General features: G+C 38.0%; 43 protein-coding genes, 1 tRNA gene and 2 pseudogenes (1 of these 46 running past the window's edge). 17 read left to right on the top strand and 29 right to left on the bottom strand.

The features are described from left to right. The 11 genes and pseudogenes from AN486_RS05605 to AN486_RS05655 form a co-directional block, all read left to right on the top strand. Positions 1–152 (top strand): annotated as a pseudogene (locus AN486_RS05605) (IS982 family transposase); the annotation flags it as partial. A gap of 696 nt (positions 153–848) precedes the next feature. Beyond that, positions 849–1,166 (top strand): helix-turn-helix transcriptional regulator, encoded by a 318-nt coding sequence (locus AN486_RS05610; protein ID WP_081424261.1) that lies wholly within the window; start codon positions 849–851, stop codon positions 1,164–1,166. Positions 1,167–1,342: 176 nt separating this feature from the next. Continuing rightward, positions 1,343–2,281 (top strand): NAD-dependent epimerase/dehydratase family protein, encoded by a 939-nt coding sequence (locus AN486_RS05615; protein ID WP_053539921.1) that lies wholly within the window; start codon positions 1,343–1,345, stop codon positions 2,279–2,281. Between the two features lie 806 nt (positions 2,282–3,087). Further along, positions 3,088–8,688, top strand: a complete 5,601-nt coding sequence (locus AN486_RS05620) for a type I polyketide synthase (protein WP_290599528.1) — start codon at positions 3,088–3,090, stop codon at positions 8,686–8,688. Positions 8,689–8,723: 35 nt separating this feature from the next. Beyond that, entirely contained in the window at positions 8,724–10,997 is a 2,274-nt protein-coding gene (locus tag AN486_RS05625; protein ID WP_290599529.1) for a condensation domain-containing protein, read from the top strand. Beyond that, complete coding sequence (locus AN486_RS05630) at positions 10,961–14,761, top strand: amino acid adenylation domain-containing protein (RefSeq protein WP_290599530.1); 3,801 nt, start codon at positions 10,961–10,963, stop codon at positions 14,759–14,761. Before AN486_RS05625 ends, AN486_RS05630 begins: the two co-directional genes overlap by 37 nt. A 608-nt stretch (positions 14,762–15,369) precedes the next feature. Then, positions 15,370–16,668: an ABC exporter membrane fusion protein gene (locus AN486_RS05635; protein ID WP_290599531.1), complete on the top strand. Its 1,299-nt coding sequence runs from the start codon at positions 15,370–15,372 to the stop codon at positions 16,666–16,668. A 119-nt stretch (positions 16,669–16,787) separates the two neighbouring features. Continuing rightward, positions 16,788–17,969 (top strand): ABC transporter permease DevC, encoded by a 1,182-nt coding sequence (gene devC, locus AN486_RS05640; protein WP_367142424.1) that lies wholly within the window; start codon positions 16,788–16,790, stop codon positions 17,967–17,969. A 26-nt stretch (positions 17,970–17,995) separates the two neighbouring features. Further along, the gene (locus AN486_RS05645) at positions 17,996–18,721 is read left to right on the top strand and encodes an ATP-binding cassette domain-containing protein (protein ID WP_053539926.1); all 726 of its coding nucleotides are present in this window, start codon (positions 17,996–17,998) and stop codon (positions 18,719–18,721) included. 271 nt (positions 18,722–18,992) lie between these two features. Continuing rightward, entirely contained in the window at positions 18,993–19,751 is a 759-nt protein-coding gene (locus AN486_RS05650; protein ID WP_053539927.1) for a thioesterase II family protein, read from the top strand. A gap of 453 nt (positions 19,752–20,204) precedes the next feature. Continuing rightward, positions 20,205–20,573 carry a 2TM domain-containing protein gene (locus AN486_RS05655; protein ID WP_053539928.1) on the top strand — a complete coding sequence of 123 codons (369 nt, stop codon included), beginning with the start codon at positions 20,205–20,207 and terminating at the stop codon, positions 20,571–20,573. Between the two features lie 177 nt (positions 20,574–20,750). Here AN486_RS05655 and AN486_RS05660 read toward each other — a convergent pair whose 3' ends face one another. The 16 genes and pseudogenes from AN486_RS05660 to AN486_RS05735 form a co-directional block, all read right to left on the bottom strand. Beyond that, positions 20,751–21,530: a DUF6444 domain-containing protein gene (locus AN486_RS05660; protein ID WP_053539929.1), complete on the bottom strand. Its 780-nt coding sequence runs from the start codon at positions 21,528–21,530 to the stop codon at positions 20,751–20,753. Between the two features lie 117 nt (positions 21,531–21,647). Then, positions 21,648–22,793 (bottom strand): SpoIID/LytB domain-containing protein, encoded by a 1,146-nt coding sequence (locus AN486_RS05665; RefSeq protein ID WP_053539930.1) that lies wholly within the window; start codon positions 22,791–22,793, stop codon positions 21,648–21,650. 124 nt (positions 22,794–22,917) lie between these two features. Next, on the bottom strand, positions 22,918–25,122 hold the full coding sequence (locus AN486_RS05670; RefSeq protein WP_290599532.1) for a polysaccharide biosynthesis tyrosine autokinase: 2,205 nt from the start codon (positions 25,120–25,122) through the stop codon (positions 22,918–22,920). A gap of 237 nt (positions 25,123–25,359) precedes the next feature. Continuing rightward, positions 25,360–25,473, bottom strand: a pseudogene (locus AN486_RS05675) (endonuclease V); the annotation flags it as partial. Positions 25,474–25,738: 265 nt separating this feature from the next. After that, positions 25,739–25,810, bottom strand: a tRNA-Gln gene (locus AN486_RS05680). Between the two features lie 140 nt (positions 25,811–25,950). Further along, a complete protein-coding gene (locus AN486_RS05685) occupies positions 25,951–26,763 on the bottom strand; it encodes a carbon-nitrogen hydrolase family protein (RefSeq protein ID WP_027404055.1) in 813 nt (270 codons plus the stop codon). A 120-nt stretch (positions 26,764–26,883) separates the two neighbouring features. Next, positions 26,884–29,718 (bottom strand): pentapeptide repeat-containing protein, encoded by a 2,835-nt coding sequence (locus AN486_RS05690; RefSeq protein ID WP_290599533.1) that lies wholly within the window; start codon positions 29,716–29,718, stop codon positions 26,884–26,886. A 126-nt stretch (positions 29,719–29,844) separates the two neighbouring features. Then, positions 29,845–30,498: an HAD family hydrolase gene (locus AN486_RS05695; RefSeq protein ID WP_053539933.1), complete on the bottom strand. Its 654-nt coding sequence runs from the start codon at positions 30,496–30,498 to the stop codon at positions 29,845–29,847. A gap of 118 nt (positions 30,499–30,616) precedes the next feature. Beyond that, a complete protein-coding gene (locus AN486_RS05700) occupies positions 30,617–31,810 on the bottom strand; it encodes an NAD(P)/FAD-dependent oxidoreductase (protein WP_053539934.1) in 1,194 nt (397 codons plus the stop codon). A 220-nt stretch (positions 31,811–32,030) separates the two neighbouring features. Then, positions 32,031–33,161 carry a succinylglutamate desuccinylase/aspartoacylase family protein gene (locus tag AN486_RS05705; RefSeq protein WP_053539935.1) on the bottom strand — a complete coding sequence of 377 codons (1,131 nt, stop codon included), beginning with the start codon at positions 33,159–33,161 and terminating at the stop codon, positions 32,031–32,033. Positions 33,162–33,605: 444 nt separating this feature from the next. Next, positions 33,606–34,970, bottom strand: a complete 1,365-nt coding sequence (gntT, locus tag AN486_RS05710; protein ID WP_290599535.1) for a guanitoxin biosynthesis MATE family efflux transporter GntT — start codon at positions 34,968–34,970, stop codon at positions 33,606–33,608. Positions 34,971–35,172: 202 nt separating this feature from the next. After that, positions 35,173–35,724 (bottom strand): methyltransferase domain-containing protein, encoded by a 552-nt coding sequence (locus AN486_RS05715; RefSeq protein WP_290599537.1) that lies wholly within the window; start codon positions 35,722–35,724, stop codon positions 35,173–35,175. A 122-nt stretch (positions 35,725–35,846) separates the two neighbouring features. Next, positions 35,847–36,635, bottom strand: a complete 789-nt coding sequence (locus AN486_RS05720) for a phytanoyl-CoA dioxygenase family protein (RefSeq protein ID WP_290599539.1) — start codon at positions 36,633–36,635, stop codon at positions 35,847–35,849. A gap of 50 nt (positions 36,636–36,685) precedes the next feature. After that, on the bottom strand, positions 36,686–37,912 hold the full coding sequence (locus AN486_RS05725; protein WP_290599541.1) for a macrolide family glycosyltransferase: 1,227 nt from the start codon (positions 37,910–37,912) through the stop codon (positions 36,686–36,688). A 188-nt stretch (positions 37,913–38,100) separates the two neighbouring features. Beyond that, positions 38,101–39,450, bottom strand: a complete 1,350-nt coding sequence (locus tag AN486_RS05730; RefSeq protein WP_290599543.1) for a Rieske 2Fe-2S domain-containing protein — start codon at positions 39,448–39,450, stop codon at positions 38,101–38,103. Between the two features lie 127 nt (positions 39,451–39,577). Further along, on the bottom strand, positions 39,578–40,492 hold the full coding sequence (locus AN486_RS05735; protein ID WP_290599545.1) for a hypothetical protein: 915 nt from the start codon (positions 40,490–40,492) through the stop codon (positions 39,578–39,580). Between the two features lie 752 nt (positions 40,493–41,244). Between AN486_RS05735 and AN486_RS05740 the strand changes: the two genes are divergently transcribed. Continuing rightward, complete coding sequence (locus AN486_RS05740) at positions 41,245–41,943, top strand: methyltransferase (RefSeq protein WP_053539941.1); 699 nt, start codon at positions 41,245–41,247, stop codon at positions 41,941–41,943. Positions 41,944–42,223: 280 nt separating this feature from the next. On the opposite strand, the gene AN486_RS05745 is transcribed toward AN486_RS05740, so the two are convergent. The 3 genes from AN486_RS05745 to AN486_RS05755 all read right to left on the bottom strand — a co-directional run bounded on the left by AN486_RS05745 (position 42,224) and on the right by AN486_RS05755 (position 46,710). Beyond that, on the bottom strand, positions 42,224–43,138 hold the full coding sequence (locus AN486_RS05745; protein ID WP_290599547.1) for a hypothetical protein: 915 nt from the start codon (positions 43,136–43,138) through the stop codon (positions 42,224–42,226). 379 nt (positions 43,139–43,517) lie between these two features. Beyond that, positions 43,518–44,966, bottom strand: coding sequence for a bifunctional orotidine-5'-phosphate decarboxylase/orotate phosphoribosyltransferase (locus AN486_RS05750; RefSeq protein WP_290599549.1), 1,449 nt, complete (start codon positions 44,964–44,966; stop codon positions 43,518–43,520). A 103-nt stretch (positions 44,967–45,069) separates the two neighbouring features. Beyond that, complete coding sequence (locus AN486_RS05755; protein WP_290599551.1) at positions 45,070–46,710, bottom strand: DUF655 domain-containing protein; 1,641 nt, start codon at positions 46,708–46,710, stop codon at positions 45,070–45,072. Between the two features lie 142 nt (positions 46,711–46,852). Here AN486_RS05755 and AN486_RS05760 point away from each other — a divergent pair, with 142 nt between their 5' ends. Then, entirely contained in the window at positions 46,853–48,001 is a 1,149-nt protein-coding gene (locus AN486_RS05760; protein ID WP_290599552.1) for a cysteine desulfurase family protein, read from the top strand. Positions 48,002–48,112: 111 nt separating this feature from the next. On the opposite strand, the gene AN486_RS05765 is transcribed toward AN486_RS05760, so the two are convergent. Together AN486_RS05765 and AN486_RS05770 are read right to left on the bottom strand one after the other, a co-directional pair. Beyond that, positions 48,113–48,475: a phage holin family protein gene (locus AN486_RS05765; RefSeq protein WP_027404063.1), complete on the bottom strand. Its 363-nt coding sequence runs from the start codon at positions 48,473–48,475 to the stop codon at positions 48,113–48,115. 227 nt (positions 48,476–48,702) lie between these two features. Next, positions 48,703–48,990 carry a DUF4090 family protein gene (locus tag AN486_RS05770; protein ID WP_039200652.1) on the bottom strand — a complete coding sequence of 96 codons (288 nt, stop codon included), beginning with the start codon at positions 48,988–48,990 and terminating at the stop codon, positions 48,703–48,705. Positions 48,991–49,153: 163 nt separating this feature from the next. Here AN486_RS05770 and AN486_RS05775 point away from each other — a divergent pair, with 163 nt between their 5' ends. Then, positions 49,154–49,426 carry a hypothetical protein gene (locus AN486_RS05775; RefSeq protein ID WP_027404065.1) on the top strand — a complete coding sequence of 91 codons (273 nt, stop codon included), beginning with the start codon at positions 49,154–49,156 and terminating at the stop codon, positions 49,424–49,426. Beyond that, positions 49,423–49,803, top strand: coding sequence for a clan AA aspartic protease (locus AN486_RS05780; protein WP_053539946.1), 381 nt, complete (start codon positions 49,423–49,425; stop codon positions 49,801–49,803). The genes AN486_RS05775 and AN486_RS05780 overlap by 4 nt, the downstream gene beginning before the upstream one ends. A 49-nt stretch (positions 49,804–49,852) precedes the next feature. On the opposite strand, the gene AN486_RS05785 is transcribed toward AN486_RS05780, so the two are convergent. Then, a complete protein-coding gene (locus AN486_RS05785) occupies positions 49,853–50,128 on the bottom strand; it encodes a DUF2442 domain-containing protein (protein ID WP_290599573.1) in 276 nt (91 codons plus the stop codon). A gap of 117 nt (positions 50,129–50,245) precedes the next feature. Here AN486_RS05785 and AN486_RS05790 point away from each other — a divergent pair, with 117 nt between their 5' ends. Further along, on the top strand, positions 50,246–50,509 hold the full coding sequence (locus AN486_RS05790) for a hypothetical protein (RefSeq protein ID WP_039200648.1): 264 nt from the start codon (positions 50,246–50,248) through the stop codon (positions 50,507–50,509). A 275-nt stretch (positions 50,510–50,784) separates the two neighbouring features. On the opposite strand, the gene AN486_RS05795 is transcribed toward AN486_RS05790, so the two are convergent. From AN486_RS05795 to AN486_RS05815, 5 genes are all read right to left on the bottom strand, one after another. Continuing rightward, positions 50,785–51,375, bottom strand: a complete 591-nt coding sequence (locus AN486_RS05795; protein WP_290599575.1) for a hypothetical protein — start codon at positions 51,373–51,375, stop codon at positions 50,785–50,787. A gap of 113 nt (positions 51,376–51,488) precedes the next feature. After that, entirely contained in the window at positions 51,489–52,049 is a 561-nt protein-coding gene (locus AN486_RS05800; protein WP_290599576.1) for a hypothetical protein, read from the bottom strand. A 150-nt stretch (positions 52,050–52,199) separates the two neighbouring features. Beyond that, positions 52,200–52,346, bottom strand: a complete 147-nt coding sequence (locus AN486_RS05805) for a hypothetical protein (protein WP_290599577.1) — start codon at positions 52,344–52,346, stop codon at positions 52,200–52,202. Between the two features lie 7 nt (positions 52,347–52,353). Then, the gene (locus AN486_RS05810) at positions 52,354–53,667 is read right to left on the bottom strand and encodes a tetratricopeptide repeat protein (RefSeq protein WP_290599578.1); all 1,314 of its coding nucleotides are present in this window, start codon (positions 53,665–53,667) and stop codon (positions 52,354–52,356) included. Continuing rightward, the gene (locus AN486_RS05815; protein WP_290599579.1) at positions 53,613–54,470 is read right to left on the bottom strand and encodes a sigma-70 family RNA polymerase sigma factor; all 858 of its coding nucleotides are present in this window, start codon (positions 54,468–54,470) and stop codon (positions 53,613–53,615) included. The genes AN486_RS05810 and AN486_RS05815 overlap by 55 nt, the downstream gene beginning before the upstream one ends. A gap of 340 nt (positions 54,471–54,810) precedes the next feature. Between AN486_RS05815 and AN486_RS05820 the strand changes: the two genes are divergently transcribed. Then, positions 54,811–55,596: a Uma2 family endonuclease gene (locus AN486_RS05820; protein WP_290599580.1), complete on the top strand. Its 786-nt coding sequence runs from the start codon at positions 54,811–54,813 to the stop codon at positions 55,594–55,596. A gap of 18 nt (positions 55,597–55,614) precedes the next feature. Here the strand turns inward: AN486_RS05820 and AN486_RS05825 are convergent, their stop codons facing one another. Together AN486_RS05825 and ppc are read right to left on the bottom strand one after the other, a co-directional pair. Further along, entirely contained in the window at positions 55,615–55,872 is a 258-nt protein-coding gene (locus AN486_RS05825; RefSeq protein WP_015078792.1) for a hypothetical protein, read from the bottom strand. A 76-nt stretch (positions 55,873–55,948) separates the two neighbouring features. Next, a protein-coding gene (gene ppc, locus AN486_RS05830; RefSeq protein ID WP_290599592.1) for a phosphoenolpyruvate carboxylase crosses the window boundary here: on the bottom strand, positions 55,949–57,671 show its 3' portion. Its footprint extends 1,286 nt past the window's final position; the window shows 1,723 of its 3,009 coding nt (coding positions 1,287–3,009); its start codon lies off the right edge, out of view; the stop codon is at positions 55,949–55,951.

Raw genomic sequence — 57,671 nt, forward strand, 5'->3', positions numbered from 1 at the left:
TTTCCCAAGTTGTTCATTCTCGTCATCGCAGTATTTATAATTTTATGGTTAATATTATTGCTGGTTTAATTGCTTATACTTGGCAAGATAAAAAACCTTCTTTAAAATTAGATAAACATGAAGTAACTTCTCTACCAGCTTTATTAATTTAATTATTTTCATGCAATTAAATTGTGAGTCCAAAATATTCAATTTTGGATTGTTTTCTCTTGTTTATTTATTGTCAATAATCATTGCTAATTGAGAAAAGCCCGATATAATTAGTTTTCAGGATGATTATTTATATCGAACTCAGGTGAGGTTAAAATTCCCTCAAAGCTTTCGCCCAACAAATTCTTGGCGGCATCTGTACACCGAGTTAGTGTAATTTGAAAAAAGGTTACTAATGGTGTAACGGCTGTCCACCATCGGGAGCCGGGTGCGGTGAAAATCGCACGCCCGGATCTAACTGAGAGGGGCAGGGAATAATATCCCTCCTCGACTCAACCAAGGAGCAAGCTAAACAGTCAATTGAAAAATATTCTGACTTTCTACTGGAAAAGGTAGAAGCTGGTTCACAGGTGCGCGTAGATATTAAACAACTTAAACGTTCCAGTGACGATAAACTCACTGATGAATTAGTTGAGTCATTATTATTTTTACCAGAGAAAAATCATAATATCTAACTTTTGATAGATGACAATGTATTTACTTAGTGCATATTTCAACTTTATACAAGTTAAAAATGAGGAAAAATAGAAAATCAGCAAATTTTCCTGAATTTAGCTGTTTTTGCTATTGCCTTTTTTTTGGGAATGTGTTTATTATCTTAAAAGATATAATACTTGTTACATCAAGCAATAAACCAGATGTTGAAAAAACCATTGCTGGTCAAAAAAACCGAAATTGGGGGGCTAATTCGGGAGTTTCGCCTGTTGACTGGACTTACCCAGGAACAGTTCGGCGCTTATCTAGGCGTAACCTATGCCACTATTAACCGTTGGGAAAATGGGCGATCTAAGCCCTCACCTATGGCTATGGACAAGATTGAGCAGAAGCTTAGAGAAGTGGGAGAACAAGGTAAGGTATTGAGGTTCTTCTGTTCTTTTTATGGAAAACCTGGTTCAAAATCATTGGAAGCCATATTGTGTGAGCATTTCATCGAAAATACGGGGATAATTGTTTAGAACCCTTATCCCGTAAGAGTTCTGTTATAATCAATCCTCAATCACCATAAAAGAGAGGCAAGAGCCGATATTGATTGGAATAAATCAATATGATGTTGTTGTTTGTGTATGCTTCCACTACCCATTTGAGTTCTTACTAAAGAACTCAAAAAAAGGACTTATCAGGAGAAAAAGATTTGTTAGGTAAAGAACTACATATAGTTTTCGGTACTGGACCCCTAGGTACAGCAGTGCTAAAAGAATTACACAGTCAAGGTAAACGAGTAATATCTGTGAACCGTAAAGGATTTGCAGATGTTCCCAACGGAGTTGAGGTGGTGAAAGGTGATGCTACTGATGCCAACAGTGTTCGTTCGATTTGCCAAGGTGCGATCGCAGTCTACAATTGCGCTAATCCACCTTATACTGAATGGGTCGAGAAGTTCCCACCTATCATGAATGGTATTATTGATGGTATTGCTGGAACGGAGACAAAAATTGTTTTTGCTGATAACCTTTATATGTATGGTTCAGTGTCTGGCAAGATTGTGGAGAATCTGCCATATAGAGCTACTGGTTCCAAGGGGCTTATACGTGCTCAAATGTCGATGAATTTGATGGAATCTCATAAAAAGGGCAAAGTACGTGCCACAATCGGTCGTGCGTCTAACTTTTTTGGACCTGGTGTCCTGAGTTCCTCAATGGGAGAAAGAGTTTTCGCATCTGCATTACTTGATAAACCAGCTGAAGTTCTAGGTAATATTGATGTACCTCACACATATACCTTTATCAATGATTTTGCTAAAAGTTTGGTAATATTAGGCGAGCATGAAAAGGCCTTGGGGGAAGTTTGGCATATTCCAAATGCAGAGACGCTAACTACGCGCCAGTTTATCAACCTGATTTTTAAAGAAGTTGGAAAAACTCCAAAATTCAGTGTAGCTCCCAAATGGTTTTTTAAAATCTTGGCGACTTTTGACCCTATGATCCGCGAGTTGGAAGAAGTGATGTATGAATTTGATGAGCCTTTTATTGTCGAACACACCAAGTATGAAAAGGCTTTTGGAGCAAAGCCAACCCCACATAGCAAAGCTATCACACAGACTTTATCATGGTATCGCCAGCGGTTAGCTTAAACAGTAGAAGCCTCTCACCTACCCGATAGGGAGGTGATGAGATGAATACGCGGAAGTGACGAATTGCCCAGCGAGCAAAATTAAGCGCAGCTTAATCAGTGTTGTTGGGCGATGTTAGCGAAGCGGCACGAAGTGCGGGATGAACACTTTGTTGATTTTTTTTTAACTACTTGATATAATCTTCAACAGTAGGTGTAACTCAATTAAATGCACCAGAAGCAGCCTATCAAAAAAGTTAAAAATTATCTTAAAAAGTCCCTAGGGTATAGGGCTTTAAAGCTCGGTTAATGTCTTCATAGAGGAGTCGCCGAGAAGCCCACACTCACCTGAAAGGGAGTGTGTGGAGTATGCCACAACAGACATCAAAATCTGAATCTTAACAGCAAATTTCATCTTTAGAACTTTGTACTCAAATAAGAGTATTGGTTCTCTAGTAGGTTTAAGGCTTTATTTTAAAGCGCAGTTTTGGTTTTTAACTAATAATTTGGCATAACAGGTAAGCTGTTACGCATTTGCTTTTTTTGCCTAAAAGCCTTACTACAAGGACTCTAGGCTGCAAAATATTAAATTTAGCTGCGTAACAGCTTACTGAAAAACCTGAGTATTGCTTATATCTAGTTATCATCAAAATTTGCACATATTTGTGAGCAATTATGACCATGATTTAAATGCTAATTTTAGTTATTTAAAACTTAAATGTATGAAATATTTAGTTTTAAAATTTCCAAATTCAGCATATTCATAACTTTGGCACTAGTAGTCTGTCAAGACTATTTACTAATCATTCAGACTTATAAATCAAAAATATGGTATTAAGTTCAAATTGCAATGAAGTAAACTTAAGTGATTCAAATAGTGACAGCAGCAACAGCAATCCTACTACAAGCTACCAGATTGCAATTGTTGGTATCGGGTGTCGTTTTCCTGGTGGAGCTAACAGTCCTGAAGACTTTTGGCGAGTTCTGTGTGACGAAACAGATGCAATTACTGACGTACCATCTGACCGCTGGGATATTCGCAGTTTTTATGATCCAGATCCTACAAAACCAGGTAAAACATCAACATATCGCGGTGGATTCATTGAAAACATATATGATTTCGATGCTCAATTTTTTGGTATTTCTCCGCGTGAAGCTGCATTGTTAGATCCTCAACAACGTTTACTATTAGAAGTTTGCTGGGAAGCCTTTGAAGATGCGGGAATAATACCCGAGTATTTAGCTGGAAGTAATACGGGCGTATTTATGGGGGGATTTACCCTCGATTATAAAATATTACAGTTTTCCGAGAGTAACTATCATTTAATGGACTCTCATACAGCGACTGGGTCAATGATGACTTTGTTAGCTAATCGACTATCTTATATGTTTGACTTGAGAGGACCAAGTATAGCACTCGATACTGCTTGTTCTTCCTCACTAGTTGCGGTACACCTTGCCTGTCAGAGTATCCTTAATGGTGAATGTGATCTAGCTTTGGCGGGTGGGGTCAACGTGATGATCAAACCAAATTATACTATTGCAGAGTCAAAGGCTGGAATGCTATCTCCTGATGGTCGCTCTAAGGCCTATGATTCTCTTGCCAATGGCTATGTTCGAGGTGAAGGAGCAGGGATTGTTGTATTAAAACCCCTATCAAAAGCTGTGGAGGATGGCGATCCTATTTATGCGGTAATTCGGGGAACTGCTGTGAATCAAGACGGACACAGTTCTGGAATTACGGTTCCCCGACGTGAATCCCAGGAAGCGCTACTATGGGAAGCCTATCGTCGAGCGGGCGTTTTACCTGCTCAAGTGCAATATGTGGAAGCACATGGAACTGGAACACCTGTTGGTGATCCTTTAGAGGCAAATGCACTAGGAACTGTGCTATCTACTGAACGTCCAGATGGACAGGAATGTTATATTGCTTCAGTTAAGACCAACATTGGACATACCGAAGCAGCAGCAGGTGTCGCTGGATTAATTAAAGCATCGTTGGTTCTTAAGCATCATAAGATTCCAGCACATTTACATTTCCAAAAAGCTAATCCCGATATTGATTTTCCATCACTAAAGTTAAAGATACCTACGAGCCTAGTTCCTTTTCCAGAAACTGATGGATTTGCCATTGCAGGTGTGAACTCATTTGGTTTTGGTGGTACTAATGCACATGCTGTATTGCAAGAAGCACCAATTACTCAGATAGGTATTCCTGGTGAAGAAAACCTTGACCCCAATTGGGGATATCTACTGCCTCTATCCGCTCGGAGTCCTCAAGCACTCCAAGATTTAGCGAGAGCTTACCGTAAGCTTCTAACAGACGGGGTTTTTACCAATAACACATCTTTGCATAACTTCTGTTATACTGCCAGCCTACGACGGACTCATCATCAGTACCGTTTGGGGGTAGTAGGTAAATCGTACACAGATATGGCGGATTTACTTGCAGCGTTCCTAAATGGTGAATCACGTGCAGAGATGGCTATTGGAAATCAAGCCATACCTAAGAATCAACAAGTCGTTTTTGTGTTTTCTGGCATGGGTCCCCAGTGGTGGGCAATGGGTCGTCAACTCCTAATGGCAGAACCTATATTTAGGCAAACCATTGAGGAATGTGACACGATTTTACAATACTACGCAGATTGGTCACTGTTGACAGAATTAACTCGTGACGAGGAACATTCTCGCATTGAAGAAACCCAGATTGCTCAACCAACTAACTTTGCTATTCAAGTTGCTCTGGCAGCATTATGGCGTTCTTGGGGAATTGAACCATCTGCAATTGTGGGTCACAGTGCTGGTGAACCTGCGGCTGCTTACGTAGCAGGGGCACTAAGTTTAAAAGATGCGTTAAAGGTTGTTTTTCATCGTAGCCGGTTACAACAACAAACGGCAGGTCTTGGAAAAATGGCAGCGATTGGACTTTCTTACGAAGAAGCCCAACAATTATTAGTAGGCTATGAAGATAGGTTGTCAATTGCAGCTATTAACAGTCCTACTTCTGTGACTCTTTCAGGTAATGAAGCAGATTTAGAAACAATTAGTAAGGTCTTAGAGGACAGAAAGGTATTCTTCCGTTTATTGCGTGTGAATGTGGCATATCACAGTTCCACAATGAACCCATTGAAAGAAGAATTACTGGAAGTTCTACAAGACATTGAGCCACAAACACCAATTATTCCTCTCTGGTCTACAGTTACAGGCCAAAAAGTGGATAGACCAGAACTAAATGAGATGTATTGGTGGCAAAATATGCGGCAGCCTGTATTTTTCGCTGCCTCTATGAATAAGTTGGCGGAGGCAGGTTATGACCTCTTCCTAGAAATTAGTCCTCACCCAGTACTAGCAGGTTCCATTTCTGAATGTTTCATCAGTCAAAATCGGAAAGCTACTGTACTTACTTCTATACGACGCAAGGAAGCAGAACGCCAAATTATGCTTACCTCCTTGGCTGCGCTATATACCCAAGGTTGTAAAGTCTCTTGGCAGAGTTTTTATGCTTATGGACAACACGTATATTTGCCATTGTATACTTGGCAACGTGAGCGTTACTGGCATGAATCCCCAGCTTCTGAACAGTTACGTTTAGGGAAACAAATTCACCCACTTCTTGGTCAAGCTTTGGAATTACCCTATCCTTCGTGGAAACTAGATCTGAACAAACGGTATTTGGCTTACCTTGATGACCACCGTATTCAAAATGCTGTAGTATATCCTGGCGCAGCATACGTGGAAATGGGTCTTGCTGTGGCTAAAAGGTTTTTTGGTGAAGGTATTTACTCAGTTGACAACATTGAATTCAAAAAAGCACTGTTTTTACCTGAGAAGGACTTATTAACTGTTCAGTTAACGCTAGATCCAAAAGATGCATCGTTTAGTGTTTACACACGTCAGACGCACAGTCAAAATGATTGGACACTTCATGCTCAGGCTAAACTGCATCTACGACAATTTGTTACCAAGTGTATTAATATCCATGAGATTCGTAATCGTTGTTCAAAAGAGGTTTCCAAGCCAGATTTGTATCACAAGTTAGGCGAGGTTGGCTTTCAATATGGTCCTCAATTTCAGAGAATAGAACAGATTTGGCTAGGTGCAACAGAGGCCTTGGGACAAATTCATATGCCTGACCTCATGGAAATTAACAGCCAAGATTACGAATTGCACCCAATAATTCTTGATTCGTGTTTTCATGTCCTAATTGCGATCGCCTCTTTAGGAGATATAAATCAACATAATTCAAGTGTATACCTGCCTATTAGTATCCAAAGTGTGCGAGTTTATAATCGTCCTCGTCCCAATATGTGGGCTCATGCTCGGGTGATTGAGCAGGGTGACAAGATTCTGACCGGAGAACTACAACTGTTTGATGAAGAAGGTAATCTCTTAGCAGAAGTTCTAGGTTTTCAAGCCCAATCCATTGAAAGTGCAGGTAAAGGACTTTCTCAAAATTTGGATAGTTGGCTCTATGAATTGGAATGGCAGCCCAAACCCAGAGTTAATGACGAAAATACCCCACAGAACTCCTTTAAAGAACAACCAGGAAGTTGGTTTATCTTTGCAGATCAAGGTGGAGTAGCACAGAGGCTCGTTACACAATTGAGGGAGCGGGGCGAAAACTGTATCATTGTTGTTCCAGGAGAATCTTACCAAGCCTTAGAACCAGGTCACTACTCTATCAATCCATCCTATCCAGACGAGTTCCAAAACCTGTTACAAGATGCTATAGACAACTCCAATCTACCCTGTCGGGGTTTGATACATCTATGGAGTCTAGATACAGTTGCATCAGAAACAATGACAGTAGATGCACTGGAATCAGAACAATTATTAGGTTGCGGTACAATACTGCACTTGATTCAAGCATTAGTTCAGAGTGGCTGGCGCAATCACCACAAATTATGGGTGGTAACACGGGGAACTCAGCCTGTAGCAGATAGTGAAATAGTCTCATTAGCTCCTGCCTCACTTTGGGGTTTATCAAGAGTTGCTAGTTATCAAGAACATACCAATATATGGGGAGGAATTATTGATCTTGACCCAGTACACTCTGATGATGAAATTTCAATGTTATTGGCAGAAGTTTGGAATCCAGATAATGAAGACCAAATTGCCTTCCGAAATCAACAGCGATATTGTGTCCGATTAGTAAGTACTCAGAAGCCAACTTCAGTTTTTCCTAGTCAGTTTCGTCCCGATAGTAGTTATCTGATTACCGGAGGACTTGGAGATTTAGGCATCTTGGTTGCTCGTTGGCTAGTTGAACGTGGAGCTAGACATTTAATCCTTGTCGGACGTGATAAATTCCCATCTCGCCAGATGTGGAATCAACTAGAAGCCGATAGCCGTCTTGCTGTGCGAATCTCTGTCGTACGAGAATTAGAGGCAATGGGAGCCAGTGTACATTTGGCTGCTGTTGATGTGGCAAATGAAGCTGAAGTAGCAGAATTTCTAGACACCTATCAACAGGAGAACTGGCCTCCCATTAGAGGTGTGATTCACTCGGCAGGACTAGTCAGAGATGAACTTTTGTTGAATATGGAATTAAAGAACTTCAATAGCGTGCTTAGACCTAAAGCTTTGGGTGCTTGGGTGCTACACCGCTTATTTGAAAATGTTTCCTTAGACTTCTTCGTCCTCTTCTCTTCTGTGGCTTCCGTAGTGGGAACAATGGGTCAAGGAAATTATGCTGCTGGTAACTCCTTCATGGATTCCCTAGTCCACTATCGTAGAAGCAAAGGATTGCCAGCCCTAAGTATTAATTGGGGTCCTTGGGGCGAAGTGGGAATGGCAAGTCGTCTAGATTTAACTGACTACTATGCCCAACGAGGCATTGGCATTATTAGACCCAAGGATGGGATAGAAATCCTATCACGGCTACTCAATTATGACTTACCCCAAGTTACGGTTGTGCCGGCAAACTGGGCTTTGGTTGCTAATATGTACCCGACGGGGACAACGGTAAGAATCATTTCTGATTTATTGGCAGAAGCTCAAGAAAAAAGCACTACTCAAGGTGATACTACCGTCATTAGCGAAGGCCATTTTATTCAACAAATTTTTGCGGTTGAAGCATCACAGCAAACATCATTGTTGGAAACTCACATCCAAGAATTAATATCTCAAGTTCTGCGAATCGATTTATCTCGTCTCAACTTAGAACAATCATTGAATGCTCTGGGATTGGATTCCATGATGGCGATTGAGTTGAAGCAGCGCATTGAAATCAGTGTGGGAGCAAGTATCGCCGTAGTTGATTTGCTCAAGGGTTCTAATATTAGGGAGATTGTCACAATTCTTATGCCCCAAATACAGGAATATCAAAAACTAGCAAGTCAAGAGGATATAGGTAAACTTCTATCGGATTTAGAACAGCTATCGCCAGAAGAAGCCGAGAGATTATTTGCCGAAATTCAGCAGCAGTAATGGTACATACTCAAATAAAAAAAGGAAAGGTTATCATGGATAAAATTACAGAACGTCTACTACAGTTTTCTCCTGAAAACCGCGCCTTAATTCTTAAACGTCTAAAGAATAAAATTGAAGATAATGCCAACAAATCTATTCCTGCTGTCATTAGGGAATCCACCATTTTGCCATTGTCATTTTCCCAAGAACATCAATGGTTTATTGAACAGTTTAATCCTAATAGCCCCTTATATAATCTTCCTAATATTGTGAGGATGAAAGGGCATTTGAATATTGATGCCTTAGAAAAAAGTTTCACGGAGATTGTTAATCGCCATGAAGTTCTTCGAGCAACTTTTACTTTGCTGGACGGACAACCTGTTCAGATGTTTTCTCCACCACAATCGTTAACCTTGCCGATTTTGGATCTCAGCCACCTGAATGAAGAAGACCGCGAGTATCAGTTTAAGCAACTAGCCAGTGAAGATTCCCGTCGCTCTTTTAATTTATCTACAGGACCATTATATCGAGCTTCTCTATTGCAGCTAAGTGATGAAGAGCATATTTTACTCATCAATTTCCATCATATTGTATTTGATGCTTGGTCTTCAGGTGTACTAGTTCGTGAGTTTACAGCACTTTACAACGCTTTCAATAATGGACAGCCATCCCCGCTGCCAAAACTGCCAATTCAGTATATAGATTTTGCTCAGTGGCAGCAGCAACAACTCCAAGGCAGTTTGATGGAGAAACAGATATCTTACTGGAAAAAAAAGCTGGCAGGTGATCTTCCTATTTTGGAACTGCCCGCTGATCGGTCTCGTCCATCTGTGCAAACATTTCACGGTGCTGTCTATTCGCTAACTTTACCAAAGTCTTTATCTGAATTAATTGTAGGGATTAGTCGTCAACAAGAAGTAACGTTATTTATGGCGTTTCTAGCGGCTTTTAAAGTTTTACTTCATCGTTATACAGGACAAGAAGATATTATTGTCGGCTCTCCTACCTCTGGACGCAATAATCCTCAAACTCATGATTTAATTGGTTTCTTCGTCAATACATTGGCACTAAGAACAAATTTTTCTAAACAACAAACGTTCAGTGAGTTATTAGCACAAGTGCGTGAGGTTGCTTTAAGTGCTTTCTCTCATCAAGATTTACCTATCGGCAAGGTTGTTGAAGCCTTACAACCAGAACGTTCTAGCAGTCATTCTCCCCTATTCCAGGTAATGTTTACCTACCAGAATACCCCTATGCCAGATCTGGATTTTTCGGGAATGACTGTTACTTTAGAACAGAATGCTGGTGATACCGCTAAATTTGATTTGTCGCTGGATGTATTTGAAAATGTAGAGGGTTTTGTTTGCGTATTTGAGTACAATACCGATCTTTATAATGTAGACCGCATCACTCGATTGGCCGGACACTTTCAAAAACTTCTTGAAGGCGTTGTTGCCAATCCTGAACAAAAGGTTTCTGAATTGCCTCTGCTGACCAATGCAGAATATCAACAGATTTTTACAAAGTGGAATTTTACAGAAATTAGCTATCCCCAAGAATGTATTCATCAGTTGTTTGAGACTCAGGTAGAAAAAACACCAGATAATAAAGCGATCGCTTATCAAGAGCAATATTTAACTTACCAAGAGTTAAATCAAAGATCAAACCAACTAGCCCATTACTTACAGAAGTTAAAGATTGGCCCCGATGTACTAGTAGGTATTTGCTTAGAGAGATCTGTCGATCTGGTCGTTGCAACATTGGGTGTCCTCAAAGCAGGTGGAGCTTATGTTCCATTAGATGTTAACTACCCCCAAGATAGGCTCGCTTATATGATAGATGATACACAGGTTCCTGTTCTGCTGACCTACAAGTATCTGTCAGATAAGCTACCTCACAATAACGTCAATGCTATCTATTTAGATACAGAGTGGCCATTGATCGCTCAAGAAAACGCGGAAAATCTCCATATTGAAGGGACGACATCAGCGAATCTAGCTTATGTCATTTATACATCAGGTTCTACGGGCAATCCTAAAGGAACAATGGTTCAGCATGGAAGTTTAGTCAATGCTTACCGAGGCTGGGAACAAACATATGCTCTGCGCTCTGCGACAACCTGCCATCTCCAGATGGCCAGCTTCTCATTTGATGTATTTACAGGAGATTGGACTAGAGCATTATGTTCTGGGGCAAAACTCTTACTTTGTCCATCTGATCTGTTATTAAACCCTGAAGGGCTATATAACCTGATTGTTCAGGAAAAAGTTGACTGCATAGAACTGGTGATTTGGCGCGCTATCGCACAGATGGCAACATTGAAATGATGGGGCGCATAGACAACCAGGTTAAAATTCGTGGTTTCCGTATTGAATTAGGTGAAATAGAAACAGTACTGTGTGAAAACGAAGGAATACATCAGAGTGTGGTCATTGTTCGGCAAGATTTATCTGGTGATAAGCGCTTAGTCGCCTACGTAGTTCCTACAGCAAACACCACGGTTTCTGCTCTAGATTTGAGAAACTTCCTTAAAGGTAAATTACCGGACTATATGATTCCGGCTGCCTTCATAATTTTGGAAACTCTGCCTCTGTCACCATCAGGTAAGATAAATCGTCGCGCTTTACCTGCACCTGATTGGAGCAGTAACGATTTCAAAGAAACTTATGTCGCTCCTCGCACAGCAATTGAGGAAGTACTAGTAGAAATTTGGCAACAGGCACTTGGTATTAATCGCATCGGCATTCAAGATGATTTCTTTAACTTAGGAGGTCACTCTCTGCTAGCAATGCAGATAATTTCTAATGTGCGCGAATCATTTGAAGTACAAATTCCTTTACAAAAGTTATTTCAAGCATCCACTGTAGTTAACTTTGCCAGTGTAATTGCAGAACATCAAGGCAAACAGCAAGAATTTAGTAACTATCCAGATGCGATCGCAATTCCAGAGGAATGGTATGAGCCGTTTCCACTTACAGATATTCAGGAGGCTTATTGGGTTGGTCGTAACGAATTGTTTGAAATGGGTAATGTTTCAACTCATAGTTACGACGAACTGGAATTCAAAAATTTAGATGTGGAAAACTTGCACCTAGCTTGGCAGCGATTGATTAAACGTCATGGAATGCTAAGAGCAATTGTGCTACCAGATGGCCAACAAAAAATTTGGCGGGATGTTCCCGACTATAAAATTGAGGTTTTGGATTTAAGTGGCAAAGCTCCTGACGAAATAGAATCCCAAATTGAAACTATTCGCCAGCAAATGTCACATCAGATATTCAAAACTCATCAATGGCCACTATTTGAGCTTCGTGCGACTCTTTTAGATCAGCAAGTTGCCCGACTGCACTTAAGTACAGACGCACTCACCTTTGATGCCTGGAGTTTTATCGTCATTATCAAAGAGTTATCGCAACTTCTTGATGATCCCAAGGCTTTCTTGCCTCCTATAAATCTATCCTTCCGAGATTATGTCCTAGCAGAACAATCTATTAAATTTACAGAAGACTATCAACGTTCTCTAGCTTATTGGCAGACTCAAATAGTAACTTTACCACCGGCACCAGAATTACCCCTGGCAAAAAATCCCAGTTCCTTGAACGAACCCCACTTTAGCCGACTGCATTCAACTTTAGAAAAAGAAACCTGGACTAAACTTAGAACCAAAGCAACAAGATATGGATTAACACCAACAGGATTATTACTTACCGCTTTTTCTGAGGTGCTTGCTCTTTGGAGCAAGAATCCCCAATTTACATTGAATCTCACTTTCTTTAATCGTCTCCCCTTGCATCCAGAGGTGAACGATATTGTAGGTGAGTTTACTTCCTTGACGCTATTAGCTTTAGATTACTCAGTGCGGGATTCATTTCTAGATAGGGCCCGGCGTACCCAGGAAAAACTGTGGAATGACCTAGAGCATCGGCATGTTAGTGGCATCCAAGTATTACGGGAACTGAATCGTCGTCAGGGAGGGGTGACAAGGGCAAAGATGCCAATTGTATTTACCAGTGCTCTAACACTTCCAATTCCCGATATAGAATCTTCTCCCATTGCCCTACGTCCGGTATACGGTATCACCCAAACGTCTCAAGTATGGTTAGATCACCAGGTTTGGGAAGAATCAGGAACATTAATTTTTAACTGGGATGTGGTAGAGGAAATATTCCCAGAAGGATTACTACAGGATATGTTCACCGCTTACTGTGAATTGTTGCATCGACTTGCCAATGAAGATGCTATTTGGCAAGAACCAACACTATATCTACTACCACCTGCTCAGTTTCAGCAACAATTACAGGTTAATGCTACTGAAGAAAAAATGTGTGCAAATTTACTGCATACTTTGTTTACTTCTCAGGCATCCCTGCAACCAAAAGAAGTAGCAATAGTTACACCCCAAAACAGACTGACTTACGAAGAAGTTTACCGTCAGGCAAATAGAATTGGTCGTCGTTTACGGCAATTAGGAGCGCGTCCAAACACATTAGTTGCTGTAGTCATGCAGAAAGGTTGGGAACAAGTAGTGGCAGTGTTAGGTATTTTGCAATCTGGTGCTGCCTATTTGCCAATTGATCCTGAACAACCTCAAGAACGTATTTGGTATCTTATAGAACAAGGACAAGTACAATTAGTTCTCACACAGTCTTGGCTTAATACTTTTCTAGAATGGCCTCAAGACGTTCAGAGATTGTGCGTGGACAACAACGACTTTATAAATATTAGTGACCAACCACTAAACACAGTACAAGGAGCAAACGACTTAGCTTATGTTATTTTCACATCAGGCTCTACTGGGTTACCGAAAGGTGTGATGATTAACCATCGTGGTGCGGTCAACACTATTGTGGATATTAACAAGCGTTTTCAAGTAACAAATAAAGACCGGGTATTTGCAATATCTGCATTGAACTTTGACCTGTCAGTCTACGATATTTTTGGCATACTTGCAGCGGGTGGAACAGTTGTCATCCCTGATGCTTCCAGTAGACGAGATCCCAGTCATTGGTTACCACTCATGATACAGGAGAAAGTAAGTTTATGGAACTCAGTTCCAGCTTTAATGGGAATGTTGACAGAATACACTCAGTCTCAAGGTAAATATCTACCTGAATCTCTGCGTCTGGTGATGATGAGTGGTGATTGGATTCCTCTTTCTTTACCAAATGAAATTAAAGAACTATCAACCGATGTGAAGGTGATTAGTTTGGGAGGTGCAACTGAAGCGTCAATTTGGTCAATCCTCTATCCTATTGAAATAGTTGATACGAATTGGTCTAGCATTCCCTACGGAAAACCTATGGCTAATCAGAAATTTTACGTATTGAATGATGTCTTAGAACCATGTCCTGTATGGGTATCAGGACATCTTTATATTGGTGGCGTTGGATTGGCTATGGGCTACTGGCGAGATGAGGAGAAAACCCACGCAAGCTTCATTGTCCACCCCAAAACTGGATTGCGATTATATCGAACAGGTGACTTGGGTCGCTATCTACCAGATGGAAATATTGAGTTTTTAGGCCGACAAGACTTTCAAGTAAAAATCCAAGGCTATCGAATCGAGTTAGGAGAAATTGAGAAAGCACTAGTACAACATTCAAAAATACAAGATGGGATTGTTACCACGGTGGGAGAGACCAAGGGCAATAAAAAGCTAGTCGCCTATATTCTTCATCAGAATGAAGATGCCTTCGACGAGCGGGAATTACGTAATTTTCTCCGTGAGAAACTTCCAGAATATATGATACCTTCACTATTTACGGTTTTGAAAGAATTTCCACTCACATCCAACGGAAAAGTGGATCGTAAAGCTCTAGCTAATTCGACTTCTATCAATTTCCAGATAGAAAAACATTTTGTCCCTCCTCAGACTTCTATTGAAAAGAAACTGGCTACAATTTGGTCAGAAATGCTCCAAGTAGACTCGGTAGGTATCGAAGATAATTTCTTTGAGTTGGGAGGTGATTCTATACTTTCGATTAGGTTGATTTTACATATACGTGAGGTATTTCAAGTTGAGTTACCATTGAACAAACTTTTTGAAACACCAAACATCGCTAATTTAGCAGGTTACATCGAAGGCTTTTAATGTTTTAATATAGCAGATAAGTAAGTTAGCGTTACATATGTTGATTATTTAACGCTAACTTACTTAGACGGTTCGAGCCTATTGACAACAATTTTTGTGTTTATAAAATAGAGATCCTAAGTTTATATGGTAAATAGAGTCTGAAACACTAATTATTTCCTTGATTTGATGAATTTAGCAGTGCAATTGGTTGATATACTTAAGTTGTGTAGTTTCCATCTGAATCACTAAAGTTCATGTATAGTCAATGTCTCAAATACCACTACTTTAGGATCACTACTTGTAACTGTAGGCTTAATACTACAAATATCTAGTGGTCTGTCAATTTTGTTTTTGTGTTTAATCGGTTCCCAAATCAAAGATTCCGAAAATTGGATACAGACAATTTTTTGCTTGACAGACCACTAGGACTTGCTGAGTAAACCAAAAACCTAGACATATCAAAAGTTTGAAGGTTTAAAAGGTGAATCAGGTGCAAGTAATAAGCGTTAAAACTATCAAAAAACTATCACTTTCCCAGATTCAAGACTATTCTTATCTTCTTCTAATTTTTACCCTGACAGACCACTAGTCCTAACGAAAAGACTTTTTCAGCAAACCATACCCAGATGAAATTTCAATACTTTTTAAAGTCTATACCTCCTACTATTAAGTTCAGCATACTGATTTTGATTGGTATTGCTGTTAGTTCGATTCCGATTGTAATGTTTTGGCAAACCAAGCCAAAACAAGAAGTTAGTAAGTCCCAAATATCAGTCCAAAAATTCCCAAAGTCTAACCCTGTTAGTACTCTGGGACGTATAGAACCTAAAAAAAGAATCATTCGGCTATTTGCTCCTACTGCAAATCAATTTCCACGGGTGGAAAAATTGATAATTAAGGAGGGAGATATAGTAAAAGTTGGGCAGGTTGTTGCAGTTCTAGACAACTATAAAGTTCGTCAAGCAGAATTAAATCAAGCTGAAAACCAGGTGAAGGTTACGACTGCTCGTCTTGCACAAATTAAAGCTGGAGCAAAAACGGGAGAAATTCAGTCGAGGCAGGCAGATATTGAACGTTTGAAAGCACAATCTCAAGGAGACAAGGCGGCTCAAACTGAAACAGTTGAGCGAATTGCAGCGCAATTACAAGGAGACAAAGAGGCTCAGGAAGCCACAATTAGGAGACTCAAAGCGGATTTTGAAAACGCTGAATCTGAGTATAAACGCAATGAGCAGCTATTTAAGGAGGGTGCTATTTCCCATTCTTTGTTTGACAGCAAGAGCTTGAGCTTGGAAACCACAAAACAGCAGCTAAGAGAAGCCCAAGCTGTATTGAATAGAATTAATACTACTGGTAATAAACAGCTAAGAGAAGCCCAAGCTGTATTGAATAGGATTAATACTACTGGTAATAAGCAACTTAGGGGAGCAAAAGCAACGCTCAATAGTGTTGCTGAAGTTCGTCCAGTAGATGTAGAAGTGGCACAAATGGAGGTATATGCAGCCATTGGTGCTGTCAAACTAGCAAAATCTCAATTAGAGTTAGCGTATGTACGCACCCCCGTTGCTGGACAGATTTTAAAAGTTAATACACAACCAGGCGAACTTGTTAGTGACACAGGCATTGCTGATATTGGTAACACTAATGAAATGTATGTAGTAGCCGAAGTTTATGAAACTGATATTAGACGGGTAAAAGTTGGACAAAGTGCAGAAATTACTAGTCCAGCTATAGACGGTAAGCTATTTGGTAAGGTTGAAGAGATTGGCTGGCAAATTGGGAAACGTAAATTTCTGGGCACAGATCCAGGGTTGGATGTAGATGCCAAGGTGATTGAAGTAAAAATTCGTTTAGAACCAGAGAATAGCAAGAAAGTTATCAAGTTATCCAACTTAGAAGTTAACGTTTTAATTCATCCAAAATAGTTATTAATCTTCTGTTCGATTCATCCTGTGGAAAAAGGATAGAGTAGAGAGAGATTACTTTAATATTTGATGTATAAAGAAATTCCACGACAATCTCTGGTATCCATCATTAGATAATTATGAAAATGAAGGGAAAAAATTTTTCTATAGCCTTATCACAATTGAAATATGAAAAAGTCAGACTTCTTGTAGCACTTTCTGGCATTATATTTGCAGTTGTCATGATGTTTATGCAACTAGGCTTTAGTGATGCTTTATTTGACAGCTCTGTACTTTTGCACAAAAGTATGCAAGCAGATGTTTTTCTTCTGCATAGCAAATCCAGTGCTTTGGTTGCTCTCAAGAGCTTTTCTAAATACTATTTATATCAACTTTTAGAATTTCCAGAAGTAAAATCAGTTAGCCCCATACACTTGGGATATGCCAACTGGAAAAATCCCTGGAACAATGATAATCGTTCCATTTTTGTACTTGGTATTGATCCTAGTAATAATGTACTGGATTTACCAGGTATTCAAGAAAATTTGACTAACATTAATTACCCGGACGGCGTTCTATTTGATATGTCCTCAAGACCAGAATTTGGAGCAGTTGTAACTAGTTTTAATGCTGGGGAAACAATTCTTTCTGAACTGCAAGGTTCTCTTCTGAAAGTTGAAAAAGTTGTGAAGGTTGTGGGTTTATTTAGGCTTGGAGCATCCTTTGCGGCTAATGGTCATTTATTAACTAGTAACAGTAATTTTGTCAACATTTTAACTAATAAGAGTGCAGCATCAATTGAAATTGGAACTATTCAGCTTAATCCTAATGCAAATCTAAAACAATCAATAAGCGAAATTAGATCAAGACTACCGAGTGATGTTTTAGCTTTCACCAAAGACGAATTCATAAATTTTGAAAAAGATTATTGGAAACGTAATACTGCCGTAGGTTTTATATTTTCACTCAGTACCATGATGGCATTTATTGTTGGTTCAGTAATTGTTTATCAAGTTCTTTACACGGATGTATCAGAACATCTACCTGGATATGCAATTTTAAAAGCAATGGGTTATACGGATATAAGCTTACTATGGATTATTATTCAGGAGTCTTTGATTTTATCAATTCTGGGTTATATTCCTGGTTTCTTAATCGCAATGATTAGTTATCAACAAACCAAATCTGCTACACTACTACCAATTGGTATGACTGTTGACAGAGGTATCACATTATTACTAGTGACTATACTAATGTGTCTAATTTCAGGTCTTATTGCTGTACGTAAATTGAGAGATGCCGATCCTGCCGATATTTTCTAATCCCATTTATTAAAGATTAAATAAATATGCTTTTGCAAGAACCAGTAGTATCGATTAAAAACCTTCAACATTATCTAGGAAAAGGTTCACTAAGAAAACGAGTATTATCGGATATAAATTTCGATATACATCGAGGAGAATTTATAATTCTAACTGGTCCTTCAGGTTCAGGAAAGACAACATTACTAACGCTAATTGGTGCTTTACGTACTATTCAAAGTGGTAGCCTTAAGGTTTTTGAACACGAATTATATCAAACTAGCAACTATCAATTAGTTAAAGTGCGACGAAAAATAGGCTACATTTTTCAGAGTAACAACCTTTTACCATTTTTAACTGCTGTTCAAAATGTACAAACATCTATTTTTTTGCACAAAGAAATTTCTAAAGCTGAAGCTTATGATAGGGCGGTTGATATCTTAGAATCTGTTGGTCTAGGCAAGCATTTAAACTCTTTCCCTCGTAATCTATCAGGAGGACAACAACAACGGGTTGCAATTGCCCGATCTTTAGCCGCTAGTCCTAAATTGATTTTGGCAGACGAACCAACGGCTGCATTGGATAAAAAAACTGGTCGTGATGTAATTGAGTTAATGCTAAGTTTAACCAAACAAATAAATTGTACAATTTTGCTAATAACTCACGATAGTCGAATTCTAGATGTGGCTGAACGAATTATTTATATGGAAGATGGTAATTTAATTAATACGAATGTTAGTCTTAATGAGAGTATTATCACTTTAAATGAATAAAAAGTCTTCTAATAAGTGTATACAAGGGTAACTGCTCAATAAATAGGGGCGGACTACTTATTCGGGAACGAATTTACGCTATTTGAGGCTTGTCATTGAACGATTCACCCCGGATTATTGAGCGGTTAAGTAGGTTAGCATTAAAGATTGTCGTTATGGCAAGGCAAGAGGCAAGAGTGAAGAGGGTTTGGGCGATTTTACTTTTCTTTACACAGATTGGTTTTATTGTGTTCACCTACTTACATACAAGTCATCTAATTTTTTGAGTATTATGATAAATTCACAAGAAACGAATAAATGGATTAGACATCGGAAAAATAACTTACAAGCGCGTATGCGTATTTTTTGCTTTCCTTACGCAGGTGGTAGCGCCCTAAGCTTTCGTACTTGGGCAGATAATTTACCACACTTTATTGAGGTTTTTCCTATTGAGATGCCAGGACGAGGAGTTCGTTTGAGTGAGCCTCCTTTTCATCAAATCTCACCACTTGTTGAGGAAATCTCTTATGCTATACATCCTTACTTAGATATCCCTTTTGCTTTCTTTGGTCATAGTCTAGGTGCCTTAATCAGCTTTGAACTAGCTCGTTTCGTTCGTAAGACCTATGCCCTAAATCCAGTTCACCTTTTTGTCTCCGGTCGTGGCGCACCTCAAGTAATAGAACACAATAAAATACATCATTTGTCTGATGCTGAGTTTTTGGAAGCACTGCGTAGATTCAATGGAACTCCGAAAAAAGTATTAGAATCTGCTGAATTGATGCAGTTGCTGCTCCCCACCCTACGAGCAGATTTGATGATCAATGAATCCTATACTTACACCGTAGAACCTCCGCTGGATTGTCCAATTACTGTTTTCGGAGGTTTACAAGATCCATTGGTCAATCGTGATGATATGGAAGCTTGGAAAGAGCATACACTAAGTTCTTTTTCACTCCATCTGCTTCCTGGTGATCACTTTTTTATTAATACTGCACAGTACTTTCTTCTGCAACTTATTAACAAAACTGTAACTGCCGGGGTGAAATGAGCATCCATTCCGAAACTTACGCTAAGGACTTGATGACTTGTTTTCAACATCCTGATTGACAGGAATAAAGAGGAGCATCCAGGCATTAGGGTTTTAAACTGGAGTACGGAAAATAGTACAGCTATAATGACAGAAATTCGTACTATTATTCTTCGGTTTCTAACAGATAAATGAGTAGCTTACATCTTGCACCTCTCCGTACAATTCCATATAAACTAAAAAGAAGTGCGATAAAGCTACCTTATTTTTATGGTCTTGGAACTGTAAATCAAGGGTTTTAGGATTATACTGTGTGATTAAATTGCATCATTTTTTGTTAGTGCAAGATGTGAGGCAGCCCTTCGCTTAAGCTACCCACTTTTGCAAATGCGGCATAAGTACATTGGTACTTCCCCAGCGACTATATGAAACCTAAGCTTTTTAACCTATTTTGTCCCCCGTCAGGGTATTTATATGACCTACCATTCAGAAGAAGTGCAACAGATTTTGAAGATAGCATTGACTCACAAGCAGGAGAGAGAATTTTCACGAGAACAGCTTATAGAGATAGCATCAGAATTAGATATCTCAACAGAAGCACTCCAATCTGCTGAACAAGAGTGGTCGATACAGCGAGCAGAAACGCAAAGGCAACATATGCTGAATACCCGCCAACGTCAAGAATTCAAATCTCACCTGACTAATTTTATTGCAGTCAATATTTTTTTAGTCTTGTTAAATTTGGTAATAAGCCCTTTATATTTTTGGGCAATTTTTCCACTACTAGGTTGGGGCTTGAGTTTGTTTTTTCATGGTTGGAAGGTTTATCGAAACCGTTCTTGATAGCCCTCTTGGGGTAAAGGTCCTGCGGACACGCTAAGTAGGTGAACAGAAAAATTTAAAGGTATGTGAAGAAAAGTAAAATCACTCAAAACTCTCTTCCTGTTCCCAGTTAAGAGTTCCCTGTTCCCTTGCCCCAACGACAATTTTTAACGCCCACCTACTTATCTGGAGTTTAGACTAAGACAGCCACAACCAGGCTTGACTATTTTTGCTGTTATATCCATCCGTGTTTTTTTGACTAAATCTGGTTTCATCTGCACCTACTACTGCCGCATTCTGGATGTAGGTTTTCGCCTCTTCTACCGCCTTTTCTACCGAGTTACTTGCTTCCATTCTCAGTTTGTTGATTGTTCCTAAACTGAGTCTGATGTCAAATATTTCCGCCATTGCTGTTTTCACCGTTCTCTGACTATGGCGATACAGTCCACTCAACACCGCAACAAGAGCTACAACTCTTGTTCCATAATGATTCGGATCTACTTCTTCTGGTAATTTTGCTCTTGTACTTTTACCACATTCTCCGCATTCGAGTTGATGTAACCGATGTTCTATGACGATGGGTTTGATGGGTGGTATTTCTACTTGCTGGTGTCTGTACGGGTTTGCATCTTCTCCTTCTAACTGCCCTCCACAGCTACTACAGGACTCTGGCTTATAATTTATTACCTCTTCACAATCAGATTCTGGATACAGAAACTTTGCAAATCCTTTGTGTCCTAGTTGTCCTCCTCTTTTTTTTCCACTCTTTTTCTTGACTGGTTTCTTTTGGGTGTTGAGCGGGTCTGCTGATGGTGGTGATGATGAATTTTTTGATGTTCTATTTAGTTTTTCTTCTAATTCTTGTATCCACTGCTCCATCTCCTCCATCCGTCCTTTGACACTGGTTGGAGTCTGTTCCCAATCCGTTTCCGGTATTTCCGTTTTATAGATGTGGCAGATGAGGCTGATTTTTTCCATGCCTTCTACTCTACCATGTCTTTCTACTTATTTTTTCTTGTATCCGAATTCATCCTGTGAACAGTTACCTTCCCTGTTCCCTATTCCCTGTTCCCTGTTCCCTGTTTCCTCAAAATACTACTTTGCTTGAATGGGTGTCAGGGCTACACCTTTGTAGTAGTATCCTAAAATTTGCAGGTGGTTTGCACCACGTTTTGCTAGTTCGTAAGCTCCCCACTGGCTCATTCCTAAACCGTGTCCAAAACCTAGTCCTTGGAGAACAAAACCGCCATTTACGTCTTTATTAACAATAAAACGGGTACTTTTAATTCTGAGTGCGGTTCTCACTTCTTCACCTTGGAGAATTTTAGTCCCTTTATCACCAATAATTTTTAGGGATTTGACACTTTTAAATGGTGAGAGAGTTTCGATGATCATGTCTTTGACATTACCGACACCGGAAATTCTGGTGCTAATTTCTCCGGGGGTAAAGGTTTTTACCCAGTTACATTCTTTGATATTTTGATCAAAGTCGGGAACAGCCCGCAGGTAAGGTTCTTTGCTAGTCCAAACATCTTCGACGTTTTCCGTGTGTCCACCGGAACAAGCGTGAAAGACGGAAAGAATGATTTGGTTGTTGTAGGTGAGGACTTTGCCGGCGGTGGTGTCTGCTGCGCTGTAGGTTTTGGGGGATTCACTACTGACACCTTTGTAAATTTGCCAACGGTCTGGACTATCTCCTAAGTCGTAAAGGGGATTTCTCCGTTGTCTTTCACGTTCATAGAGGGCATAGGTACGGGCTGCTATGGCTTGAGCTTTCAGGGCTTCCTGTGGCCAGCTAGTGTCCATTTCTCCACCAATGACGCTGTAGAGATATTCTTCTAAATCTACCCAGTTCACAGCGGTTAAACCATTGGCTGTGGGGACTACTAGGGTTCTACCACGAAACCAGCGATCGCCAATATAAACATATCCCTTCTTGGTGGGTTCTATCCAAAATAACCCGGATTGCCATCTATCTAAAGCTACTCCTCCAGGAACTGCTTGAGCCGCAAAGGCACTCATTCCCGGTAGTTCTCCAAGAGTCTTACCACTACTATCTTTCACAATAGCGGTTGTGGAAGCACCGACTTTTACCTGTTTGACTTCTCTTTCAATTGCCACACGCAGAATTACAGATGCTTGTGCAGGAGCAAGTAATACAAACCAGATCAGGATACCTATCCACCAATGTCTACCTTTAATCTCAGAAAACAAATTGCCTAATAAAAGTTGGAATTTCATGCTAATTGTTTGATCACAAGCGTCTACTATTCTAGTTCAGCAATTCTCTAAACAGACAGATTGAGAACTGGAAACTGGGTAATTTTCTTTCTTCTTTCTTCTTCTAAACTCCTGACTCCTCTTTTCAAGGTGTCAATATTTGGGGAGAATCATAAACTTCATTACCAACAATGCCAATTAAATTTAACTTGCTTAAAATTTCTGTAGCTTCCATCAATTTATGGGGAGTAACTTTACCAATCCGTCCTACCATAACAATCCCATTACATAAAGAAGCCACAATTCTGCCATCAACTGTATCTAAAACAGAGGGTGCATCTATTAAGACTAAATCATAGTTTAGTTCAAATAAATCCATTAATTCTTGCATTCGCTCGGAACTCAACAGATTTACCACATCCTCTGGTATGGGACCAGCAGTTAAAACATCAATAGCTGGGTGGATGGGCTGAATGTAAGTATTAAATGATGTATTGATATCATCAACCAGTAATAAGGATAAACCCCAATCATTGGTCAGCCCTAGAGTTTTATGTAAACTGGGAGAACGCAAATTAGCATCAATTATTAATACTCTTTGGTGCATTCGAGCCGCACTAGATCCTAACCCTAAAGCCAAAGTTGTTTTTCCTTCTCCTGGTAGTGCAGAAGTTAACATCAATGATTTTAAAGGTAGAGAATTATTTAACATCTGAATATTCTGGTAAATAATATCCAATGTTTTATGATTCGGCAAATTTTTGATAATTCCTGGATGAGAAATATCTACATTTTTAGATTTATCTCTAACTATAGATTTTAGTTGGTTTGTCCAACTATTTTGACGTTTTCCTAATCTTGGTACTGACCCCAATAACTGAATATTGGTCAAATTTTGTAAATCCTGAGTATAGAAAATTGCATTATTAAATTTTTCCCAAATTAAGGCTGCTGCTAAACCCAATATTGGCCCCATTAATATTCCTCCAAAAATTAGTAACCAGCGTAAATTACCTATATGTATTCCTAAAGCGGGTTCTTCTAAAATTTGCCAATTAAAACCTTCTTGAGCAATTTTGACACCTAATGAATTTTGCGCTTGCGTCAATTGTTGCAGTGTTTTGCGATAAATTTCTATATTGGCAACTAACCTCTTGTATTCTGTAATTAAACTTGGATATGTATTCAGTAAAGAACGAATTTCTTGTTCGGATTCTGCTAAATCACGATCATGAGCAATTAGTCCTAATGCGTTCATTTTTAATTGAGTTAAATCATTTTCTACCTTTGGAATGATTTGTTTTGATAATTTTGATTTACTATTGATAGTAATAGTTTTATTTTGTCCTTGTTGTTGTAATAGTGTACTGATAATTTGCTGTTTCTGCTTCAGTTGTTGGATGATAGGATGTTTTTCTGTATAAAGAAAACGAGCTTGCGTTAAGGCTTGTTCTGTTTGCTTAAATTCACTAATTAAGGCTTGATTTTGGCTAGATTCCGGGGAATCATTCATATTTATGTTATTTTGACTGGAAGACTCAATTGCTTGTTCTAGGCTGTTATGTCTAATTTGGACATCTTGCAGTTGAGCGCGAGTTGTTTGCCGCTGTTTTTGAATATCTGCTAAAGACTGTAATAAAATTTGACTTTGTAAAACTGGATCAATTAAACTATTTTGTTGACGAAATTTTTCTAATTTTTTCTCGGCTTTTAATACATCTTTTTGCAGTTGCGGTATATGGTTATTAACAAAAGCTAATGCTTGATTAATCCGCTGATTTTTTTGATCGGTATTATAGTCCTGATATACTTTCTCTAAAGCTTGTAATACTCTTTTTGTCCTGAGAGGATCTTTGTCTGTAAAAGAGAGTAAAAATACTTGGGTGAAATTTTGATTAACTCCTGTATCTACTGGTAACTGAGTTAGTCCTAAAGATGAAACTTCATCAATTTTGCTGTTATTATAAATATCTTCTATGGTCATTTGTGGGTAATCAGCATGAAGTAAATTTACAGTTTTCTGTAGTAATTTACTACTCAGCATTAATTTAACTTGACTACTGTAGTCAATGGATGATAGCTGCGGTTTCCGTAAGTCTTCTGTTATCTTTTCGATTTTACTATTTGGTAAAGATTTATCTGAATTATAACTTACCAATATTTGCATATAGCTTTGATAAGTTGGTTTAGTAGTGACAGCTATTAGACTTGTTACTGACATGACTGCACAGGAAATCCCTAATATTAACCACCGATGATAAAGTGCAATTGGAACTATTTTTTTGATATCAATTACCCTATGTGTAGAGCTAGTAAGTAATTTTTTCAATGTTATCACATTTGTAGCCACAATCATATTCCTCTCAAATTGCAACAATATATCTGGAAGAAGATGATAATTAGAAAACTTTTAGAGATATTTGATACTCAATGTTTTCTGGTTAATAATCAATACTTATTCTTCCTATGATTACAGATATACTTAACAGAAAGTATTCAGCAAGTAGTTCTTGGCTAATACCTTCAAGCAGGTATATGTCTAATCAGTGTGAGGAACATAAATTTTCTGCAAATATTGTGGAAATATTTATCTTGCAGAGGCTAATTTATCAGCAATGCGGGTAGTTTCTGGTAAGCGATATTTTGGTGTGCAGTGTAATACATATTCAATTGCTGTTGGTAAGCTAATCCGATGACCACTAGTAGTCTGTCAACCCGAAAATGACGGGTTAAGGCAAGCAGGGGGAGAAGAGAGGCAGAGGGGGCAGGGGAGGGAAGAACAGTCTCTGACTGGGAATGAGACGACTTGAGTTCTTTGCGGGATAGATGTTTTACGTTAAGTTGACACCAATAAGCTTTTGGTTTACCCCTACAAATCAAGGTTTTTTGTAATTTTATAAAAGTCCATGTTCCAACTGTTTTGAGTATAAAAAAAAGCAAGCTGTTAAAACTTGCTCTTTCTATAACTGGGGCGCTAGGATTCGAACCTAGGGATGGCGGGACCAAAACCCACTGCCTTACCACTTGGCTACGCCCCAACGAATTCACTATAGAGAATATAGCAGTTCTCTTTAGATAATGTCAAGTGTTTAGGAAAAAAATTTTTTGCTGACTTAGGAAATAGATCCCAAATAGATCCCCGACTTCTTGAAGAAGTCGGGGATCTGCCGGGGTGTGGTTAAAATACACGATGCTGTAGGGATGGCATTTGGCGACGAACTTGTTCTAGTCGGGTGGGTTTGATTTCGGCGATCGCCACTCCTGGTTTTTCCCCAGCGTCTGCTAAAATGACACCCCAAGGGTCAATAATCATGGCGTGTCCATGAGTTTGGCGACGGTCATAATTAGTACCAGTTTGGGCGGGAGCAATAACGTAACAGGTATTTTCTATCGCCCTAGATTGGAGTAATACTTGCCAATGGTCTTTACCAGTAAAAGCCGTAAAGGCTGCGGGAACAAATAGAATATCTGCGCCTTGATTGGATAGATGTCGGTACAGTTCGGGAAAGCGAACATCATAGCAAATAGAAAGGCCAATTTTCCCTAACTCCGGGGAAGCGTAAACGGGAGGTAATTCAAGTCCAGCCATGACGGTGCTGGATTCTTGATAGGTATTACCATCAGGGACATTGACATCAAATAAATGGACTTTTTGGTAACGGGCGAGTTCTTGACCGTTGGCATTTATCAGTAATGCTGTATTATAAACTTTACCACTACTATCTACAGGGATAGGGAAGCCGCCGCCGAGAATGGTAACTTGAAAGCGTTGTGCCATTTTTTGGAGAAATGTTTCCGTTGCTTGAGCGATCGCATTTCCTTGAGCTAGTTTATCCTTTTCTTCCCCCATAAAAGAGAAATTTTCTGGTAAACCCACCAACTCTGCACCTTGACGCACAGCCAAATCAATTAATTCTTCTGCTTGTGCCAAATTTTTTTGTAAATCAGGCACACTGGTCATTTGAATAGCGGCGGCTAAATAAGACTTCATAGATTCAAGAACAAACGGTAGATTGAGACAATTATAGATATCTAAATATATCCTCATATCATTCCATTTTAAACAAAAAGTAGGGGCGGGGTTTCCTCGGACAATTTCTCCCCCCAGAAATTAAAAGTCTCTCAAAAATCGTTTCTTCAAAGTCAAGGGGACATTTTTCGCCATTTCTAAACCTTCCACATTTTGCCAATTAGTTTTTTCATCCCAACGAATAGCGCCAAAGGTATTATCGCTAAATATAGCACCCATAAAATTTGCACCATCAAAGTTTGCACCGCGTAAGTCTGCACCACTCAGATTAGCGCGACTCAAATCCACATCTTGAAGATTTGCACCGCATAAGTTAGCACGACTCAGATTAGCGCCACTCAAGTAAGTTTCTGCTAAATTTGCACCAGAAAAATCTACATCTCTTAAATCTGAACCAATGAAATAGGCACGGTTAAGGTTAGCATAGCTAAAGTTTGCCCCATAAAGACTAGCGCGGCTGAGGTCTGCTTCTGTTAAATCCGCGTAACTAAGATTTATTTGTAACAAACTTGCACTACGAAGATGAGCGCCACTCAGAAATTGACCAACTAAACTGCGGAAATTTTCACCCTGTAAACAACTACTGTAATAAATAATATTTTGTAATTGATAGGTGAAATTATTCTCTTCCGGTTGACCAGAGGGATAAAAAATTATATGCTCTTTGAGTAACTCATCTTCTTGAGCATAACGCTGTATAGCTAAAAGTAAAATCATCACATTTAACCCAGCATAAACATCTACTTGACGCTGACCTAATTGATGAACACCAGCATTTTGTAATTCTCGCAGCTTAGTTTGGGGTAAGGTTTCTTCAGCGGTATCAATAAATTTACCTTGACACCAACTAACATAAAAATCATCCAACCGTCTATATAGTTGTACCCAACGAAAATTGGGAATAGCAATCATTAAACCCATTAAATATTCAACTATTTCTTGGGTAAGAATGCCAAAACCCAGCAAATCATAAATTTGCCAATTCATCTCTGCTTCATTAGTAATTAATTCTTTCGCAGATTCCGTATTATAATACTGTGTCCAGGCAGTTAGGCTTAATTTCAACCTGTCAGCAAAGAGAAATTCACGAAAACTTTGATGGCTAAACTTTACCTGATTGTCTGACTCATGATCAGGATAAACATAAAAATCTGCTAAGGGTGTTTTGATAATTTCATCCTTGATAGATTTTGCATCATCTCCTAGCCGAGATTTTAGCATTGATATTGCAGAAAATTCTTCACCTGACTGGGTGACAGCAACAGCAGCTTCTGTGAGAATATCTTTTAAATTTAGTAATTGATCATGGAAACTATCACCTGATTTAGCAATCAGCCAATTTATGGCTGCTTGATAAATTAAAGCTGTAGCAGTTCGAGTATTATCCGCTGCTAAATTATCAATTACCAGTTGATCATCTCGATACATTCCCGCCAAAAAGTATAGTAACAATGGTTCACAAATTAATTTTTGAATAATTGCAGGACATTTTTGATTCACTAGAAACTGCTGTAAATCTGTATTTTTGCCGTGATTATTTGGTAGAGATTGCCATTTTCCTAACCATTGTTGTTGTTGTTGTTGATCTAAGGGAAGAATTTCTACTCTTTCTAAATTTGTGGGTAAATTAGAGATAATTGATAAAGGAATCACATTGCTGGTAATTAATACCTTATGTCCCATGCTTTCATCATTTTCACATTGTTGCTGAAATTCGCTAACTTGCCGAATAAATTTTTCCAGATTTTGATTATTTCTAGACGCAGTTGGTAATTCGTCCCAACCATCAAAGATAAAAACAAAACGATGATTTTTATTTCTTAACCAATTATGATCACCACGAATCAAGCTAATATCTAAATTTGCAGTTAATGTTTCTGCTAACTGAGATGATAAAACTTTGATATCTTTGACATTAATTAAAATTGGTGTCCAGAAAGGATGTAAATGTTGTCTAATCCAATTTGCGAATATTTTGCAGAAAACGCTTTTACCTCTGCCTCTTTTTCCTTGGATAAATATAAATTTTTCTAAGTTGTTTTCAGTCAAGATATTTTTCTTTACCCATGCTTCTAAATCACAAGATTCAGCATTAATATTTATTTGCCCATATTGATTTACAGATTGAGCTTTAAGAGGAATATAAATATTCTTCAATGAGCAAGTTTGATCAAATACCTGATCTAATGCTTGAGTATCAATATGATGTTGCAGATATTCCTGAATGTTTTGAATATTCTGGTATTCTGCTGTCCATGTATCTCGACAATTTGGGATGATATCATCATCTAGATCTATCAAAAACTTGATAATATGTGAGTTGGTATTGACCGCAATTCGTTTTGCTAAAAGTCTGGCTGGATATTTACCCAAATAGTCAGATATCAACCTTGTGGATAATAATTGATTAAATGCTACTGCTAATTCAGATTCATGAAAACATTCAATGGTCTGGATAGCAGTTTGTTCATCTAATTCAATATTATTGATAGTTGCTAATATTTTTCCTAATTCTTCATTTTTATCGGGGTGATCATAGTTTAAAGAAGGGTATAAAGATAAAATATCCCGGATGCTTTCTAAATAGGCAACTTGACTAATAATAGATATGTAATCTGCTAAAGTAGGCGTTTCTTGAGAAAGATCACGATAAGATTTGAGAACAGCTACTCCCAGGGATAAGAATGATAATTCTCCAGTTATTATTGGGGTTAATGGTGAACACAATACATCTAATAAAGAAGATGAATTTTGCAGTAACAGTTGCAAAATTTCTAAATTAGCACCTTGTGATTGAATGGCTGTTGCTACTTCTAAAACTACTTCACCTGTTGCGGTGGTTGTATTAATACTTTCTGCTGTTACTGAGAAAGCTTGACGAAATTGATACCAAATATTTGATAGAGATTTTTTCATACTACTCAAACTAGTTAAAAATATAATTTATAGGTTAACAGTAATCACTTGTAAATATAGCTATATATAAAATTTTTGCAAGAAAAATTTACACCACAAACCTATATTCACCGTATAATTACGGTATTAGACGGTGGGATTACGGTTAATCCAAACGCCTCTGATTCCTGCCGATTTAGCCCCATAATAATCATCTGTTATGCTGTCACCAATGTGCCATGCTTCTTCTGCTGAACATTTATGCTTGTTTAAAGCAATTTTAAATATTTCTGGATCTGGTTTAGCGGCACGAACTTGAGTGGAAATGGTGACAGAGGAAAAGTATTCTCTGAGTCTTAAACCTTGCAATACTAAATATAAACGAGAATCAAAATTAGATAATACTCCTAATTCAACTCCTAAGCGTCGCCAGTTCATTAACGCCAAAGTTACATCAGGATAAACATACCAAGGTTCAGGAGTTCCAAAGTGGATATAAAGTTCGGTAAAAAAAGCGGTAAAATCGGTAAATTCTTGGAGAACACCGGCACCTTCAAAGGTATTTAAGGCAATTATCCGCCACCAATCGTATTCACGCTGGGGAATATCTCTGATATCTGCATCAAGAAATATCGGTGGTGGTGAGGCTTTGAAGCTTTTGACAAAGTTTTGATCTAAAATTTGGGCGGAAACTTCTACACCAAATTCTTGGGCGATTTGTCGGTAAATTTCCCCAACACTACCTTTAATCCCAAACAATGTACCAACAGCATCTACAAAAATAACTTTAGGCTTTTTCATAAGAATTAATACTTTAGTCCGCAGCAGTCGCTAAATACATAGCCATAATATCTGAATTTGTCTAGTTTACCATTTCAGATCCCCGACTTCTTTGAGAAGTCGGGGATCTTTAATTTAATTACTTGGAAATGGCTTCTATTATGGGGCTAACTAACCAATTAAACCCGACTTTTAATTGATGATTTAATGTGGGTAAACGATACAGATACGCTAGACGACGGGCTAAGTATGCAAAAGAACCATCTAATTGCACACCTAACCCGGTGAGGGTGGCGTTATCTATTCCTAAAGCCATCATTTCTCCTAATGGTTGATAGCGGAAGGGGAGGAGGGGACGATTGGTAATAGTAGCCCAGATATTCCAAGCGGTATAATCGGCTTGTTGAAAGGCGACTTGGGCGGTGGCGGGGACTTGTTTTCCGTCTGCGTCGAGACAGTCGGCTAAGTCTCCTAAAGCAAAGATTTCGGGATGTTCTATGGCTTGTAATTGCGGTGTGGTGGTGATTTGTCCACGCTGATTTTGCTTGAGGGGTAAGGCTGTGACAACTGGAGAAACTTTTGTTCCCACTGTCCAAATGACTACATCTACGGGAATGGTATCTACTTGATTTTTATACTCCAGAGAGATGCTATTTTGATCAATTGCTGCTACTTTGGTTTCTAAGTCAATAAATACGCCTTTGCTATCTAAGGCTTTTTTGGCGGCTTCACGGTTAAATTCTGGGGAAGTGCGGAGAATTTGGTCGCTGAGTTCAATCAGGCGGAAACGTCCTTTTTCGCCGATTCTATCTGCTAGTTTACAGGCTAATTCTACGCCGCTGTAACCTGCACCAACTATGGCGACACGGATTTTTTCGGGCTTTGCTGCTTCGAGAATTCGCAGCCGTTCTTCTAATTTGTAGGCATCAGTAATAGTACGGAAAGGGTAAGCATGAGTGGCAGCACCGGGAACTAAATCTAGGGGTGTTTCGCCACCTAATGCTAAGACTAAGCGGTCATAATTTAGTTCTGATTTATCTTGTAATTGAACTGTTTGCTTGTTAATGTCTATTGTGGAAACAGCAGCTTGGTGGAACTGGATTCCTGTTCCTTGCAGTAGTTCTGAGTATGGTGGGGCGATTTCCCAGGTTTGGAGTTCTCTGGTGAGGAGTTCGTAAAGCAGGGGAGAAAAGACAAAGCGATCGCTCTGATCTACTAAAATAATCTCAGGTTTGGGTGTAGATTCCCAGGGTAATTGGCTTAAACGAAGCGCGGTGTAGAGTCCACCAAAGCCACCGCCTAGTATACAAATTTTTGTAGTTGCTTGAGTCATAATTTTTTTAGGCGCTAAATCCCAGTCAGATATTTATTTTAGTGTAATGTTTTATTACGGTTTCTTGCCATTAACCGACAATCCTGATATCTATCTTCATGCAAATCAAGACAAATGGTAATTTTATTTAAGAATCAAGATTTGAACGCAGATAAACGCAAATAAACGCAGATGAATTAATAGATTGAATAATTCTGTGTTAAATGTTTTCCATGACAAACTACATAGTCGCTAATACAAATTCTCCTTCGTTAACAGAGTTATTTATTGATGTATCATAAACCAAGCCTGTTTTCTCTGCATGAACATGAATAGTTATGGGTAATTCACCAATTTTATTGAATGTCAGAACTTGATATAGCAAATCTCCCTGATTTACTGAAGTACCTAATTCAGCTTTAGATAAAATCATTCCTCCTACGGGACTCCAATATTTTTTTAGTTGACTAAGTGAACGAAAGTTGGTTTGATGAGATATAGTTTTTGATTGGGTAAATTCCTGTATTGCTAAAATACCTTTTTGAGTTAAATAATTTTTAATTCCGCTCACTCCTTTAGTTACTGAATCTGGATTCATTTGCATTCCTGTTCCTAATTCTAAAGTCCATGCTTCTTTATCAAATATCATTTTTTGTCCGGTTAATTTTAATAAAGCATTCTCTAAAGCTAACCAGGGTTTTATGAATGATTCATCAAAAGCATCACCATCATATTCATCAAATAAAATGGCATAATTGAGGAGAAATAAATTGGCACTTTCTTCTCGATTTCGGAAATAATAAAGGTATTCTATTCCTTCTCCAGTGTGACTATGTAAATCAATGACGTAATCTGCATCGAAAGAAAGAGATTGCAGCTTGTAGCGATATTTATCAGTTAGTTGTACACTACTAGGGGCATTGATTTTATCTAAAAGACTATCGAAACTAGATTTAATTTTTTGGGAAAAGTTATATTTAATTGTACCTATATCTAAACCAATTTGAGAACGGGCAAATTCTTCTATGTCATCATGTTGTTTTTCATAATCCCAAAAAATTCTATTCCAATTTTGACTATCATAAATATTGAATCTACCCGTAGAAAAATTATGAGTTCGCTGGTTAACAGCTAAGGGATTACAAACAGGTACAAGCCAAACTTCTCCTATTATCTGAGTATTATTTAATGTCGTTAAGAAATCAATGATTTGGTAAATGACAGCATTACCAACAATTTCCGCACCGTGTAAGTTAGATTGGATATATACTTTTTTACCAGATTTAGCACCAATAAATTTATATACCTGGAGAGAAAGAAACTCCCCAGAAGCAAGTTGAAAAAGGGGAATAGTGGAAATAGTAGGAATCATCAATCAAATCCTGATCTTCGTAAAACTATTGAACAGTTTACTACTTAATTTTGATGATTGAATCGGTGTTATAGCGGTTATTGGTTGAGTGAAATACAAGAACCCCACCCCCAACCCCCTCCCCCTTCGGGTTCACCAGTCGCCTACGGTGGGAAACCCGCCTACAGCGCTGGTTCACCGCAAGCGAGGAGGGGGCTTAGAGGTTGTTTGAAAAGTATTAGATGAAACCAATAATTTCCAAGAACCTAACCCCCCAGCCCCCTTCCCTACCAGGGAAGGGGTGTTTCAAAGCCTCTCCCCGCGTCGGGGAGAGGTTTGGAGAGGGGTTTATTTATACATTAAAAACTTTTCAAACATCCTCTTATGACTGTATCTTATTCTATTATGTAAGTTAAGTTAATAATTACCCTCCTGCGAAGGTTTTCAAGTAATAGCAAAGTTATCTTAACTTTCAGTAGTTGTAGAGGAAACGATAGGAATTTTTATTTCACTTGTAAATGTATCTAATAGTTTAAATGAAAATACCACAATAGCCGTTATTGAAAATAATGTCATCGCTAACCATAAAAGATGGTTACTGTGAAAATACCAACTAGCTATAGCCATAGGTATGAAACCTCCACCAAAGGAAATGAGGGCAGAATTACGTAATGTTCGCCCTTCGGTTAAACCTCCGAAGAATCCTTCCAAGATTACGGTAACTGCAAACAACCCCTGGAATGGTAACAACCATCTGACATAGTCAGAAATGTTTTCAGTTACTTCAGTGTGGTTGGTTAATAGTCCAAATATAGTTTCTGGAAAAAGAATATATAAAATAGCAATGGGAATTGAAAGCAATAAGCTAGTGAGTAAACTAACAATTAGTAATGGTTGTAACTGCTGTAATGTACCTTGTCCCTTAAAGTTTCCTGTGAGGCTTTGGGTGGCAAATCCTACTCCTTGAACAACAAACATATTCAAAGCTGCTGCTTGAATAAGAACAGTATTTTCCGCTAATATCTCTGTTCCCATTGCCGAACTGAGTTCAGTAAAAATGGCAAAGGTAGAGACTACTGCCAAACTTCTTATTAACATATCTCTATTTAGTTTGAAGGTAGCTTTAATAGCTGACCAATTCAAGACTTTTGGGATTACACCTGATAGAATTGACCAATCAATGTGGAAGCAAACTATAATTAAACCTATAAATAATGCTACATACTGGCTAATAGCTGTAGTTAAACCAGCCCCTGTGCTAGCCCAACCCCAGCGAATAATAAATAAGTAGTCCAGCACTACATTAGTTAGGCTTTCTATTACAGATATCAGCACCACAAAAATATTAAGTTCTCGGCCAAAAAACCAACCAACTAGGACGAAGTTAAGTAAAACCGCAGGTGCGCCCCAAATACGAGCCTGAAAATAGTCAAGACCGGCATCTTTTACCTCTGTTGCACCGACTAAAAAGGTAAACCCTACTGTTTGTAAAGGGTACTGAAGAATGAGGATGAGTGTACCTATTCCGAAAGCAATCAGACCATTTCGGAGTAATACTAATAGTATGGCTTCTGGATCATCTGTTCCTACAGCTTGTGCTGTCATACCGTTGCTAGAAGAACGTAAAAAATTCAAAACTCGATATAAGTAGCTAAAAAGAATTGTGGCTAAAGAAACTCCTGCTAGGTAACGGATATCAGGTAAATGTCCCAAGTAGGCTAGGTCTATTAAACCCGACAGTGGCACAACAATACTAGAGAGAATATTCGTAAATGCCAGTCGGTAAAAGCGAGATAGGAAGTTATATTCTTCAGGGATTGTAAAATTCATCGTTCTGAATTGTTAATTTCTTGGCAATATTTTCAGTAAATTCTGGCGTTGATGAAACCAGGTATGAATTTAGGTGTAGAGACGTTCCATGGAACGTCTCTACAAGGGTTTTGAAATCATCAAAAATCATTTTCATACCTCAAATCAGCAACGCCTAAATTCTTATCTATCTAGCAACTGCTATATTGACCCTAGCTTGATGTTATAAATGCGCCAATGCCCAGACGTGGTAGGGAAATTCTGGTTCGTTATCTAGGGAATGAGAAACAGGATCATATTCGACCCATTGAGAGAAATTAGCAATGATGCATTGGCGATTTCCCCAAGAACCAGTTTGAATGTTATTTAGAGGAAATCCGCATTCATGGAGAAAGTGTTTGAGTCCAGTTTCTGTCCAGCGTGTGCAATCTATTGGGTAATTATGAAGTTTCACCAAAAAAGGGACAGAGATGAGAAAATACCCTCCTGGGTGAAGCATAGAAATAGTATTGCGACCGGCTCGATAGGGATATAATAAATGCTCAAAAACTTGTTCTGCGATAATTAAATCAAACTTTTTTGGCAAGGGTGCAGAACAAATATCATATTCTGGATAGTGGATATTTTCATACTCTTGAAACCCAAAAGTTTCCCAAGTCTTACCTGAAACTTCTAATACTCGCCATTTTGAAAACGGTAAATTCTCTAGTAGCTTTGCCGTTTCCCGGTTCATTATGACTCGACTCCAATTGATCCCCATAATTGTATTGTTCATATAAATTCTTGCTAATTTATAGCATTTTTCATGTATTTAGATCACACTCTTGATTCCTCTTTGCGCCTGGAGCAACTCTGCGCCTGGAGCGCCTCTGCGTGAGACAAAAAAATGTTGTTCATTTACCCAAGGGTAAATATGCGATCAAGTTCGTCTTCACTAAGAGCTATTAATGGCGTGAGATCAGGATTTGATAAAAAAGCTGGTCTTTCTTTGTTGGGAAGGGCGCTGTTTTCAATACTGCTATAGGTGATGACAAAGTTTCGGCGGTCCCAGGGAGAAATGTTGGCAACAGAACCATGTAATGTATCGTAATGTACAAACAAAACCGATCCTGCTAGGCCTTTCGGTGCGACAATTCCTTGCACAGATGCAAATTTGGCAATTGTTTCTGGAGCGATCGCTAATGATGAATTAGTAGTCGAAGCAGAATTTGCCGCTTCGAGTATTCCCTGTTGATGAGAACCAGGTATGTAATATACTGGTCCATTAAATTCATTGACTTCATCTAAGAAAAGGATGGCATTTCCTCCTTGTGGTGAGGGAATTCGTTCGTAATATTGTGCAAATGCAGAGTCTTGATGCCATCCCCACATTCCTCCGGTAAAAGCTGGTTTCATGACGATTTTGCTGCGAAAAACGTACAATTCACTGGCAAAAAGTTGTTGTGCAACTGCCAATAGACGAGGGTGACGGACTAAATCTCGGAAAATTCTGTTATTGAGATGAACTCCATAGAGAGTGCGTAAGGTTTTTTGATCATCTTCCAAAACACGACCAACTGCTTCATCGTCCATGACATTGGGAATTTGATCACAAATTACTGATATTTCCTCACGGCTAAAACACTCTGGAATGAACAAAAATCCTTGTTCTTCATAACTTTTTAGTGCTTCTGTTGTCAGTTTCATTTTGCTCTTAATTAGAATTTACTGAGTTAATGCAGATAATAAAATTTGTGCTATTGCAAAACATGAGAAATGCTATTCCTCTGTTTAAATTCTAAAATTTTATCTACTGCTTTTTGAGTGCCACCTGATATTATCAAAGAATCACTTAATAGATCAATGTTACTACGAATTTTTTCATCTTTGATGATCTGCTCAACAAGCGATCGCAATTTCAATGGAGCAATATTTTTCTGTTTTACCCATACTCCGATATTTAATTCTTCTACACGATTAGCTACTAAATATTGATCACCTCCTTGGGGAAATACAACCAGTGGTACTTTGTTAATTAATGCTTCCCAAGTGCTATTAGTTCCCCCATGAGTAATGAAAACACTAGCTTGTTGAAGCACTTGCATTTGAGGTACATAGTTGCTGACAATAAAATTAGGGGGAATCTTTCCCAATTCAGCAATATCTATAAATTTCCCTACAGACATTACCACCGTATACTCACTATTTGCAAAAGCTTGTAAACATTGTTGATAAAAAAAGGTTTTAGAATTATATGATGTCACTGATCCTAGTGAAATATAAATAATTGGTTTTTCTGCACTCTTTAGTAAAGGAAATTGAGGATCAACTGCTCTCTCGCTGTAGCAAGGTCCTGTAAAAATATAACTGGCATCAAAATATGAACGTTGGATCTGAAACATTTCCGATGTATAAACAATATTTAAATCACCTCGCAAATTCATAGAATTTGGTTGTAGTTGAAATACATCTTTTTTGCTAATCGCCTTTAGTGTATATTTTTGGGTTAATTGCCGCCAAAGTCGTTGATGTCGGTAAAATCTTTGTAAATGTTTAACAATATCATTAATCGGGTAGGCTGCTAATAACAATGGTAGCGGGGGCAAAAAATGAGGTGGTAAAAGAAAATTTGTATGGAAGCAAACGCTAGGTATATTAAGTAAATCAGCACAGATAGCAGCCCATAAGCATTTAGCATGAAAAATAATTAATTTAGGGCGGTTGATTTTTAAATTTTCTAATAATATTGGTACAGCATCTAAGCAATATTCTATCAACCGCGATTGCAGTGTTGGATCTGAATCTGGAGGTTTCATGCTAGGCAGTGGTTGAAATCTAGCACCTGCTGATTCGATTTTATCTCGAAATTCATCGAAGTAATAATAATCTATTTTTTCTCCTCTATCAGCGAGTTCTTGAATTAAACCTAGAGTTGTATCAATCCGGGTATAACTAGGAAGATCAAAGAAAGCAATATCTGCCATAATAGTAAGTCCTAAGTCATCAAATCAGTGTTAAATTTTGATCAGAAAAATTACTAACCTGTGGGGTTATTGATTTTATTGGCAGTGTTGAATTTTTCCACAATAACTTACAAATTTTACAATAATTTACAAATTTTATGGATAGTGATCCAAAAGTAGTGAAAAAGCCACACCTTTTCTATTACTTGTTATTTCTCTGTTGTTATGTATTGACGTACATAATTACGTTCGAGTAGTATTTTCACTTTATGAGCAGCAAAGGCTATGGTTAATGACAAGATAAATAAAGTCACTACAAAAACGCGAGCTTGATAATTTTCTGTAATCATAGCTATAGCGGCAAGAATAATTGCTGTGACAACTAAACTGTGTTTGACTCGATTACTTATCTGATGAGCGCGATTGCAAGAATTACAGATTTGAGTGTGACGGGTGAAGCGATCGCCTATGTCCAATGATTGTAGAATACCATTAAGATTGCTTGTTGCATATCCTTGATAAAACGGCAAATCAGTTCCGTATTTATCTAACCACTTGCGATATTCAATTACCAAGACATCAGAAGTTTTTAATGGCAAAAACAATTCTTTCATACTCTTGCCTAAACGTTCTATTTGCATCTGTTGTTCTCGGATAATTTCCGCATCTCCCTCCAAAAGTATATGACGAAAACAATGCTCAATCCAGACAGGTTGTAGTTTCTTGACCCAAGGAAGCACACTATTATAATTTCTAAGTAAAATCTTACACTTTCCTTTACCTGTTGGTATCGAATATAACTCCGCGCCCGCAAACAAACCTTGTTCTTTCCAAACCGCATATCTCACTAAATTGGGAGCAATAAACTCAAGAACTATCCAAGGTTCATTGGTTTGTTGATTTCTATATCTACCGCGAATTCCTTGAGATGAAACATCAATTACCTCCATTTCTAGAGCTTGTGCGTCTTCTCGCTTAAAACGTTTACCATGATGGTTAATTGGAATATGCGCTGGATCAATAACATTTTCGATAAAATATGATTGGTCATAAGGAAGGTCTAGTAAATAATCGGTTTTTATAAATTTAGGATCGTCTAATTCTGCTAAAACAGGAATCATTTTTTCATCAGCAGCTTGTGCATTTCCAGGCCACATCCAGACAATGCCTTGTTTTTCTGTCACAGCAAAAGATTTTACACAAGCATTATGGGGGATTTTACTCCCTGCTGATAACTGGGGAATATGCACACATTTTCCATTAGCACTAAACTGCCAACCGTGATATAAACATTCTAGTTTGCCATCAACAACTTGTCCTTGAGAAAGTTTAGCTGTTCGATGAGGACAAATATCTTGTAAACAACCAAATTTGCCATGAGCATCTCTGAATAATACTAATGGTTCATCATACAGAGAAAATCCATAAGGCCGCTTCTGAGGTAAATCTCGTACAAAAATAATAGGATACCAGCAATTTCTCCAGTTAAATTCTTGAGATATTTCTGGTCTAGGTAAGGCAGATACCAAAAGTTCTGGATCAGGGGAATCAGTCAGCATTTTTTTTAGAAATTTTTGTTTATTTGTCTTGGTAATTCATTAAACTATCCCCACAGAAAGCTCACAAATTTTGCTATCAATAATCAAAACCAGTGCTACTGTCATGAAAATCAGGTTTTATCAGTAATTAAACCCACTTTAAAGCCTGAGAAATAAAGTCAATATGGGGAGCTTTTTGTGCCATTCCTATCCCTACATGAGTTCCATATATACCTTCGTTAACAACTGAATTTATTGACCAATCAATTGTTTCTCCAATCTTTTTATTAGCACCAAAGGCTATTTCTGTCAGATTTAAACCTCTTTCTAAGTTGTAAGTCATATCTAATAATGCAGCAGTCTCATCTTTACCATCTATGATCAGATGAGTTATGGCATTATCTTCTATTTCTAGATATTTTTCTTGACTTAATTTCACCCTATCTGTAATATATTGTAAGGGCTGCCAATTATAATCTTTTGTTTCTTGAGTTGTAGTCTGGGTTAATATGCCATCAAAATAGAAAGTTCCATCTACAGAAAAGCTGGATTTATTTGCTTTTGTATTCACTACTGAACTTTCCCAGAACTCAGCCACAGAGTAAAACCATCCTGACTCCAGTTCCACATCAGCATTAGCTATTTCTATATTCTCACCTAGAGAGCATTTGAGCTTACTTCCTCTTGAGTCTGATAAATATAGCTCACTTTCACTTTCAGCTATTTTATCATATAAAATATCTCGAATTGCTAATGCTTGTTCAATATCACCTGATAATAGCTGATTAAAAGAATATTGAATTACAGGTAAGCTCCCATCAAATTTTACTGCTGGTAAATGTACTATGGTACTTTGAGAATCATGCCAAAGTTGTTTAAGTTTGTAATAGTAGCTATAATCTGAAAAGATTAAAAAGGCTGTTTGTTTACTCTTAAAGTCATAATCATCAAAAAAAATAGTTTTATATCCTTGCTCCTGGGAGTAAGTATGAATTTCATTACTATCAACAATAATTGGCATCTGTCTTTGCAGAAAAGCTTGATAAAACTCTAAGATGTGCATATTTGTTTAACCGACTCCAAAACTTTATTGTCTTCAAGATATCTTAGCTAAGTAGTGTGAAAACTTAATAAGTTTGGACAACAATTCTAAGAATTGTTGCCCAAGTGCTTAGACTAATTTACCAACTTGTAAATACTTACATTACTTGGTAATGTTCAGCAAATTCTTACCAGTAAATATTGCCCAAATTGCTACGGGTTTCTTTGTTAACTTGTTCAAGTTTACGTTTTTGTGTTTTCTTAGCGTTCATTTTAGTTGCTCCTTAAAATTTGCAATTTTAGCTACTAATTGGCGAGTTGTTTTTTAACTCGTTGATATCACTGTATCAGCATCAATTTGATTTAACAAGATCAATTTCCAAAATGTTTACATTTTTTAATAAATAAAGATGGATCAGGTAATTAAGGTTTAATTTGCAGTTTTTAAGTCAAAAAAACCCTTTATATTACAGTCCGCTTGCACAATACAACTATGCCAATGAATATAAATTGTATTATCCCATTATTCTAACAAGCTCTACTTTGCTTTAACTAATGTTCAGCTTATAAGCATTGATTTTAATGTTTTATTTGTTAATTATCTTCAGCATTTGTGTATGACTATTACTGGTGAATTATTAATAGAATAGGCTGATGATAAAAAGCGTATTAATCATAATATAAATATCCGGTTTTATTCGTGAAATTACTTGGATATGATCAACTCGTAGCCTGCTATCCTAGCAAAGTACCTTTATTAATGTGAGAATACCAATGGCGGATTTAAAAATAACTGCTGGAGAAAACTACAATGATTATGTAGGACCAGCAAAAGAGTACGATTTCATGGGAGCGTCTCAATTTCGGTTGCTTTGTACACTAGGTCTCCGATCTCAGCATAAATTGCTTGATTTTGGCTGTGGTTCGCTCCGTGCAGGTCGGCTTTTTCTACCTTACCTTGATGAAGGTTGTTATTACGGAGTAGAACCCAACAAGTGGTTAATCGAGGATGCTATAAAGTTCCAAGTTGGAGAGGATCTCCTTCGCATCAAGAAACCGTGTTTTAGTTATAACGATAAGTTCTCTTTAGCTGAATTTGAAACCGATTTTGATTTTATCCTCGCACAGTCCGTATTAACTCATACTAGGACTAATTTAGTAGATCTTTGTTTTCAGAACTTTGCTAAACATTTGAAACCTGATGGTCTTATCGTTGCTACTTTTATGGAGGGAGATACCGACATGGAAGGAGATGGTTGGGAATACCCTTTGTGTGTAACAATTCGACCAGCCACAATTAAAAAGTTAGCACAAGATGCCGGACTGGTAGGAATCTCTATCCCCTGGTTTCGTCCCAGACAAACTTGGTATGTTTTTGCGAAAAACCAAGACCGTCTTCCAACTCAGGCTATGTTTCCTTATCTTCATGGTGTTGTCCTATTCGATCCAATGTTTGAGAGATCAAAAGCATAAAAATTGACACAACTTTTACTGGATCTGGGTTTCTGGCTTTATTTTCCAATCCGATAGATGTAATCATTGCTTTAAACTAAAACTCTTATATAGCAAGGGTTACATCATTTCATTTAGGGAAAGTGACAGAAGAGGAGTTATTTGACAGGTTATATAGGATGGCAATTTATAGCGGTATGCACTTGAATGAGATACATCATAAGTCCCCTCCTCGCTTGCGGGGAGGGGGTTGGGGGTGGGGTTCTTGTATTTCACTCAACCAAGAACCGCTATATCGGCATTAAATAATCTTGATGCTTTGAGAAATAAAATCAATATAAGGAGACTTCTGTGCCATACCTATGCCTATGTGCGTTCCATATACTCCTTGATTCATAATGGAGTTTATCTGCCAATTCAGATTTTTTTCAATATTTTTGTTACAGCCAAATCCTATCTCAGTAAAACTCAAGTTACGTTCTAAACCATAATCCATTTCCAGTAATATGGAAGTTTCATCCCTACCATCCAAAATGAGATGAGTTATAGTATTATCTTTGATATGAATATATTTTTCTTGACTTGAATTTACCTTCTTAAGTAAATATGTCAAAGCATCCTGGTGACGTTCTCTCACTTGTGGGTTTGCACAAGCGTGAATTATGCCATCAAAAAAGAAAGTTCCATCTAGTGAAAAACTTGATTTATCACTTTTAATATTGACTATTCCGCTTTCTAGCATTTCCGAAATTGAGTAAAACCATCCTGGTTCTAAATCATCTTCAGTATTTATAACTTCTAAACTTTCTGACAATAAGCACGTTAATTTAGTCCCTCTATGATCAGATAAATATAATTCATCTTCCACTTCAGCAATTTGCTCATAAGTTTTAGCTCTTAACTCTAATACTTCTGTTAAATTACAAGAGAGAAGTTGCTCGAATGAATAAGCGATAATTTGAGGATTTATATCATATCTAACTGCTAGTAGGTGGATAATCGTACTTTTGGAGGTATGAGATAGCTGTATAAGTCGATCATGATAACTATAATCTGAAATTACAGCAAATGCTAATTTTTGACTAGCAAAATCGTAATCATCAAATAAAATAGTTTGATATCCTTGCTCCTGAAAATAATAATTAAGATCAGTGCTATCAACAAGGATAGGAATTTTTTTATTAACTAAGGAATGATGAAAACGTATGGCATTCATTGAGAAATTTGTTCCTGTTTTGATTGGTGATAAAAATTACTAAGCTTTATTTTTAAACATCCAGAGTTTCAGAGGGTGTTTGAAAAGTTTTGAATGTATAGACTGACCCCTCTCCAAACCTCTCCCCTGCAAGGGGAGAGGCTTTAAAACCCCCATTCCCTTGCAGGGAAGGGGGGTAGGGGGGTTAGGTTTTTGGAGATTACCGGTTTGATATAATACTTTTCAAACAACCTCTCAGATAACCGACTGCTTAGAGAAGTCGGGTGTTTTGTTGTTGGGAAATTATTGAAGATTCCCATATCTAACCATTCTAACTACAGTTTACTACAAAATCCTAATTATTGAATTAGTTTTGTATCACTATCTTGAGAATAAATGTCTAATTTATTTCAGATAAGGTTTTAAATTGTTCCTCACTAATACGTCCTGCTGCATATAAAGTTTCTGTAATTTCAGAAATTGTTAAAACTGCGTGTGCTTGATAACCATTTTCTCGCAATCTGTCTTTTACACCTTGCTCATGGTCCATAAATACTACAATATCATTGACATTTAATCCTGCATATTTTAACTTTTCTGCTCCTTCCATTACGCTTTTACCACTGATCAAAATATCATCAACAACGACAACAACTTCTCCAGGATTAAAATTACCTTCTATTACCTTGCGGGTTCCGTGTGCTTTTACTTCTTTGCGGGGAAAAATCATCGGGGAATTTAGATGTAATGATAATCCAGTAGCAGTAGGTAAAGAACCATAAGGAATACCGGCTATTCTATCATAAGTTAGGTCTTTAAGAATCTCTGCATAAGCAATTACTATCTGATGAAATATTTGGGGATTGGAAATGATTTTGCGGAGGTCTATATAATAGGGAAACGTAGCTCCAGAAGCTTGGACAAATTCACCAAACATGATACAACCAATGTCATAAAGTTGTAGAATTAAATCTAAAAGCGGGTGTTTATTTAACAAACAAACATCGGAAAACCAGACGGAACAAGTGGAGTTTTCTTGGGAAATTTCAGTTCTGAGATGATTAATTTCCGCCCTTAAAGATTGCAGTTGTGTAGATAGATTTTCACTTCCTAACATATCTTGAGAAACGGGAAGAAGTAACCCATCACCATTATAATTTAATCCCGCTGATAGCAAGTTTTTAAGATTACCACCTTCAGACCAAATGCTGCGGGCTAAAATTACTCTTTCTGGTGCTTCTTTGCGAATTTTCGCTAAAATATCTGGTTGAATAGTTCCTACTTCTAAACCCAGTTGTTCAGGTGTTCCCCAATTTTTTGCTTCTTTAACTACTTGTAAATAAAAAGGGGATTCCGCTGTAGGGTATTGCTGCAAAATTACTGCACCTGGATTAGAAGTTGTACACAAAATAAAAACGGCTTTATCGGGATAAACTAAAAAGGGTGCTACGTGATCTTGTCCTGCATAAGGACTCAATGTAATCGCATCAATTTGCCATTCTTCAAAAACAGTTTTAGCGAAAATTGTACTAGTATTAAGATCGCTATGTTTGGCATCTAATATAATCGGAATATGGGCAGGAATAGCTTTTAAAGTTTTTTCTAATAATTCCCATCCTGGAATACCTAAAGCTGCGTAAAATCCCAGAGTTGGTTTATAGGCACATACTAAATCACTGGTTTGGGAAATAGTAAATTCTAACCAATTCCACAGACTATCAATCATACTTTTGGGATCTGATTTCTGGGAATATCGTTCAGGGAGCATTTCTGGATTAGGATCTAGTCCTACAAATAGTAAACTCTGATTTTGAGCGATCGCCCCATTCAATTTATCGTAAAATTTCATAAGTTCTCCTAGCAATATTTTAACTTTAAGGCACTTACTAAAATACTAACTCGCTTTCTCTACTATTATATCATTAATGGTAACATGATTATCCGTATATGCGTTAATCTGAGGTAAATGTGGTCATTCCCTCCCATTCTGCCAAGATTTTAGCACTAATTCCCGGTACTTTATCTACATCTTGTAAAGAAGTAAATTTTTGCTGTTGACGGGCTATAATTATCCTTTGGGCTAACTTTTCACCCACACCAGGAAGAGTTTCTAATTCTGCTTGACTTGCTGTATTGAGATTAATTTTAGTGTTAATCGAATTTACAAAAGATGATGGTTGTTTGATTTGGGGACATTTTTTAACTTCCGCATCTATTTTAGATTTAACATTTGCTGGTAAACCGGGTTTTATTTTACCATAAAGGCGGTCAAATTCCCGTTGATAATGTACTGCTACTGTGGGATTTTCAATCACTATTAATGTTTCATCATTGCCATTATTTGCTGCTTCTGACCAATTATGTGAACCTGTAATTACGGTTTGGTTATCAATGACTGCAAATTTATCGTGTAATAAATCTCCCTTGGCTAAAATTGGGACTCCAACGGTAGAAATGGGATTTTTCCAAGGACGGTTATCAACTTCATATTTACAGTTATCACTTAAAGCAAATCCCATCATATCTAACGCTTCACTGTAGGGACGATAAGCAAATTGTGGTTCAATTAAAGCCCGAATTTGGACATTTTGATGATGACGTTCTTCTAGAATATTGGCAAGTTGTTGATCTGAAAATACAAATAATGCTAAATCTACGGTTTTCGTACTTGTAGATAAAGTTTTAGCAATTAACCCATTACTGGAATTACTCCAAGGTTCAGTGGGAGAAATTGGGGAAAAATGAATTGTAATTTTGCTATTCCCTAATGTAATTGTTTGTGGGTTACGAACAGGTTTAGTAACTCCAAATTTACTATCTGGTTTTCCTCCTACTCCGTCACCCCAGATAATATTAAACTCTTCTGTGAGTAGGGTTGCTAATTCAGAACTATCAATTTTTAATAAATTATTGGTATTCCCTAAACTACTAAGATTACTAATATCACCTGACGTATCACTAAAGGTAAAATTGGCAGAAGTAATAATTACAAAACGATGATCAACAATGACAAATTTATGGTGCATTAAACTACTACCCTTTGAACCATCAGCAGTATCATCTATCCAGGGAATCTGGGCATTTTGAACAATAGCTAAACCATCCCGTTGACTAATTTCCTCTGGTGTGATTTGATTATCTTGATTGATATCCACAAATTTCCGAAATTCTTGATATCGTTCTTGTTCTCTTTTTCCTAACTTCGCTATTTCTGCGGAAGTGAAACTACTCCACGGACGAGAATAATTACTTTCTAAAATTAACCTAATCTTTACGCCAGATTTTTGTTTTTGTGCTAATATTTGGGCAACTCTTGGTAAACGCAATTCTTGTACAGCTACATCTACAGTAGATTTAGCTTGGGAAATAGTGTCAACAATCTGCTTTTCTAAATCATCCCCTAACCGGGTTTGCTGACGATAGGTTTCTTGATATTCTGAAGATTGGGAATTATTAAAGTAAACTTGAATTAAAGGATCTTGAGGTAAAGGTGCTAAACGCTGATTTGATGATTGAACCTGTTGACAACCACCTAAAGTGAATAGCAATAAAAAGATATAAGAAAAATAGCGTATTTGTGGGAAAATAAACACAGTAATCTGATAAAAGTAAATTACAGGGATTTTAATGTATTTATATCACACCCTGAATTAATTTCTTCCTTTGCGCCTTTGCGCCTTTGCGTGAAACTCTTACCTAAAAATAGCAATACGTAATTATTATTTATTAATTTTTATGCAAGTATATCTAGATTACAGTGCAACTACTCCAACTCGTCCAGAAGCGATCGCAATTATCCAAACAATCCTAACACAACAGTGGGGTAATCCTTCCAGTTTACATGAATGGGGCAACCGTGCCGCCTTGATTTTAGAAACAGCCAGAATGCAAGTTGCAGGATTAATTAACGCAGTTCCCGAATCTATTATTTTCACGTCTGGGGGAACAGAAGCAGATAATTTAGCAATTATGGGAGTGGCGCGATGTTACACTACTCCCCAACATATGATCATTTCCAGTGTAGAACATTCCGCCATTTCTGAACCGGCGAAAATGTTAGAAAATTGGGGTTGGGAAATTACCCGTTTAGGTGTAAATCATCAAGGAAGAGTCAACCCCGAAGACTTAAAAGCAGCTTTACGACATAACACTGTTTTAGTATCTGTGATTTATGGACAAAGTGAAATAGGAACAGTTCAACCAATTGCTGAATTGGGGAAAATCACGAAAACACACGGCGCTTTATTTCACACAGACGCAGTGCAAGTTGCTGGACGTTTATCGCTAGATGTGCAGACATTACCCGTAGATTTATTGAGTCTATCCAGTCATAAAATCTATGGCGGTTTGGGTGCAGGGGCGTTATATGTGCGTCCTGGAGTGGAATTAATGCCGCTACTGGGTGGGGGTGGACAGGAGAACGGACTGCGTTCAGGGACGCAAGCAGCGCCCGCTATTGCTGGATTTGGAGTAGCTGCGGAGTTAGCAGCACAGGAATTAGAGACGGAAACAGGGAGATTGATCCTATTGCGCGATCGCCTCTTTGCCATTCTAGCAGATGTTCCCGGTTTAATACCCACAGGTGACAAAATTCATCGTTTACCCCATCATCTCAGTTTTTATTTAGAAGCAGCCGACGGGGAAAAAATCAGCGGTAAAACATTAGTAAGACAGTTAAATTTAGCCGGAATTGGTATTAGTGCTGGTGCGGCTTGCAATAGTGGAAAATTAAGCCCTAGTCCCATTTTACTAGCAATGGGATATTCTCAAAAAGCGGCTTTAGGAGGAATTAGATTAACTTTAGGAAAACAGACAACAGCAGCGGATATTGATTGGACTGGGATAGTTGTGAAACAGATTTTGCAGAGATTAATCCCAGATTGATTTTTGGGATTCGTATTGATAATATAACGAATAGGTGATAGTAAGCAATTACCAATCACCAATTACCAATTACCAATCACCAATTACCAATTACCAATTACCAATTACCAATTAAACACCTAATAATTTGTAGATAATGTTATTGACAAGAGTAAGCGCAAAAGCACCTAAAATTGCGCTCCAAATGCCAAAACGTAACCGGAAACCATCTACTAACCAAGCAGCAATACTAAAACAAGCAACAGCAATCATGAAAGTGAAGATACCAGATAATAAGTCAAAGGTGGCTAAATTTGGTATCACAAACAAAAATTTGAGAACTGGCTTCACTAATGCTGTAATAATACCTAAAACTGCGGCAGAAAAAATTGCCTTTTCAGGAGAATCAATTTCCACTCCTAAAGGTAATTTACTAATAATCCACAAACTAACAGCCGTTACTAACCAAACAATTAGCAGCGTCGTAATATCCATTACCAGAACCCCTGAAACGTGAATGTTGATATGACGATAAATTACCTGGTTGACTTGGTTTCTTGATCCAAAAATCTTCGTAGCTTAACCAATTATTTATAAATTAGCAGAATTTCTGACTAGAACTGAAATTTATTCTAGATATCTTTAGGTTTACTATAAACCACCAGATCCCCGACTTCTCTAAGAAGTCGGGGATCTGACTTTTGCACGGAATTCTTTGTCTTTTATTTACCACCGTAGAAAAAAGCAATTTCCTTTTCTTTTAAAGGTGCAAAACCAGCTTCAACCAGCTTTTGATCAAGTTCAGCTTGGGGGATATGTTTAGCACCAATCCGAACAATGCGAGAACGCATGGTATTGGATACACCGCTGCGTTGTCTGCCTGATTCTAAACCCATAACTTGTTCATATAGGTCTAATTTAACTATGGGAATAGGAGAACCATCAAAATCAATTCCCCTTGATATCGCTCTATCAATAGCATCAGCACCCGTGGTATTTTCAGTGGTCATGGTAACGTATTTTCAGAGATGTTGAAATATTTTACCAGGGAATAGGGAACAGGGACGGTTCAGCTAGAATAAATTTTTCCGCTATTTCTGCTATATAATTAACTTATCGCTTGATTAATTTACATTTAAAATAATTAAACAGCATAAAGGAGGTTTAATGATCATGCAGGCTATTTTTTGGACCATAGAAGAAGTTGCTCAAAGGGCTAAACAATTTTACGAAAATGGCATTCGTCAACAAGTGGAATGTGATGATCACATTGGCAAAATGATTGTAATTGATGCGGAAACCGGAGAATACGGAATTGATAAAACTGGTGTAGAAACTGCACTAAAGTTAAAGCAAAAGAAACCAAATGCCAGATTATTTACGATGCGGATTGGTTATGATGTTGCTGTCAGCTTTGGGGGAGCGATTGAGCGTACTGTCAAATGATTTACGGGAGATTGATCGATAGCAAAGCGATTGTGCCAGTAATTTTTCGTTTACCGACACAACGAGATTTTTCTATTAATTTTATTATTGATACTGGATTCAACGACCATCTTACCTTACCACCACAAGCCGTCAGCGCGATGAATCTGCCGTTATATTCCACTACGCTTGCTAGATTAGCCGATGGTAGGGAGACGTTGTTATCTATACATTTAGCAACAATTGTTTGGGACAATCGAGAAAAAGTAGTTCCTATTTTAGCATCTGGTTTTAAACCTTTATTGGGAACGGCTTTGATGGCAGGATATCATCTGGAGATTGATTTTGAAGAGAATGGTTTAGTTTCGTTAGAACAAATCCCACCCTTGATTTCATAGATTCAGGATGAGGGTCGATCTGCTTGCAGCAGTGCTTCACTATCGCACTTTAAGCTGTCTTGGCGATCTCTGCTAGTTTGATTAGTCCTTTAGTTGTCAAATCTTCATCAATGGCGTACCAATGAATACCATAACCAGAGGTCGAAATACGATACATTTTGCGCTCCATATCTGTTGCTTGAGCAAGTCGCTTAGATGCTTGAATAATTGGGATTTGATAAGTTTTTTCATCTACTGATAGAATCATCAACTCTCCATTAAAGTCAATATTTGATATGTTGTATTGCTTATCCATTTTGCCAATTTCTAAATGTTTGCCATTCATCTACTATTTCATCAAAGTTTTGCAAGATGATCTTCTTGACTTCCCGCGTGTCTCGTGATGACATTTGATATTGCTATAGAATTAACTTATTGCTTGATTAATTTACATTAATTTGCTATGGATTCTTCAAACCTACGCACAAAAGTTATTACAGAAATAAATCTTTTCCCAGAAGATAAATTGGCAGAATTATATCACTTTATTCATTATTTTCGATTAGGTGTAGAAATTTCTCAAGTTTCCCCCAACCCAACTATGCAGTTTGCTGGTTGTTGGCATAATATGTCAGATGAAATGTTTGCTGATTTTAATGCAGAAATAAATACACGCCGACAGCAAGCATTTTTAGGGAGAAGAAGTGATGAAGCCAGCCTTGATTGATACTAACATCTTATCGTTTTTCTTCCGTTAATATCAGAGATTTTGGAAAAATAGAAAACTTATAAATTCGAGATTGGAGTAAGTAATATTACAATATTAAGTAGATCGATTTGTGAGGAAACAAGGGAAAGGCTATCAACCACGGACAAAAACGTAGGGTGCGTTAGCGACAGCGTAACGCACCGAAAATCAGTAAATAAACATACATAAGGTGCGTTACATTTCATTAACTACAAGATCAGGCGATCGCACTAGCGGCTCTACAAAAAAAGTTATTATTTTTCTACAACTTCAAACAACCAGATTGATGTTTGGTCTTTTTGTCTAATGAAAGCATTAACCCCAAAAGGATGATTAAGGAGAGATTTATCACTAGGATCTGTCATTTTATCCCAAGTTGATTTTGCTGGCTGATTGCCATTTTGATTAATAACTCCAACATTAATTTTTTTATTCCCTTCAGTATCTAATGAAGTTGAAAACTGTAAATTTCTTTTTTCTTTACCTATTCCACAATCAACTCGATAATTAGAAGCAAAAGAAAAAGTATCACTATTAAATCTTTCAGCGACTAGTCGCAATGAACCGACATCACCGAGAGGCCATTCTAAAGATTTATTATAAACACCTACAGGTTTAAGAATACATTGAGTCTTGTTAGCTATTTCAACGATCCTTTTATAGGTTATGGTCATTGGTATTTCTATACTTTGATTAGGAAGAATTTGCGGTTGTAGATCAGATGAACTAACTTGATTATGGTCTACATAACTTATAGGTGAAGAGTTGGCACGAGTATTAAAACTACCAAAGGCAATAGTTACAGTCAACAACAAAGTAATAAAAACTTTAGCTAGAGATTTCATATCAATTAGATATCCTTAGTTAACTCAAAATGACAAATTTTTCAAAATCAGCAACTAATAAAAAAGAGGCAGGAAAAAACATACCTACCTCTTTTTAGGTCAATTAGATCAAGTTATCTCACTTCATATATCCACTGAACTTTGCCACCTTTATTGCCCATCTGCGCTCTACCAGAGAATTCACCATTTCTCACATTTTTGTCATCAGCATCTGACATGACGTCCCAACATTTTTCTGCAGGACCGTTGCCAGGGCTATTTATGTTACAGAGATTAATTTTTCTTCTTCCTACGGGAGGCCATGAAGCTCCAAGTTGGAAATATTTTCCAGTATTTCCAACTGCATAGTTAGAAGCAAAGACAAAATACCCAGCACCACTCTCTGTCCAATCTCTATATTGAGCCGTTAATGAAGGAACATTACCAAGAGCCCAATTTCCTAGACTATTGTAAGCACCCGCACGGGTAAGAGTATTTCCAGTTTTATTAATTATCACCATTTGGAATTTCTGTGTCGAGGTGACGTTCTGTAAAACTTGATCTACGGTTTGATTAACATCAATTGGAACATTGACGTTAGCGCCCACTTGAGCATGGGCATTGCCAGAAAAACCACCGAAGGCGATGGTTATAGCCAATAGAAAAGCAGCAAAAACTCTAGTTGCAGATTTCATCTTCAAAAATCCTTGATGAGTTGAATTTAATTCCGTGGTTTCTTCCCACACTATTTAGACGTTTTACTCCCCCCATTTGTGAATTTTCCGAGTTACGGACAAATTTTTTCCCAAAAAAACTGGACTAAATCGCCATAACCCTTACCCCTCTTACCTTTTAACCTTCTCCAAAATTCCCTCCACCTCCCCACGCACCGGATACAATAACTGCTGACTCAAAGCCCCTGTATAAGCCCGTCTAGCCCCCGACTTATCCCCCAAGCGAAACATCACCCTCCCTAACCAGTAATCAGCCATGGCTGGGTTAAATAACTTCAATTCCTGACATCCTTGAGCAGCTACTTTTTAAGGCTTCCAGGGCTTCCCGATGTTTACGAGCCAAAATCAACACCTGGCCATGACGCAACCAAGCATCAGCTAACTGGGGTTGTAGTTTTGTTCCCTGTTCGGAAACCTGACAACCCCGTTCAATGTCTGGGAAATTTTCCACCAATACCCGCCCCGCAGTTGTCCACATACTCCAGCATTCAGGAAAGCGCGTTAACATCTCCTCCACTATGGAAGCAAGAATCGTTTTACTCTTCTCTGGATCAGGTGCAAGGGGTAAAATTTCACACAAACCCTGATAAATTTTCCGGTCATGGGGATACAGATAATACGCTTTCCCCATCATTTCTGCCCCTTGCTGGTATTTCCCTGTGTGGAATAAACTCAGCCCATAATAATACCAACCATAAGGATAATCGGGGGATTCTGTGGTAAATTTGGCTAATACCTCCACCCCTTGCGCCCAATCCCCTCGTAGAATGTGATAGTAGGCTAAGGATTTATGGACTTCAACACTATGGGGAATTGTTCCTAGTAAGGAGGTAATCATTTTTTTAGTGATTTTCCCCTCTTCACCGGATACCATTCTCGCCAGCAAACGTTGATCAATTTGTCGTTGTATTACCCGAAAATCATCACCAGCTAGGGCTATAAGGCTGTTAAACCTCTCTTTTGCCGTTTGCATATCCCCCACCACCATCAGGGCATCATAGCTGTAAATCAGGGACATAACATCATCTGGATTAATTGCTAAAACCGGCTCTAGGCTGCGGAGAATACCCAGGGGATTTTCTACATTTTGATATACCTGTGACAAAGCCAGTCGGTGAAATACTTGATCAGGTTCTGAATTTATGGCTAAATTAAAAGCTGTGAGAGCTTTTTCATTGTCACCTTCGCAAACTGCCATCAATCCTTGTATATGATGCTGAGTTCCCGGATTTTCAGACAAAAATAGGGCTGTATCATATACTTGTAAAGCCTCTTTTTTTTGTCCCATTAACTGCAATATTTTCCCCAATTGCAGATGCACATCAAGTAGTTGAGATTCTCGCTCAATTACTTGATTATATTCGATAATGGCTTGTGACCAGTTTCCTGTTTCGTAAAGCAAATCAGCTAATTCTAATCTTTTTTTCCATCCTTGAGGATATTTTTCAATGTACTTGTTTAAAGTGATAATTTTCTGCTGTTGTCTGGCTGATTTTTCCTCTATAAATAACTGAGCATTCATCTTTATACCAGATGAATCTGTGAATTGTACCAATGATGCGGTAAGGCTTCCAGACATATTAAAGTTACTTTATAGTTAATTTCTTGCTGTTGAGTTTTTGTGGGTATTGATGATTCCTCATCATGATTCCATATTTGCTCAGATTCTAATTCTTCTACCATTGGAATCACCGTGTTTAATGGTGAGAGGGAATCAAAAGCAGTGTTATTTTCCCCCGCAAAATACTTCTTTAACTGCTGTTTTAGAATCTTTCGCGCTTTTTGAATACGTTTACGAACGTTCTCTTCAGGAATGGTGAGTTGTTTAGCAATATCTGGATAGGATTTGTTTTGACAACAACGTAAAATCAAAGGATAGCGCAATCTATCAGGTAAAGATGCAATTTTATACTTGAGATATGCCGCCATTTCCAGATTTAAAAGCCAGGATTCAGGAGGTTGTAAATTAGAAGTAAGTATTGGATGATCTGCAAATTGAATGTCGTCAATATTATCAACTTTTGCAACTTCTCGTTGACGTTTTCGATAGACATCAATGCAATAGTTATAAGTAATTTGAGCTAACCACGATTTAGGATGTTCAATGTCATTTGTAGATTGTGTCCATTGAGTCCAAGCTTTAAGCATTACCTGATTGACTACATCTTCTGTATCATGGTAATTACCGTTGAGCCATTTTAAACAACAGTTGTAAAGATAACCTTGATGTAGGTCCCATAATTGCCAAAAATCCTGACAATTATTTGGAGTTTTATCGCCAAATTGGCTTTGTTTTGGCAATATATTTCCGTTTCCCATCTCTGATGACAAAAACAAGAGTTCTTGTTTTGGCTCTACCGACATAGATGAATTACTGTTCATTCTTAACAAGATGAAGGATAATGCACTGTGTACAGTATAATTCAGGTAAGTTCAGGTATCTGTAAATTATTGTTATAATTTGTTCATTGTCATCCTACTTAATCTCAGAAGTTAGGAGTCTTAGAGGGTGTTTGAAAAGTTATGGTTGATGTATCAAATATTTTTTACCCCACCCTAACCCTCCCCTTGTAAAGGGGAGGGAACTGGATTTTTATTGTTTCCCCCCTTTACAAGGGGGGACTAAGGGGGGTAGCAATGTGATGAAAATTACGGAATACCACTTTTCAAACATCCTCTTAAATTCTTAACTACAATAAACCTTATAAAACACGAGGACATCATGACCTTTACCGCAGATCCTCCCTATACACAAACCAGCCTCCCAGATCATACTCAACTACCAGAATCTAACGGACAATTTGTGAAGAATTTTCAGGAACATCCTCAAAGCATTCTACTAACTCAATCTATCATTCCAGTATTACAAAAACTCCACGCTGATGGACAATATGCTATAGGTCAAGATAGCGGTATTTATTGGCGAATAACTGAACCACCAGAACGAGGTGCAGAAGCTCCCGATTGGTTTTATGTTCCTCATGTGCCACCATTATTAGATGGTAAAGTCCGACGTTCCTATGTGCTTTGGCAAGAATTTATTTCTCCATTAATTGCTTTAGAATTTGTATCAGGAAATGGCACAGAAGAAAGAGACAAAACACCTTGGCAGGGGAAACTTTGGATTTATGAACAAGTGATTAAACCTGCCTTTTACGGCATTTATGAAGTTAGTAAAGCCAGCGTGGAAGTATATCATCTCATGGAAGGACAATATCATTTATTGCCACCAAATCAACGAGGTCATTATCCGATTACACCTATGGGCGTAGAATTAGGTATTTGGCAAGGAACATATCAAAATATGGAGTTACCTTGGCTACGTTGGTGGGATTTAGATGGTAATTTGTTACTTGATGGTCATGAAACAGCCGAATATGAACGCCAACGGGCTGAAAATGAACGCCAACAGGCTGAATATGAACGCCAACGGGCTGAAAGTGAAAAAGAAAAAAGCGATCGTCTCATCGCCCAATTACGCGCTTTAGGAGTAGAACCAGAAGTGTAAAAAAACCCATATCTCCAATTACCAATCACTAGATTTACGAGTAATCAACCCACCCACAAATGCCCCTAAAATTGTCCCTGTCCACAGTCCCGCAGTGCTACCTTGCCAACTTGCACCCGGAGTCACTAAAGCACTACACATTTGTTTAAATCCCCAAGCTTGGTTTTGACATTTTTGGCTATGTTGCATTACGGTGATTTGTCCAGCTATTAAAGCAGTAAAAAAACCAGAGGAAAGTGCCAAAAAGGTACAAATAAGAATGCGTTTTTTGATCATATTTTTGTTTCGCGCAAAGGCGCAAAGGAGCAAAGGCGCAAAGGAAGAAATTACGCCTTTTGCTTTTTGGTTTTTATCAGCCTGTATTTCTCATGCCGGCAGCAATTCCGTTGATGGTTAATAATGCTCCTCGGAGTAATTCTCCTTTGCTATAACGAGAGTGAATTACTCCGGTTGTGGGGGCATTTTTTGATTGACGAAGGCGTTTTAATAGGGAAACTTGGATAAATCCTAAAGGCACAATTGTTCCATTTCTTAATTGTACAGAACGTTGCAATACTGGATCACCATCTAATAGTTTTTGGTGTCCAGTGATTTTTAAAACTAAATCTCTGGTCAGAAAGAATTCGCTGGAAATTTGGGCAAAAACTGTCTCAAATCGAGGTTTGTCTTCTGGGTTAGACAATTCATCAACATAGTGACGTGCCATTTCCATGTCTACTTTTGCTAATGTCATTTCGGCTTTAGAAATCACCATTTTAAAGAATGGCCATTTGAGGTAAAAATAGCGAAGTAATTTCAAATGTTGTTCTGGTTCTGCGTCTAAAAATTCTTGTAAGGCTGTGCCAATTCCATACCAAGAAGGTAATAAAAACCGAGTTTGTGTCCAACTAAATACCCAAGGAATCGCTCGCAGACTACTTAAATCTTTTTTACCAGATGGACGACGGGCTGGACGAGAACTAATTTGCAATTGGCTGATTTCTTCAATGGGGGTGACTTGGTGGAAGAAGTCAATGAAATCAGGTTGTTCATAAATTAGGTTACGATAGTGTTGACGCGACGCATGAGATAATTCTTCCATGATCTCATTCCAAGGTTCAATGTCATCAAACCCTGTTCCTAGTAAACTGGCTTGAATTACGGCTGTGGTGATAGTTTCTAGGTGATACAAAGCCAAATCTAACAAGGAATATTTAGAAGCTAAGACTTCCCCTTGTTCGGTAATTTTAATCCTGCCACTAATACTATGACCTGGTTGGGCTAAAATCGCTTCATGAGCAGGACCGCCACCACGTCCCACAGAACCGCCTCGTCCGTGGAAAATCCGCAGATTTACACCGTAACTTTCGGCGATTTTCTGAAGTGATTTTTGAGCTTTATGAATTTCCCAGTTACTGCTTAAAAAACCAGAATCTTTATTACTATCGGAATAGCCCAACATTACTTCTTGTAAGTTAGGATTTAGAGTAGAAATAGATGGAGGTGCTTGTTTTTCACTGTTATTAATTGCGGCGTAGCCACCAGCCAGCATTGCCCGATATAAAGGCAGTTCAAACAGTTCCCGCATTACGCCTCTAGAACGTTGTAAATCTTCTACTGTTTCAAATAGAGGAACGATACGAATTGTCCCCACTGCAACTACAGGATCAAATAAACTCGATTCTTTGGCTAAGAGTAAAACTTCTAGTACGTCGCTAACTTCGCGGCACATACTAATAATATAAGTTTGACAGATTTTAATGCCAAATTCTTGTTGTAGCGATCGCAAAATTCGGAAGGTTTCAATCACATCATTGGTTTTTTCCGAAAATGGTAATTCAGCGGGAATCAATGGCCGACGAGTTTGCAATTCTGAAGTTAACCAAGCGATTCTTTGTGCTTCTGATAATTCGTTGTAGGACTGGGGTAACAGTTGCAAATATTCGAGAATCTCATTGATAGCATCAGCATGACGGGATGATTCTTGACGAATATCTAATTGAGTCAGATTAAAGTCAAATATTTCCACTTGACAAATCAGATTTTCCAATTCTCGACAACTTAAACCTGTTTCTGTTAAATTGCGTTGAATTAAC

The sequence above is a fragment of the Anabaena sp. AL93 genome (assembly GCF_001672085.1).
In the GTDB taxonomy this organism is placed as follows: domain Bacteria; phylum Cyanobacteriota; class Cyanobacteriia; order Cyanobacteriales; family Nostocaceae; genus Dolichospermum; species Dolichospermum heterosporum.

Coding starts and splice junctions, on each gene's coding strand:
- AN486_RS05610 (WP_081424261.1), top strand. CDS start 849: ATGTTGAAAAAACCATTGCTGGTCAAAAAAACCGAAATTGGGGGGCTA.
- AN486_RS05620 (WP_290599528.1), top strand. CDS start 3,088: ATGGTATTAAGTTCAAATTGCAATGAAGTAAACTTAAGTGATTCAAAT.
- AN486_RS05625 (WP_290599529.1), top strand. CDS start 8,724: ATGGATAAAATTACAGAACGTCTACTACAGTTTTCTCCTGAAAACCGC.
- AN486_RS05635 (WP_290599531.1), top strand. CDS start 15,370: ATGAAATTTCAATACTTTTTAAAGTCTATACCTCCTACTATTAAGTTC.
- devC (WP_367142424.1), top strand. CDS start 16,788: ATGAAAATGAAGGGAAAAAATTTTTCTATAGCCTTATCACAATTGAAA.
- AN486_RS05645 (WP_053539926.1), top strand. CDS start 17,996: ATGCTTTTGCAAGAACCAGTAGTATCGATTAAAAACCTTCAACATTAT.
- AN486_RS05650 (WP_053539927.1), top strand. CDS start 18,993: ATGATAAATTCACAAGAAACGAATAAATGGATTAGACATCGGAAAAAT.
- AN486_RS05655 (WP_053539928.1), top strand. CDS start 20,205: ATGACCTACCATTCAGAAGAAGTGCAACAGATTTTGAAGATAGCATTG.
- AN486_RS05660 (WP_053539929.1), bottom strand. CDS start 21,530: ATGGAAAAAATCAGCCTCATCTGCCACATCTATAAAACGGAAATACCG.
- AN486_RS05665 (WP_053539930.1), bottom strand. CDS start 22,793: ATGAAATTCCAACTTTTATTAGGCAATTTGTTTTCTGAGATTAAAGGT.
- AN486_RS05685 (WP_027404055.1), bottom strand. CDS start 26,763: ATGAAGTCTTATTTAGCCGCCGCTATTCAAATGACCAGTGTGCCTGAT.
- AN486_RS05690 (WP_290599533.1), bottom strand. CDS start 29,718: ATGAAAAAATCTCTATCAAATATTTGGTATCAATTTCGTCAAGCTTTC.
- AN486_RS05695 (WP_053539933.1), bottom strand. CDS start 30,498: ATGAAAAAGCCTAAAGTTATTTTTGTAGATGCTGTTGGTACATTGTTT.
- AN486_RS05700 (WP_053539934.1), bottom strand. CDS start 31,810: ATGACTCAAGCAACTACAAAAATTTGTATACTAGGCGGTGGCTTTGGT.
- AN486_RS05705 (WP_053539935.1), bottom strand. CDS start 33,161: ATGATTCCTACTATTTCCACTATTCCCCTTTTTCAACTTGCTTCTGGG.
- gntT (WP_290599535.1), bottom strand. CDS start 34,970: ATGAATTTTACAATCCCTGAAGAATATAACTTCCTATCTCGCTTTTAC.
- AN486_RS05715 (WP_290599537.1), bottom strand. CDS start 35,724: ATGAACAATACAATTATGGGGATCAATTGGAGTCGAGTCATAATGAAC.
- AN486_RS05720 (WP_290599539.1), bottom strand. CDS start 36,635: ATGAAACTGACAACAGAAGCACTAAAAAGTTATGAAGAACAAGGATTT.
- AN486_RS05725 (WP_290599541.1), bottom strand. CDS start 37,912: ATGGCAGATATTGCTTTCTTTGATCTTCCTAGTTATACCCGGATTGAT.
- AN486_RS05730 (WP_290599543.1), bottom strand. CDS start 39,450: ATGCTGACTGATTCCCCTGATCCAGAACTTTTGGTATCTGCCTTACCT.
- AN486_RS05735 (WP_290599545.1), bottom strand. CDS start 40,492: ATGCACATCTTAGAGTTTTATCAAGCTTTTCTGCAAAGACAGATGCCA.
- AN486_RS05740 (WP_053539941.1), top strand. CDS start 41,245: ATGGCGGATTTAAAAATAACTGCTGGAGAAAACTACAATGATTATGTA.
- AN486_RS05745 (WP_290599547.1), bottom strand. CDS start 43,138: ATGAATGCCATACGTTTTCATCATTCCTTAGTTAATAAAAAAATTCCT.
- AN486_RS05750 (WP_290599549.1), bottom strand. CDS start 44,966: ATGAAATTTTACGATAAATTGAATGGGGCGATCGCTCAAAATCAGAGT.
- AN486_RS05760 (WP_290599552.1), top strand. CDS start 46,853: ATGCAAGTATATCTAGATTACAGTGCAACTACTCCAACTCGTCCAGAA.
- AN486_RS05765 (WP_027404063.1), bottom strand. CDS start 48,475: ATGGATATTACGACGCTGCTAATTGTTTGGTTAGTAACGGCTGTTAGT.
- AN486_RS05770 (WP_039200652.1), bottom strand. CDS start 48,990: ATGACCACTGAAAATACCACGGGTGCTGATGCTATTGATAGAGCGATA.
- AN486_RS05775 (WP_027404065.1), top strand. CDS start 49,154: ATGCAGGCTATTTTTTGGACCATAGAAGAAGTTGCTCAAAGGGCTAAA.
- AN486_RS05780 (WP_053539946.1), top strand. CDS start 49,423: ATGATTTACGGGAGATTGATCGATAGCAAAGCGATTGTGCCAGTAATT.
- AN486_RS05785 (WP_290599573.1), bottom strand. CDS start 50,128: ATGAATGGCAAACATTTAGAAATTGGCAAAATGGATAAGCAATACAAC.
- AN486_RS05790 (WP_039200648.1), top strand. CDS start 50,246: ATGGATTCTTCAAACCTACGCACAAAAGTTATTACAGAAATAAATCTT.
- AN486_RS05795 (WP_290599575.1), bottom strand. CDS start 51,375: ATGAAATCTCTAGCTAAAGTTTTTATTACTTTGTTGTTGACTGTAACT.
- AN486_RS05800 (WP_290599576.1), bottom strand. CDS start 52,049: ATGAAATCTGCAACTAGAGTTTTTGCTGCTTTTCTATTGGCTATAACC.
- AN486_RS05805 (WP_290599577.1), bottom strand. CDS start 52,346: ATGGCTGATTACTGGTTAGGGAGGGTGATGTTTCGCTTGGGGGATAAG.
- AN486_RS05810 (WP_290599578.1), bottom strand. CDS start 53,667: ATGTCTGGAAGCCTTACCGCATCATTGGTACAATTCACAGATTCATCT.
- AN486_RS05815 (WP_290599579.1), bottom strand. CDS start 54,470: ATGAACAGTAATTCATCTATGTCGGTAGAGCCAAAACAAGAACTCTTG.
- AN486_RS05820 (WP_290599580.1), top strand. CDS start 54,811: ATGACCTTTACCGCAGATCCTCCCTATACACAAACCAGCCTCCCAGAT.
- AN486_RS05825 (WP_015078792.1), bottom strand. CDS start 55,872: ATGATCAAAAAACGCATTCTTATTTGTACCTTTTTGGCACTTTCCTCT.